Here is a 57,671-nt window from a genome sequence, read left to right as displayed (position 1 = left end):
CCACATCACTGCTCACACATCTACAATCACTGCACAACCTTATGAGCAGACAGCTTCTTGTCAATCACAGCGAACAGTTGCAAAATGATGCGGTAATTCGCGCCCAAGTCCCCTAGCGATCCGCGTGAAGCAGAATAAATATCCACCGCACTCCGAACTGGTGAGACAGACAATATGGAAACGGTAATGTCGACGGTTCTACCGAACGCCGTTCGCTTCTCTAACGTAATTTCACCTACGGATGCTACCTCATGAAGAACCTTGTAGCCAGGAATTTTTTTTAGAATAGATGATACTTCTTCCCAAGCCTTGTCTCTCGATAAGTTATAATAGCGTGTCTTCATTTGGGGGTCCTTGACCCGGTCGCTTGTACCTTCTTGGCTGCGCACAATCCCTACCAGAGTCCTCTTCAACGACAAGACATTTCCTCCTTCACGATAATCGTTGCCATAATGCAGCACATCGGTTTTTTTGCTGCAAGCGCTTTATAAAACGTTAAACAACAAAAAGTTAACCGACCATACCTGTGGTATGCGACCTTAGTACCTCATGTCTTAGTTTAACATTGTTGCATACAAAAAACACCCTGTTTCTGCAAGAAGCATGAACAGAGTGTATTCATTATCTTTGGAGTACCCGCCGATGCCGTCCGACCATAGCGTCTTCTGAACCTGCTTTAGCAGGTGGGTGACCGCAGAATAAACTTTTGAAGTCCCCTTGTCAGGAATTGACAGGGCTTTTCAGCTATTCATCCGTATAGATCTCCCTAGACATTGTCATTGGTTCAAAACAACAAATGACCGTAACGTGCATCGCAGGATGTGACCTTATTATAGCGCTTCTCACTCAGAAAGTAAATGCTAGGAGAAATATGTTTTATTTTTAGAGGTTATCACTTTTCTTGTCTTCAATGCTTGCCGTATCTTCATCTTTCTGCTTCATCTTTTCCATTTGATCCTGCATTTTAAGGAATGTTCCATAAAAATTAAAGAAAGCGAACCAGGCAACTACACTACCGATGAAGAATAAGAAAAGCACAGGATATTTGACTCCGATAAATATAACAACGGCGCTACCGAGCATGGTAGAAAATACACGGAATGGTCGAATCAGCGTCAGTAAAACCGCATTTTTGATAATTTGTCCGGTAGACATATGATAATGAGCCACCATCGAAAAGAAGTTAAACATAGACACAAGCAAAATAATGATAAGAATGAGCATAATTACGCCCACGATTTGCAAGTTGCTGAGTTGTGTCATATATACGGTATAATCCACATACATGATGACAAACAGTAACGTGTAAAAGATACCCCCGATCAGACTCTGCTTATAGTTCTCTTTGTACCCTTTAAAAAAGGTACGAAACACGCCTGTATCGGTATCCCCCATTACCCATTTGCGAACCACTGTGAACATAGCCGATGTGGCTGGAAATAAAGTAAGCGGTGCCAAAACAGCCATCGCCCAATTCATTTGTAAAGATTCATTAGCCAAATTCTGATTCATTACAAGTAATTTCAGTATGAGGCAGAACACAAAAGGCGACGAACATAACACCCATAACAAATTTGTAGCCGCCAATCGGGTAATCCACTCGGTCAGGCGGTAAATACCACCCATAGCTCCTTTAAACTCCAATGTCAGTCTCTCCCTCCGCAAGCCTTGGCAGTTCCAAGACTCATGTTGCTATGCCTATAAATTCTGACTCTTGGCTATATCATACCGTATTTCAGCCCTAATGCGCCAGTGAAATCAATAAGTGCCTCATTAAAGTAGATTGCTAACAGGTTCATACATACTGATTCAATCATAACAAAAAAGCCGAAGCTTCATCTGCTTCGACTTTTCATTATTTCATTTCTTATTCGGAAGAGGAATCTTCACGTCTTGCAGGACGACGAGTTTCTCCATTGCTGCTCGGGCGTGGTTTGCGATCTCCACTGTAGCGGCTTCCGGAATCACGGTTGTAGCCACCGCCTTCTTTGCCACGGTTGTAACCGCCATATCCACCTTTGCTGCCACTACCGCCGCTACCACCGGAACGGTTGGAATTGTAACCACCGTTGCTGCGACCGCTGTAGTTGGAAGGCTTGCGACCGCCAGAACGCACGTCTGGTTTACGACGTTTTGCACGGATCGGATCTTCTGGAGTCAGCTCAATCGATGCTTCTCTCTTCTCACCAGTCATCAGCTTCAGAGCTGCGGAGAGAAGTTGTACAGAATCATATTGCTCCAGCATTTGAATAGCCAAACCTTTGTACTCGTTCAGCTCACCGCTTTCTACAGCCTCTAGGAGACGTTCAGCAATGATACGTTGTTTGCCTTCCAAAGCTTCAGCCAACGTTGGAAGCGGCTTGCGTGGAATGCGGTGACGAGTTACACGTTCGATAAAGTGCAAATGGTCAATTTCACGAGGCGTTACGAAAGACCAAGCTTCCCCTTCTTTACCTGCACGTCCAGTACGTCCAATACGGTGAACATAGCTTTCTGGATCTTGCGGAAGGTCAAAGTTAACAACGTGAGTTACGCCGGAAACGTCCAAACCACGGGCAGCTACATCAGTCGCCACGAGCACATCGATGCTTCCGTCACGGAATTTACGCATTACAGCATCACGTTGGTTTTGAGACAAGTCACCATGCAAACCGTCTGCAGAATATCCGCGTTTTTGCAGAGCTTCAGCCAGCTCGTCTACCCGACGCTTGGTACGGCCAAATACGATAGCAAGTTCTGGGGATTCCATGTCGATCAAACGGCTCAATGCTTCGAATTTTTGACGCTCAGGAACTTCGATATAGGCCTGATCAATCAGTGGAGCACTAACTTGTTTAGGAATAACTGAAACATGCTCAGGATTTTTGAGGAATTGCTCAGCCAATCTTTTAATATTAGGAGGCATTGTAGCCGAGAAAAGCATCGTTTGACGCTCGTCTGGAACTTGCTTCAGAATGGATTGAATATCTTCCATAAAACCCATATCCAACATTTCATCTGCTTCATCCAAAACAACTGTGTTTACATCTTCCAGCTTGATGGTTTTGCGATTAATATGGTCAAGCAAGCGTCCTGGCGTGCCAATAATAATTTGAGGTTTCTTTTTCAAAGCGCGAATCTGGCGTACGATATCTTGTCCACCATAGATTGGCAAAGTACGAAGACCTTTGAAACGGGAGAGTTTTTCGATTTCTTCAGCTACCTGGATAGCAAGCTCACGTGTTGGTGCCATGATCAGAGCTCTGATTTTTTCGTCGCTTCTAGAAATTTTGTTGATCAGCGGAATACCAAACGCAGCAGTTTTACCAGTACCTGTTTGGGCTTGGCCAATCATGTCTCTGCCTTGTAGTGCAATCGGGATAGATTGCGATTGAATTGGTGTTGCTTCTTCAAAACCCAGTTCTGTAATCGCCTGAATTACTTTCGGTTCAAGATCAAATTCTGCAAATGTCGTCAAATTTATTCAAACTCCTTCTTAATGGTGGATGTGGTGGACAATCCACAATGTTGTCTGTATTCTTAAGTAGCGATATTATTGTATAAGTTTTCCCCAATACAGTGACAGTTTATTTAGACCTATAACTGCATCTTTCTGTAATGAATTTGGGGAACCTATCCGATACATCTTAAACGAATTTATCCTTTTTAAAACAGTTTAAATTTTAAGTGTTTCTCTGGACATAGGTCCCTACTCAAGAATATCCACATCGCATTATAGCACAGAACAATTCATGAATACCAGCAAGTTGCTTCCCGTATAATTTAAATGAGGTGAAAATAAGTTGTTAAAAATGGTGTTAAACTGCTTAACTGTCATTCTTGGAGCCGCTGCCATTGCATGCGGTTTTAATCTGTTTCTCGTGCCACACCACTTGCTGAGCGGAGGAGTAGCTGGGCTTTCCATGTTAATCGGCTACTTCACAAAATTTGATATCAGCGCGATGTATTTTATTATCAATATCCCGATGCTTATTACAGGCTGGTTTATTTTAGGCAAGCGTTTTATTAGCCTGAGCATTTTATCCGTTGTCGTTACAACATGGATTTTGGCCTTGGTGCCGGTGCGATCTGTCGTGTCGGACCCCCTGCTAGCCTCCGTTTTTGGAGGAGTGATGATCGGCGTTGGAGCAGGAATTTCCTTTCGGGTAGGGGGGTCTACGGGCGGTTTTGACATTATCGGTTCCATCATCACTCGTTATCGTGACTTCCCCGTAGGAACTGTACTTGTTGGCATGAATGGACTGGTCATTCTTGCAGCAGGATATTTGAACGATGATTGGAATATTGCACTTGCGTCGATGCTATCTATTTTTGTGACTGGCAAAGTGTTAGATCAAATCTATGTCAGTCACACGAAGATTACCGTCTACATTATTACAGAACACACCGACAAGCTACTGGAGCGGATGTTAACCACACCACGCGGTGTTAGCAAAATAAAAATTGAAGGCGCATTTTCACATACTGAAAAAGACATGCTGATGACTGTCACGACACGCTACGAGCTAGTTGAATTAAAACGGATCATTAAAGAAGTGGACCCTTCTGCTTTTGTCAATATTGTGGAAACGGTTGGGGTGATGGGTTCATTTCGCCGAAGATAAGCACAAACCCAAGTGTCAAAATACAGTTTCTGTGGTACACTATATGTGCGCTGTTCCCATAGTATATAAAGACCAGCTTTACCTGCTATTTCACAGGCACTTTGCTTTTCCGAATCGTATTGAATGATTCTTTTGGAATGATTCCGAGCAGGAAAGGGTGATTTTTGTGGAAATGGAAACGGTAAAACTGTCCGACATTGTCTTAAGATGGTATCCGGAAATGCTCCCTTCTCTCAAAAAGGATGAGCTGAACTCGATGATTGTGCTTCGGGACGGGATGTCCATACTCAAGCCAACGGATGCGCTAGAAATTATTCAGTACAGTATTTGCGAGCATCAAGACAATAATTATCTTCAATAAATTTCTTTACCAAGTGCCGCTTCTTCCGGTTGCATCTACAACTGCGAAGAGAGCGGCATTATTTATGCATTTTTATGGATTCAATAAACATAAGTTGGGTTAATCATGTAAGACTGTGCCTGATGATTCCAGTATTGGTTACAAGCGTGTTGTTTTTCGATACATAACTTTACGTATAATCAGGTAAGCGACATCCATAAGGGAGAGAGTTAGGAAATGAATATGATTTGGGCAATTATGCTATTGGCGATGGGGATAGGCGGAAACGGGGACCAGTCAGCCAACACTCCAAATGTAAAAGATACGGTGGCAACAACAATTAGCAGCGCCATGATTCAGGCTCAGCACAATAAGATGAAGGTGGATGCCTCCAATCCTCCGGTTAAAATTGACCCACAACCGACGACTCCTGCTATCAAGGGCATCTATGTCACAGCTTATAGCGCAGGCGGTTTGCGTATGACCCAGCTGCTTGAACTGCTTGATAAGACAGAGCTCAATTCCATGGTTATTGATATTAAAGACGATGCAGGTTATATCACTTATCCAACGTCCAATCCCGAGCTGCTCAAATTGGGCAAGCCACAAAAATTCATTCGGGATATTTCCGGTTTGATGGACCGATTGAAAAAGCATAATGTTTACCCGATTGCTCGTATTGTCGTATTTAAAGATACGGTACTGGCCAACAAAAATCCCGAGATGTCTTTCCGTAATCCTGACGGCTCTGTCTGGAAAAACGGCAAGGGAGACGGGTTCGTCAATCCCTATAATAAAGAAGTATGGGATTATAATATAGCCATCGCTAAGGAAACAGCCAAACTTGGTTTTAAGGAAATTCAATTTGACTATGTACGTTTCCCCGAAGGCTTTGAGAAAAGAGCAGACAAGCTGAAATATACCAAATCAGATCAATCCCGCTCGGATGCAGTCGCTGAATTCGTACAATATGCCCGCAGAGAGCTTGCTCCATTAGGTGTACGAGTATCCGTAGATATTTTCGGATATGCTGCATCTGTCCCTGCTGCGGAGGGAATCGGACAGGATTTCACTAAAATTTCCGAAAATGTGGATGTCATTTCACCCATGGTTTATCCAAGTCACTACACCACAGGCTGGTTCGGTGTAAAAGACCCTGATAAGAATCCCTACCAGACGATTAAAGGCTCCATGGCCGATACACACAAAAAGCTAAATCCGACGGGCAAGCTAAAGCCAATTATTCGCCCTTGGATCCAGGATTTTACTGCAAGTTGGTTAGGAAGCGGACATTATGCTAAGTATGGAAAAACTCAAGTAGAGGACCAAATTCGAGCGCTTAAGGATATGAAAGTGGATGAATATTTACTCTGGAATGCCACAAACCGCTATTCAAGCGGAGTAACTTACAAATAATTTACCCTCCGGACTTCTCGTTATCTAATACGAAATTTAGAAATTATATAATTTTTTTGAAGGCTGTCCCGTTGTTTGGCGAACGGGTGCAGTCTTTTTTATTACTGTTCAAATGTGGCGGTATCCCTTACAATAAATACTTACATGTTATGATACATACAGATATTCAATCCCTAGTAAATGAGGAAAACAAAAATGCAATTGACTTCAACAACGGGGCAGAAATGGAAGCAGCTTTTATACATTTTGCTCCCTATCCTGATTACCCAGCTTGCACTATCTGCCATGACTTTTTTCGATACGAATATGTCGGGACACTTTTCCCCTGCCGATCTGGCTGGAGTAGCCATTGGAGTAAGTCTGTGGATTCCTGTACAAACAGGCCTTAACGGAATACTTATGGCTATCACACCTATTGTATCTCAATTAGTGGGAGCACAGCGCAAAGATAAAGTCTCCTACTATGTCATTCAAGCACTTTGGCTCTCTCTTGCCCTATCCATGGTCGTTTTGATTGCTGGCATCATTTTGGTCAAGCCTATTCTAAATGGTATGAATCTGGAATTGAGAGTTCATAATGTAGCTCTGTACTACCTTTGTGCGATGGCCTTCGGTATTGTGCCTCTATTTGCCTACACGGTGCTCCGAAGCTTTATGGATGCATTGGGACAAACCCGCTTTACGATGTTAATCACGCTCATGTCGTTACCCATCAATGTATTGTTGAACTATCTACTTATTTATGGGAACTGGGGTTTTCCGCGTCTGGGGGGTGTAGGCTCCGGGGTGGCAACGGCAACCACCTACTGGATTATTATGCTGGTCGCTGGTATCACTGCGCATCGGGGAAAAATATTTGCCGAATACCGAATCTTCAGCAAAATATACGGGATTGCTGCTAGTGCTTTGAAAGAGCTCATCAAGATTGGAGTACCGATTGGATTTGCAATATTTTTTGAGACTGCCGTCTTTTCAGCCGTCACTCTCTTCATGAGTAGCTATAATACAGCTACCATAGCCGCACATCAGGCCGCGATGAACTTTGCATCTACGTTATATATGATTCCACTCAGCATTTGTATGGCACTTACGATTCTGGTTGGCTATGAAACAGGAGCTACTCGCCCGCGGGATGCCAAAGCTTATAGTGTAATGGGCATCAGCAGCGCAGTAGGTCTATCACTGATTACAGCTATTGTACTGCTTATCTGGAGTGAACAGGTCGCTCGACTTTACTCCACCGATCTGCAGGTCATTCAGTTGGCACAGCATTTTCTAATCTATGCGATTTTCTTTCAGATATCTGATGCTGTCGCTACACCTACACAAGGAGCGCTACGCGGGTATAAAGACGTCAATCCAGCCTTTTTGCTCACATTCCTCTCCTATTGGGTCATTGGTCTTCCTGTAGGATATATACTGGCACGCTGGACTTCATTGGGGCCCTACAGCTACTGGATCGGTTTGATTACAGGGTTGGCGGTAGGAGCTATTTTACTTCTCTGGCGTCTGGTGAAAGTACAACGTCGTTTCTCCGAAAAAAAACAACACGCAGAGGTTATTTAGCCTTTGCGTGTCTCGATTACATATGCTGCGCCTAAAGTTATTCGTTTTTTCTCCACAATAGCCACTTCGTTCAGCTTGGGAGGATATAGAAAGTGTCTCTCCACATGTTGTTCAATCTCTTCAAATGCCTGTTCTTCATTTTCAGCAGCGAGAATGACAATCAGCGCTCCTTCCGAACTATCCACTTCGATTTTGAATAGGTACATGTATGACTACCTCCTGATAGGACTCAAAGCTAAAAAATAGCGGATGACTCGGGTCATCCGCATAATTTTGATCTTTTCCAATACTAGAACCGATCTACTGTACGTAGAAGGTCTTATTATTGCGACAAACGCAAAGCAAGCTCATAAAGCTCCATGTTGAAATCTTTTTTAGTATTTACAACCTTGTCAATATCTGTGGCTACCAACTTACCGTCGATCGTTCCGCAAGCCTTATCAGATATGCCCTCGATCAATTGGCGAACAGCAAAGTCACCCAAACGGCTCGCCAGGTTGCGGTCAAACGCGGTTGGTGTGCCTCCACGTTGGATGTGTCCAAGCACTGTAACACGAGGCTCATAATCCGGACAGTTTTCTTGGATTACCTTTGCTACATTTTCGCCTTTGCCTACGCCTTCCGCAACGATAATAATACTGTGGCGCTTGCCATGCTTGAAATTTTGTTTCATACGATCAGATACTTCGTTCAGGTCAAATTCTACCTCAGGCACCAAAATTGTTTCTGCGCCAGAAGCCAGACCCGCATGCAGAGCAATATCACCACAATGACGTCCCATAACTTCCACAATGGAAGAACGTTCATGAGATGACATTGTATCCCGCAGCTTGTTGATTGCGTCCACTACGATACTAACCGCTGTATCAAAACCAATCGTGTAGTCCGTGAAGGAAATGTCATTGTCAATCGTACCCGGAAGACACATGGTTTTAATGCCTTGCTTGGTCAGTTTGTTAGCTCCTTGGTAGGAACCGTCGCCACCAATCACGACTACGCCGTCAATCCCACGATCACGCAAAATTTGCGCGCCTTTTTTCTGCCCTTCTTCAGTCGTAAATTCCAGGCATCTTGCAGATTGAAGTACAGTCCCCCCACGTTGGATAATATCTCCGACGCTTCTCAGATCCATTGGAAAAATATCGTCGTTCAAAAGGCCTTGATAACCACGTTGAATCCCGAATACTTCCAGTCCGAAATACAATCCGCTACGTACGACGGCGCGAACTGCCGCGTTCATCCCTTGTGAATCTCCACCACTTGTTAATACTGCAATTTTCTTAACTGCTGTCATGGTTTATGACCTCCTCAAAATAATCATATAAGCCTTCTTATCCATCGACTGTTTAATAAGAAAAACAAACGCATGAGCGGACTATTTTTCATTAAACGTCTCGAAACAGCGCGAACGTCTTGCTGCTCGCTAACTTTAGGGTCGGATAAATATAAAGCCAGCAATCCCTCGATAATCATCCGGTGAAAGGAGCTGGCAGGGACATCTGCAATATCAGCCCGCGCCCGATTCACAACGTAGGCGATCCGGTTTAGCATCATGTCGGTATCTTCATAATAATTGCAAAAGTTAAGATCTCCGCCCTTCCGGTCTTCGTCTTGATCGATTAGATAATCCAGCAAAATATGAAGACTGCACACATGTGGAAAATACGATGCATGTATTGAGGCAGCCCCCGCATCTGTCAGATGCTGGTCGCTGGCAGCAAGAAACAGCATAAAGACCCCCAGAGTTGAACCGGTAGCCGCAGCAAACTCATTCCAGCGCAACTCTGGTGTACGGTCTTTATGAAGCGACCACCAGTCCAAAAGCGCTTGTTCCCGCAGCTCGGGTTTAATATGCTTGTATACTTGCAAATCCGTGTATAATCGCGCCAAATCCTGAACGTAAGGCATTGCCGCCTCATAGCCCGGAAGCCTGCTTACACAAGACTGACAGGTTGTCACCAGCCCAGTCAAATAACCGCCATCCTCCTGCTCACGACGCAACTCATAATAATTCACTGGCCTAGCCGTCGGATTAATCGCATCCAGCATAGCCTGATGCAGCAGCCTAAAATCATCCGGGTCCATGGACGTACTGCGATCACACAGGTTGTCCAGATAATCACTAATGGTCTGATACGCTACGATCAGCGGAATTAACGTCTGCCGGGCAGACATATTAGCTGCGGCATAAACCGCTCCACCCACGCAGTGAAATGTCTTATCCGCTATGCTCGCAAGCGCCTGGCTTCGCAGTTCAGGGTCCGGAATTTGTTCGGCCTTGCTCTTCCAGTTACTCAATTCTTGTTTCGTTTCAGGGAGAATGTGCTTGTACATTCGGCTCATTAGACCTATGGGGCCTCTCGGTACTTGATAACGTCCTTGCTCAACATAACTCAAATGACGGTGCCTCCACATTGTTGTCTACGTAATTATACCTATCCAAACCATATCCATTATAATATGATCGTCCTTTTAGCACAAATGAACAACCTCACTTTTTTCTTTAAAATTCAAGAAAAATGAGCTGTTCTCATTAAAAGACTTTATACCTGTAATGTTTTATTAGCCGAAAATAGTATAAAGGGCCTACCTATCCTTGTCCTCTGCTGGCTTCACGCCTTGGATTCCCTCTCCCATACTTGCCTGCTTCCATTTCCCGAAAGCATAATAGAAAATGACTGCTACGGCAGAGATAGCAAAACCAACAGGAAAGCTCCACCATACAGCATCTAGACCATACTCATCAACAAATGCATAGGCCAAAGGTATACGAATGCCCCATAATGAAATAATGGTAATTAAAAGCGGTATCATTACGGAACCCGTTGATCGAACAACCCCTGTAATGACATTGGTAACACCGAATATAACAAAAGACCACAAGGTGATCATATTAATCTGCATTCCCAATTCCAATGCACCCCCTGTAGAAGGAAGAAACATGAGCAAGGCCTGACGGTTAAACACGTAAATTAATACCACAGCTCCACCAGTCAATACAAAATTATACACAATCCCAATCCAGGTTGTCGTGCGCACTCGATCCCAACGTCCAGCTCCGATATTTTGAGCGGCAAATGAAGATACAGCTGCACCTAACGCCATTGCCGGCATCTGTACATAGCTGGACAAATTATTAGCTGCTGTATAAGCTGCAGCTGCAACTGTCCCGTAGCCGTTAATCAGATTCATTAAAGCAATCGCGCTGGTAGAGACAGCAATCATTTGCAACCCCATCGGCACTCCCTTACGGACTAGGGTCCAAATAATCTTCCAATCAAATCTAAGTAAGTGAAGCTCTGAAGATGTAATGCGCAAAAAATATTTTACACGATATAGATAAATGAGAATCAACACAAAGCTGATCCCTTGAGCAATCAGGGTAGCAGTAGCGGAACCTCCAATGCCCATAGCAGGAATCGGTCCCCATCCGAATATGAACAGCGGGTTGAGTAGTACATCCAGTACGACGGAAACAATCAGAAAATAAAATGGTGTTTTGGAATCTCCAGCCCCTCTCATTACAGTCATGATGTAATTATAGCCGTACAAAAAGGGCATGCCTGCGAAAATAATACGCGTATACGTGATCGCCATATCTACCGATTCAGCAGGGGTATTGAGTACATGAAGTATCCAAGGCGCACTCAAAAATCCGATAATACCTATAGCAAAAGCGAGCACCAGAAAAAAGACTGCACTTGTACCTACTACACGCTTGGTTTCGGCTACGTCTCCTGCTCCGATATTTTGTCCAATCATAATAGTAGCAGCCATAGTGACACCAAAAATGGAACTGATAAGAAAATACATTATAATATTTCCGTTGGAAGCGGCAGTCAAGGAGGCCTCTCCCAGAAATTTCCCAACCCAGATCGAATTAATCGTTCCATTCAGGGATTGCAGAATGTTGCCGAACAGCATCGGCAAAGAGAACATAAACAGCGTTTTAGCAATAGGACCTTCAATCAAGGAAGGCTTACGACTAGCCTCTGCTGCACTCATTTTCTCAACTCCTTCAATCTATAATGTCTTCTGCCTAGTTTTATTACGTATAATACCCTATTCCTGCTCAATCTTCTCATATCATAAACGTATTTACGCAAAAAAGCGCAGTCCCTTAAAATAAAGGAACTGCGCTCTCAATTCATAGTTTAACCGTAATATATAAGACATCCGTAGAAACGGAACCATTCTTACAATTCAGTTACACTTACAGTTTGATTACGTTAGCTGCTTGGGGTCCACGGTTACCTTCAGTAATTTCGAATTCAACCGCTTGACCTTCTTCCAAAGTTTTAAAGCCGTCGCCTTGGATTGCGGAGAAATGTACGAATACGTCCTCGCCACCATCCATTTGAATGAAGCCATAACCTTTTTCTGCGTTAAACCATTTAACTGTACCTTTCAAGTGAACAACCTCCTAAAAATACCGCCATCTATGGCGAATATCCATATTATACTTCATGCTTTTTCACAATGCAATTGATGTTTTTCCGGGTTTTTTGGGCTGGAATGATTTGCTTTTGCGGCGGAAACTGCGGTATCATGAACCAAAACATCTATAAAATCGGAGACATGCATATGATGAAAAAACACGAAATATACAAAAAAGACAATTGGAACATGATGACTGTCGAGGTGCAGGGCCGTTACATCGTTCTACGGGAAATATCCGATGATTGGGGCGAGGAAGCCCACACGTTTTTAAGCCGCCCGGCGCTGATGCATTGGGCTCAAAATCGGTTTCCCAAGCAGTCCTTTCAAGATAATGAGGAAGAATGGCAGCGGATCATGAACGCTTTCAAACAGGTCTAGCCTATTCATGGTGTCCAACAGCTATCTCATCTTCATTATTCTGGCCTTCACGCTGGGCGGAGTGCTGATCATGAAGCGTGATACGATACCGACTCCTCTCAAAAAGTGGATGGCCCTCACTGCTGTAATCATGGTTTGCTTTGCCTTTTATCTCATTGTATACAGCTTATTAAATATAGGTTCCAACCCACAGTAAGGAAAATTATACTTTCGGGCGTAAGAGGTCATACTATGGCATAACAAGCCATGGTATAAGGAGGATCTGCCGTTACATGCATCCTGTAAAACCTCTTGCCCTGCTGCTTACGGTAAGTGTGGCGGTTTCTTCGTTTTGGCATCCGTCTCTTACTGCCGCAGCCCTACCCCACATTACGTTCGATCAGAGGAGGCTCTCCATGAGTGAAATTGTAAAACGCGCTGATGCGCCAGTGGAAAATACATGGAAATTGGAAGATCTGTTTCCCAACCGCAAAGCATGGGATCAAGAATACGAAGAAGTCAAACAACTAGCCAAAAAGGCTGAACAATTCCAAGGCAAGCTCAATTCAGCAGAATCGATTGGCAACTGCTTTAAATTGGAAGATGAATTGTCGCTCAAAACCGAGCGTGTATATGTGTACGCACATCTGCATCATGATGAGGATACAGCTGAACCTACATACCAGGGTCTTTCGCAAAAAGCCAAAAAATTAGGCGTTGAGGTTAGCGAGTCTCTTTCTTTTGTGACACCTGAAATTTTGGCACTGCCGGATCATCAGCTCGATGCCTTCATTGAAGATCCGAAGCTTGCAGATTATCGGTTTACCCTTCAAGAAATGAAGCGGGAAAAAGCACATATTTTGGGCAAAACAGAAGAAGCGCTGCTCGCTCAGGTTGGCAATCTGGCTCAAGCCCCGCAAACGATTTTCGGCATGCTCAACAATGCTGATCTGAAGTTTCCAAAAATTAAAGATGAGAACGGCAAAGAGGTTGAGCTGACTCATGGCAGCTACATTCAATTTCTCGAAAGTCCGCACCGCGAAGTACGCGAACGTGCTTTTAAAGCGGTGTATGACACGTATGCCAAAAATAAAAATACAATTGCTTCTACACTAAGTGCCAATGTGAACAAAAATATTTTTTATTCTCGTGTTCGCAAATACCCTTCTGTACTGGAAATGTCACTATACGGTGACAATATTCCGAAGGAAGTGTATACCAATCTCATTGACACCATTCATGAAAGCTTGCCCCTGCTCCATCGTTACATGAAGTTGCGTAAGAAGTTGTTAGGTGTGGATGAGCTCCATATGTATGATTTGTTCGCTCCGCTTGTGGACGAATACAAGATGGACATTACGTATGAAGACGCCAAAAAGCAAACAAAGGAAGGCCTTAAGCCACTGGGCGCGGACTATCTGGCTTCGTTGCAAAAAGGCTATGATGAGCGCTGGATCGACGTATACGAGAATGAAAACAAACGTACGGGTGCATACAGTTGGGGAGCTTATGGTACCCACCCCTATGTGCTGCTGAACCATAAAAATAACCTGAACAGCATGTTCACGCTTGCTCATGAAATGGGGCATGCGTTGCATTCGTACTATTCAGACAACGCATTAAAGTATAGAGATGCACAGTACACCATTTTCCTGGCTGAAGTGGCATCCACAACCAATGAAGCGTTGCTAATGGACTACCTGCTGAACAAATCAACCGATCCAAAAGAGAAAATGTACCTTCTCACCTACTATGCAGATCAATTCCGCACAACGGTATTCCGTCAAACCATGTTTGCGGAATTTGAGAAAATTGTACATGAACGCGCTGAACAGGGGGAATCCCTCACACCGCAGCTTTTATCAGAGATTTACTATGATCTGAATGTGAAATACCACGGACCAGGCATGAAGGTAGATAAAGACATTGAAATGGAATGGGCACGAATCCCCCATTTTTATAACAGTTTTTATGTCTACAAATATGCTACTGGCTTCTCGGCAGCAACCAGTTTCTCGAAACAGATTCTGGAAGAAGGCCAGCCAGCCGTTGACCGTTACTTGGGCTTCTTGAAGAGTGGTGGCAGTGATTATTCAATCAATATTTTGAAAAAAGCTGGCGTTGACATGTCCTCTCCGCAGCCGATTCGCGAAGCGATGAGCGTATTCGAAGAAGTCATTACAGAAATGGAAAAGCTAACTGAAGGAAAGTAAAACCGTGCGCACTTAAAATCCAGCATTGAAATGATGCACGGATAAATCCCTTGTCCATGGCGGGCAAGGGATTTTATAATGTAACGGGAGGAGGTGGCATTTTGAAAACACAATGGTCTTTGATCGCAGCTCTTGTTATTGCTTTGTTAACAGCTGTATTTGCTGTTATTAATGTGAATTCGGTTCAAGTGAACCTTCTATTCAGTATGGTCAGCATTCCTTTGATTCTGCTTATTCTCGGTTGCACTCTTCTAGGTGGACTTATTGTCGGTTCTTTCGGTATTTTCCGCCAATATAGGCTTCAGAGGGAGATTAAACGTCTGACTACTCAGCTTCATACACTACAAGAAGAGCACACATCCACGGTAGAAGCAAACGCGGATGTGGCCTATGACACGACTGGTTCTTCCAGCACAGGGTCTACATCCGACCAAGATATAGAGCAACCGTCCTCTAACTCTGATCGGTTGTCCAAATGAGGAGGAGCAACAAATGACGATTCAATTAAATGAGAATTATATGATGAACTTTTTAAATCAGCTACTGAACACACCCAGTCCCAGTGGATATACACACCATGTGATGGAGCTGATTCGTCAAGAAGCGGAAAGCCTCGGGGTACAAATCGAATGGAATGCAAAAGGCGGTGCCATCTTGACTCTGGAAGGTCAGGAAACGGACCGTACGGTGGCGCTGAGCGCACATGTGGATACATTGGGCACAATGGTGCGTTCCATTACAGCACAAGGCACCCTGCGTCTGACATCCGTCGGCGGCTTCATGATGAACAGTATTGAGAATGAATACTGCCTTATTCATACCAGAAGCGGACAAACGTATACAGGCACTATTCTGTCCAGCCATCCATCTGTGCACGTCTATGATGATGCACGGAGCTTTGAGCGCAAGGAGAGCCATATGGAGGTACGGATTGACGAGCTTGTCGAGTCAAAAGAAGACGTGCTTCAGCTCGGTATTGCAGTGGGCGATTTTATTTCGTTCGATGCGCGTCCAGTCGTAACACCCAGTGGATTTATCAAGTCACGCCATCTGGATGATAAAGCTAGTGTAGCTGCACTGTTTGGTTTACTGGAATCTGCTGTACATGGAAACTGGAAGCCTCGACATACCGTTAAATTGCTCATTTCTAACTACGAGGAAGTGGGGCACGGAGCGGCTTACATACCTGAAGGAATCAGTGAGATGATAGCTGTCGATATGGGCTGTATGGGTGAAGATCTGAGCTGCAAGGAAACGGATGTTTCTATCTGTGCCAAAGATTCCTCCGGGCCTTACGACTATACTATGACAACCCGTCTAATTGAGCTGGCCAAAGAGCTGAATATTCCGTATGCGGTAGATATTTATCCACACTACGGTTCGGACGCTTCGGCTGCACTAAGAGCAGGTAACAACATCCGTGCTGCGTTGATCGGCCCTGGTGTACACGCCTCCCATGCAATGGAGCGCACGCACAAGCAGGCCGTGGTGAACACTGCCCATCTGCTTGCAGCTTATGTGACAGTTTAATTCGAATAACGACAATCAGCCTGTTACATCGTCGAATAGATCAGTAAATAAAAAAGCAAGTCTTCCGGTTTTTCGGATACTTGCTTTTTTAGTCTGAGCAACATGAAGAAATAGCTCTGGCAGAATGCTATTAATGTGGCTTTATCATTGCTTAAGATTTACTTTGTTCAATCTGCTCGGCCAGCTCATTCAGGTAGGTCCAGCGTTCCATTTGGTGCTCCAAATGCTGTTCTGCCTTCGCTTGCTCAGCCATGAGCTCCTGTAGTCGTGCTGAATCACTAAAAGACTCTTCCATCTGCCGCTGAATGTCGGCCAACTTCTGTTCGGCTTGTTCAATCAGCTCATCAATTTGCTCATATTCCCGCTGTTCCTTAAAGGTGAATTTAAGCTTGGTTTTACTTGTCTCCTTGACTGACTCGGAAGGACCCGCAGACTTAGGCGTGGAAGAGCGATTCGAGGAATCCGTACTCGTCGAGACAGACGTATTCACAGAAGATTGAGCATTTTTACTAATCCATTCTGCATACTCGCTATAGTCGCCTACATGTACACGTACCTGTCCATTCCCTTCAAACGCCAGTATTTTGTCCACTGTTCGATCCAGGAAATAGCGATCATGAGAAACAATAAACACCACACCCGGGAATTCATCCAGATAGTCTTCCAAAACGGAAAGGGTTTGAATATCCAGATCATTTGTTGGTTCATCCAGCAATAGCACATTCGGTGCCGACATCAGAACACGAAGCAGATACAAGCGCCGTTTTTCACCCCCGGACAGCCTGGAAATAACCGTCCATTGCGCGCTTGGTGCGAACAGGAAACGCTCCAGCATTTGTGCAGCTGTAATCGTCGAACCGTCTGCTGTACGAATCACTTCGGCTTCTTCCTTAATATATTCAATAACACGTAAAGACTCGTTCATTTCCTGATGTTCCTGAGTAAAATAGCCAAGCTTCACCGTCGGTCCCAGCACAACGTTGCCGGAATCCGGTTCTATATGCTGGGCAATTATTTGGAGCAAAGTGGATTTCCCACTACCGTTAGGACCTAGGATACCAACACGATCACCAGGAACCGCAATGTAGCTCAAATCCTGTATCAGCTTACGAGAATCTACCGATTTGGACAGATGCTCGATCTCCAATATTTTTTTACCCAGACGTGTGGAGGCGACGGACATATCTACAGATCCAGAACGAGATTCCGGTTGCTGGTCCCTAAGCTGCTCATATCGGTCAATACGCGCTTTCTGCTTGGTGGAACGAGCCTTTGCTCCACGGCGAATCCAAGCCAGCTCATTACGCAGCAGGTTCTTCCTTTTTTGTTCCGTAGACGCTTCCCGCTCCTCGCGTTCTGCCTTCAGCTCCAGAAAACGGGTATAGTTAGCCTCATAACGGAAAAGGCGACCATGATCCAGCTCCAGCATGACATTTGCAACTCTATCCAGAAAATAGCGATCATGCGTGATCATTAACAACGCACCACGTCTTTTTTGCAAATACTGCTCCAACCATTCAACGGACTCATTATCAATATGGTTTGTGGGCTCGTCCAGAATGAGCAGCTCGCAGGGTTGGATCAAAGCCGCCGCCAAAGCCACCCGCTTACGTTGCCCACCGGATAGAACGCCCATACGAGACTCAAACTGGGTGATCCCCAGTCGGGTAAGTATATTTTTGGCCTCACTCTCCAGCTGCCATGCCTGGAACGTATCCATTTGCTGACTTGCTCGCAATAGACGTTTTTGAAGCTCCTCGCTACCCGGATTTAATTCCAACAACTCCATGGTTTCTGTGTATTCACGGACCGCTTTCATCTCAGGCTGACTGCCATGAAAAATATGCTGGAGTACCTTCATTTCAGGATCAAACTCCGGATTTTGTGCTAGATACTGAATTCGCACATCGTTGTTCACTGCAATATTGCCATCATCCGGCGGCTCTAAGCCGGAAATCACGCGTAAAAATGTTGATTTACCGGTGCCATTTACACCAACGACTCCTATTTTGTCACGTTCATCCATACCAAAGGAAGCATCCTCAAACAACATTTTCTCGCCATAGCTTTTCGTTATATGTTCAACGGTCATAATATTCATACGGATTCCCTACTCTTCCCCAATTTTGTGATGCATCCTGTTTATTTTAACACAGACACAGCCAATGATTAAAAAAACCGTTATCTGAATGAATTCAGTACGGTTTCTTAGCAATAAGATGTCAGGATTTTTGTATTCCGGCTTTACAGCCATGCATAAATAAGTTCGCTGCTAGTTCAGCCGTCTGATCCACGTCACATTCTCGGAAATCTTTATTTAATAAAATATCCATTTTTAGGCGCTCCAACATCCCAATGAATGCCTTCGCATGAAACTCGGACTGCTGTACACCCTCTGACGCCAGTTTATTTTTGACCAAATCAGTATAGTCCTGAATAAATCCCCGCATAAACTCCATTAGATCGGGGTCACTGTTGGGGGTCATAAAAAATAATTTCGTATGCTGCTTGCGCTTGAAATAGTAGTGCAGATGCAAATTTGCCATCCGCAGCAGACCTTCTCCCAAAGTACGATTGATTAATGCGCCTTGCATTTCGGCTAGGTATTGCTCGCAATCTCTACGTGTGACTGCTGTAAATAGCTGCTCTTTGCTTTTAAAGTACAAGTATACTGTGCCTTTGGCAACTCCCGCTTGTTCTGCAATCTCGGAAATTTTGCTTTCATAAAAGCCTTTGGTGCCAAAGACGGTGTAAGCGGCGTCCAAAATGGCTTCATATTTATCTCCGTGTATATCGCCCATCTTAGCACCTCCTTATACAAGGATCGAAACACCGTCAATTCTTATAATAATTATTCCCTTGTAACGATCCCCAGCTCCGTGTTCAGAGTATAAGAAAAATACCTGCAAGAGCGACCAATCCTCCGAAAATAGAACTAATGCTATTCACCCGATCATTACTCATCCAACGCCAGCCTCGTACATAGACCGTCGTTTGTCCACAATGTGAGTCTACTTCTACTTCCCGTCCACAAACCGTGCAGGAACGCATCATTTGCACCGTAGCACCAAGATAGGAATCAGCAAAGGCTCCGGCACTACCGGATATACCTCCAACCAGTGCCCACAGCCATAACGGCAAACTCTGCGTTCCTATGGCGTGTCCAAAGCCCCATGCACCTATGCCAATCAGTAGACCCCCAGCCAAGGCCGCAGCCGTTCCCAATACAGATACTCCTCCTGAGGTTCCAGGTGCCAGCACCTTCCCGTTAAGCACTGAACGGGGTGGCTTACGACTCAGACTGCCAAATTCCGTTGCCCACGTATCGGAAGTGACCGTAGCCATGACACCGACAAAAGCCAGCTGCCACGTAACATGAGGCCATATCGCATAACCCAGGCATAACAGCATACCTAATCCCCCATTAGCCCATACTTGGCCTGCATCCCGGTTGCCGGTTTTGGCATACGATTTTTCCAGCTCAGCCTTGCGCTCCTTTTTGAACCTCGACAGGAGGGTTGACGTGATAAAGAACAAGAGCAATGTGCCGAACCAGAACAGGTTACCCGCCCCATAATATACGGTTCCCATCAGTACAGCCGCAGCAAAGCCAGATAAGGTTAAGGATTTTTTATAAAATGCAGCTCCCGCCACCACAGCAGCACAAAGCAATCCGATGATCCAGTCCATGATATACCCCCGCTTTTGAAATGAATCTCCGTTTTTCTTTTTTCGTTCTGTATATTATTGTACAACGCTCCACGCTTATATAAAAGCCGTGTCCCATGCTTTGGCACAGGACACGGCCTTCAAAACATTCCCTTTTTTAATCCTCTTCTGTGGATTTCGTTCACAAATTTATGCGATGGTGAAGCTTCCCTGACGCTCACTCCCCCAGAAAAGCTCAAAGCGATCCCCACTTGCTGTAGGCCCTACTCCTGCTGGAGTACCTGTAAAAATAATATCTCCCTCGCCCAGTCCATAATGAGTCGCTATATATTCAACGATGTGCTGGATAGAAAAAATCATATTTTTGACATGTCCACGCTGCACTTCCTGTCCATTTTTGAGCAAGGAAAAATCCTGCAGCTCCAGCATGTCCAATTGTTCTAAAGGCAGGAATGGTGTCACGGGAGCAGACGATTTAAAGCCTTTGGCGGCGGTCCATGGATGGCCTTTTTTCTTGAGAGCACTTTGTACATCACGCAGGGTAAAATCGATGCCGAATGCAAATGCGTTCAGACACGTATCTGCGGACATGCCCGGTTCGTATTTACGTCCTACAGCTACAACCAGCTCAGTCTCAAAATGAATATCTCCCTGCCCCTGCGGAAGCTCCAGCGTGGCGCCATCCAGCGGCACAACCGCATGAGACGGCTTCAAAAAAATCATTGGTTCTGCGGGAACCTCATTACCCAGCTCCTCCGCATGCAGTTTATAATTGCGCCCAACACAGTAAACATTACGAATTTCCACGTTCATTACGACCCTTCACCCTTCCCGCGTATGTAGTCCAATTATTAACGTATAAGTTTACGTATATAGTGCCACATCCGATGCTTGGAAAGCAAAAAAACCCGTTCCCAGCGATCCGGCCAATTGGTGCAAATCATCAATTCAGGATGCAATGAGGCCAATTTCCGCATTATACGGCGGTCATCCACCGTCCACGCCATGACAGTAATACCGCGTCCAGTGAGATCTTTCATCAAGTTTCGATCCAAACGCGGATAGCCTATAGATAAAAAAGTGCATTGTAGCTGTTCCAGTTGCTTTGCCAAGTCATCTGGACGCGCATCAATAATCAATCCGGTACGGATCTCAGGACACAGCTCCTTAGCCCGGCGTAATGCAGCACGCTCAAAAGAGGTTAATACCACCTCTCCCTCCATCCCTCTCATCGCAATTTCACGGAGTACGACTTTCTCCAGTCCTGGATACATATCTCCCGCTGTTTTAAGCTCAATATTGAGCGATACGCGGCCACGACATAAATCCAGCACCTGTGCGAGGGAGGGGATTATTTCTCCACGGTATTCTGCACTTTTCCAGCTACCAGCATCAAGTTGTTGCAATGCTTTCCAGTCCGAATCCTTTACTCTCCCTGTACCATTCGTCGTTCGCTCCAGTGTAAAATCATGAATTACCACCGGAACACCGTCCTTTGACAGCTGTACATCCAGCTCAATCCAGTGCACAAATGGTTGCTCCAACGCAAGCTGAAAGGCTGCCATCGTGTTCTCAGGAGCAATCCCCGAAAAACCGCGGTGAGCCACACACAAATTATTCATCTTGTTATGACCTCCATCCACAAAGGAGTCCCTCATACGCTCATTCCGTCAATTCCTATATTAACAATTTCTTTCGAAATTCTATTGAGCACTTACTGTACCATCCGTCCCAATCGAGACATTTCCCGGTGACAGTGCCGCCACTCTCTGCAAAATTTTGCTGGCCTCCGTATCCTTCAATGGGATCGGCTGACCCAGCTCCGCCCGATAAGGAGTCAGCTTCATCTCGCAAGCCCCTTTACGGGTACAGGTTGCCTGAAATATCGCTGTATCCCAAGTGGCTGGCACCGTTGATTTAGAAAAAATAAAATTGCCTGTGCTGTATGCAATCCATTTACCTTTATATTGCTCCATCCCTTGAAGCACATGTGGATGACCGCCAATGACAAGATCAGCTCCAGCATCAATAAAAGCGTGCGATAACTCGGTTTGATGGGGCTCAAGTGCAGTTGCGCGCTCCTTCCCCCAATGGGTAATGACAATCACCAGATCGGCCTGCATTCGTGCCTCACGGATAGACTTTACGATAGCGGTCGAATCATAGGCTCCTGCTACACCGGGCTGTTTGGCGCCCGCATTCCAGTTGGCTTCAGGCATAACACGTGTAGTCCCCAACAAGGCAACTTTGATCCCTTTACGTTCAAAATAATGCGGTGCATATGCTTCTTTTGCATTACGTCCGGCTCCAGCATGGGCTATACCCTTTTCATCCAGATATTTCAGTGTATCCAGTAATCCGCCTGTGCCCTGATCCAAAATGTGATTGTTGGCCAAATTGACAGCGTCTATCCCTGCCGCAGCCAACGCAGTTAACGCTTTGGGCGAAGATTTATACACATACGTTTTATTTAACGCACCCACACCATTCGTTGTCACGGGCGTTTCCAGATTGGCAATCGTCAGATCGTCTTTATGAAACAAGTTTCCGAGATATTGATACGGAAAATCAAACCCATTCTGCTCCAAACGCTGCTCAACTTTACCGGAAAACTGCACATCCCCTACAAAGTGAAGCGTGACTGTCGGAGAGTCTGCACCGTCTGTTTTGGATTTCTTTATATCCTCCGTTCCTCCCTTATCGGTGGATGGATTATCGTCGTATATATCCTTATTGGACGTATCGTTCTGTGCTTGCCCGTCTTTCCCCGAGGACAATTTTGCTCCTGTGGAACTGCCTTCGGGAGCATTTGTGTCAGACGTTGTCGCGGGACGATTGCTTGTGTCTGAAGCAGTAGATTGCTTTGTTTCATCGTCGGCAAATTTATTTTCTGCATGGGGGCCTTCATCCAGCTGTTTATTTGACAAGGGTGTAACATTTTCACTGACCGAGGGAGTAGACCGATCTGCACTAGCAGATCCTGTTTGGATTTTCTTCTCCGTTTGCGAATACCCGGCATTTTCCGCAAGAGAGCCACTGTTGTCGTGTTCAAATATGTAATAATAACCGAAAAGACCTACAATCATAAGCAGTAGGACCAGATTTGTAATGATCCAAGCCTTGCCTATTTTTGGTTTTCTTGCTTTTTTGCGACCTTCATTTCGCTGTGATCTGGGAGGGTACATTCTTCACTCCTTCTATGCTATTGCATTTGCATAACTTCTTTATTAGCTGGCGAACTTTACACCTTCTCCATTATATATCAAATTTCAATATAAATAGAACCCCTCGCCTGGATCGCGAAGGGTTCATTATCGAACATTTACACCTGTACCTTGACTGCTTCCTGTTGTGTCGTTTGGACGGCATTGGAGGCCCATTCCTTAGCCTGACGGATGCAATCCGGTAAGCCAATTGCATCATAGCCAGCGCCCAACACATACACTCCCGGCATCTCAGTGCGTAACTCTTCACGCAAATCAGCTATAGCCTGCGGGTGCCCTACCGGATATTGCGGCATGGAATTGCGAAGACGTGTAATTTCCGTGAACAACGGAGTCGCTGTAACTCCCATCATCTCTTTCAGATCCTTACGTACCAGTCCAATCAACTCATCATCCGGTAACTCTACAGTGTCTTCAGCTCCTGCTCGCCCTACATAACAGCGCAACAGCACCTTATCATCTGGGCTGGTATGAAGCCACTTGGCAGACGTCCATGTACAAGCGGTCACGCTGCGTCCTTCTTTACGAGGAACCAGAAAACCAGAACCGTCAAAGACGTTCTCAATATCTGTTTTATCGAAGGCTAGGACCACGTTTGCTACGGAGACGTAATTAACAGCTTCCAGTGCAGCCACATTGACATGATCTCGCAATAGCGGCGCAGCAGCAAAGTTGGGAGTCGTTACAAAAATATCATCCGCCTCCAGCATCTCTCCATTGTCCAGCATAACGCGATATGGGCTGCCTTCACTTTGCGGTGTCTTTGTGAATTCTGTAACAGCAATACCGGTGCGTAAATCACAGTCATACAAATCATTCAGTAACGCATGCACCAAACTTTGCAAGCCTTGACGGAAGGTCAAAAAGGCGCTTTTTTTCGTACCCGTATGTGTTTCAGCTGGTTTTCGACCTGTCATCATTCCGTGAATGAGACTTCCGTATTGCTTCTCTACCTCAGCAAATTGTGGGAAGGTCGCTTGCAAACTTAGTGTCTTCATGTTGGCAGCATAAATCCCTGCCAGTAGTGGTTCGGTTACATTTTCTAGCACTTCTTTGCCAAGTCGGCGTTCAATAAAATCACCCAACGCCTCATCTCCCGGTACACGGCGAGGCGGAATGACAAAATCCATCATAGCCCGCATTTTCCCGCCTAAAGAGATCAAGCCGCTGCGCAAAAAGGGTTTCAGCTCCGTTGGAATCCCCAGCACCAGTCCAGGGGGCATCGGATGAAGCTGTCCTTCATGCAAAATGTATGTCTTTTTAGCCTCAGGATTCGTGCTCACCAGTTCATGATCCAACTCCAGCTCTTTTGCCAGGTCTATCATGGCCGTTTTACGGGCCAGAAAGGAATCTGGCCCCTTTTCAATCACAAAACCATCTTTATGCAGTGTTTCAATTTTTCCGCCCAGCACGGATGCTTTCTCCACCAGCGTAATTCGAGGTGTGTAGCCAGCTTCTTTGTACATTTTTCGTGTATAAAAAGCAGTGCTAAGCCCGGTCAAGCCTCCGCCTACAATTACAATATTACGTAACCTTTGCTCCATTATGTCCTCATCCCTTTTTCCATTGGTCTATGATGACATCACTAAGCGTCTCCATATACAGTGGATCACTGTTGAGTGAATCAATACGCTGAAAACGCATATCCAATTCCTTCGCCAAAGCCTGTGCTTCAATATCCAGATCGTATAACACCTCTAAGTGATCAGAAACAAAGCCAACTGGTGCAGCCAGCACATACTCCACTTGCTCCTCTTTAAGACTGTGCATGGTATCCAAAATGTCTGGCCCCAGCCATGGTTCTGCTGTACGACCAGCGCTTTGCCACGTAAACTGCCAGTTGGTAATCCCCACCTTATCCGCAACAGCCTGCGAAGTAGCCATTAATTGCTCTACATAAGGATCACCCATAGCCAAAATCCGCTCAGGCAAGCTGTGCGCACTAAATAGAACACGAACCTCATCCCGCTTGGCTCCAGCTTCTTCAAAAAGCGCCAGCTTGGCGTTCACACGCTCAGTTAGCGTCTTAATCAACTTTGGATGAAGATAATAGCTCTCCACAAATGATATGGCCAGATCCAGTTCCTGTGCCTTAGCCTGTGCGCGCTTAATATAAGTGCCTACACTCATAACGGAATAATGCGGAGCCAGCACGACACCCACCGCAGCACGAATGCCATCTTGCACCATGGCTTCCACACCGTCCTCAATAAACGGTTTCGCATGTTTGAGTCCCTGATAACAGGCAAATTCAATGTCCGGGTTGCGATTTTCCCGATTTAGGGTTTCCTGCAGGTTTTGAACCTGCCGATCCGTATTCTGACGCAGCGGAAACACACCGCCCACAATAGCTTCATAACGATCCTTTAATTCCTTTAGCTGCTCCGGCGAGGGAGCATTACCGCGACGGATATGTGTATAGTAGGCTTTCACCTGATCCAGACTTTCTGGCGTCCCGTAGGACATAACCAGCACACCCACTTTGGTTTTCATTAGCAGATCACCTCTTAACATTTCTAATGGTTTAATTCTTTGACAAAATCGAGTGGGAATACTCATGTACATAATCAGTAAGCTCTCTTAGCTTATCTAGCGAGGCTTCAGGAAATAAACCGTGACCGAGATTGAAAATGTAACCCGGCTCCAAGATACCTTCATCTACAATGGTTTTCGCATACTGCTTGATAACATCTATTGGCGCAGTAAGCACATAAGGATCCAGATTTCCCTGTACACCAAAACCGTTGCCCAAGCGACGACGTCCTTCAGGTATACTTACCCGCCAGTCCAGTCCAATCACATCGGCTTTTAACCCATTCAAGTGTGGGAGCAATTCACCAGAGCTTACGCCCGGAAAATAAATTTTAGGTACATCCAGATCAGATAATTCATGAAAAATACGTGTGATAGTCGGCAGCACAAAAGTTTGAAAATCATAGGGCGAGAGCGCACCTACCCAACTATCAAACAATTGAAAAGCCTTACCGCCATTAGCGATATGAGCTCGCACGTATGTAATAACCATGTCCCCTAGCTTATCCATCAGGCGATGCCACAACTCAGGCTCTCCATACATCATCGCTTTGGTGCGAATATATCCTTTGGAGGGTCTTCCTTCTATTAAATAGCTTGCAATGGTAAAAGGCGCTCCAGCGAACGTAATCAATGGCACTTTCAGTTCACGGTCCAAAATGCGGATCGTTTCCAAAATATGACCCAAATCGCGTTCCACATCAATTGGACGCAACTTGTCTACGTCTGCAGCTGACCGGATCGGATTATCAATAACCGGTCCAATATTTTTGACAATATCAAAATCAACCCCTAGCGAGGCCACCGGATTCATAATATCAGAATATAAAATTGCAGCGTCCACCCCGAGCTTGCGCACGGGCATCAAAGTCACTTCTGCGGCCAACTCGGGCTGGCGGCATATCTCAAGCAACGTGTATTTTTCTTTAATTTTGCGATACTCAGGGTCATACCTTCCGGCCTGCCGCATGTACCATACGGGAATATGATCCACAGCTTGCTTGCGGCAAGCGCGGATAAAAGTATCATTGTAGGTCATGACTTCAGCCTCCAGTTCGAATCATAAATACTATATTTTAATTATGCCCTTTTTCAAGAGTCGTAACAACCGTAGCTCTCGAACAAACCATGACAAACCCATGACATTTGGATAAAGTTTCAATGAAGTGTGCTATACTAGAGAAATGGCTTTTTTTAAAGCTCCGGAGAAGTTATGCGTTGATACGTAGGATTTACAACAGGATGAGAATGGGCAGAAAGGAAGTGAAAGCACATTGAAAACGTGGGAGACGTGGAAAATCAATCTCATTGTGCTTTGGTTCGGTCAGTTTCTGGTCAATGCGGGTATTACGATGATTACTCCGTTCCTCGCTCTGTATCTGGCTCAGGACCTTCATGTGAAGGGAGAGCACGATATTGGTCTATGGGCTGGAGTTATTTTTGCCGCTAACTTTTTGACCTCATTTATGTTCCAGCCTTTGTGGGGCAAGCTGGCTGACCGATATGGACGTAAAGTCATGCTGCTTCGCTCAGGCTTTGGTATGGCTTTGGTCATCGGATGTATGGGTTTGGTCACCCATCCGTGGCAACTGCTGGCGCTTCGCCTGCTGAACGGTACGATTTCGGGTTTCAATCCGGCATCGATTTCCCTAGTATCGGGCACCACTCCCAAAGAGCGAACCGGATTCGCTATGGGGATTATGCAATCCGGTCAGATGGCCGGCACGATTCTCGGTCCTCTGCTAGGCGGATTTTTGGCTGATTGGGTCGGATTCAGACCGATCTTTTATATTACAGGCGCTCTGATTTTTATAGCCTCGCTCATTGCAATGTTTCTGGTTAAAGAAAATTTCAGTAAAGCGGAAGCCGCACGCACACCGCAAATTTCGGTTCTTGCCGGATTAAAGGAGCTAAGCCATACGCCCCAGCTTCCGGCTTTGTTCACCGTAACGTTTCTGCTCCAATTTGCCATGATCAGTACGGTATCTCTGCTGCCGTTATATGTGCAAAAACTATATGGGTCGGCAGAAGGAATTGCACTGATTGCCGGGTTCGTTACAGCTATAACAGGCGTATCCAATATGATTGCTGCACCACTCCTTGGAAGATTGAGTGACAAGATAGGAGCGCACAAGATCTTGACCATTGCACTGCTCGGAACGGCGGTTATGCTCATTCCGCAGGCTTTTGTCAATGAAGTGTGGCAACTTGTCATTATCCGTTTTTTCATGGGTGTATTTATGGGCGGTCTGCTACCAAGCGTAAATGCGCTGATTCGCACGTATACACCGGAAGGAATGGAAAGTCGTTCTTTCGGCTTCAATACCAGCTCGCTCGCGCTTGGGAATATGCTGGGTGCTGTCATTGGCGGGGTGCTATCCGGGTTTATCGGCATCGAAGGACTGTTTATCATGTCAGGTGTCCTGTTAATCGTCAACATATTCTGGGTACGCATGAAGCTTTTTGATCGTAAGGCTACGCCTGATTTCAGGTAAGAAACCTTCAGGTAAGACAAGCCCGCCTTAACAGACAAGAACCTCCTTGTCCACGCTACATTGGACAGGGAGGTTCTTTTTTTATAGCTATACATAGGGAAGAATGAACGCTATTTAACTCGAGCTAGCGCCAATCCATCGTAAGCTGGCAAAAGCGTGCTGACCAGCCGCGGATCTGTTGCTATCGTTTCGTTAAAACGTCTCACGGCCTGAACGGCAGGGCCGTTCTTATCCGTATTCAGCGTCCGTCCGCGAAGGAAACAGTTGTCTCCCGCAATAATGGCACCTGGATTCGCCAGAGCAATCGCATATTCCAGATATACTGGGTAATTTTCCTTATCTGCATCAATGAAGAAAAAATCGAAAGTTCTTCCCTCTTCCTGAAGTTCTTTCAAGCTGTCCGCTGCGGGTCCAATACGATATTCGACACGGTCACCGTAGCCATTGTTTTCCATATGTCGATGTGCCAGCGCTGCGTACGCTTCTTTCAGCTCCAGTGACACAATACGGCCCTTTTCTCCCAGCCCACGGGCCAGACATAATCCACTGTAGCCGCCTAATGCGCCGATTTCCAGTACATGCTGTGCGCCAGATACTTCAATTAGAAAGGTCAACAGTTTTCCATAAGGATGGGTAACGGATACTTCCGGCATACCTTCTTTAACGATAGCCTCCCTAATACTGCGAAGTGCTTCATCCTCTTGTACCAGCTGGTCTACATATTGTTCAGGCGTCATATTGGGTGTAATTTCCACGGTTCATCTCTCCTTATTGCTTAATCATAACGCAGGTAGGACGTGGTGTCCTTCGTAAATTTTTTACCTTAATGATTTGTCTCTTCGAGTACAATGACCTATACTATAGGGATTGAACCAAGCTTACATGATTATGGGGACGGAGTGAATACGTTTAATGACTCAACTGCAACTAATTGCGACTGCGCCAATGGGACTTGAAGCCGTCGTGGCCCGAGAACTCAGAGAACTCGGGTACGAAGATCTAACCGTCGAAAACGGCCGCGTCGTTTTTACCGGAGATTATATGGATATATGCCGGTGTAACCTGTGGCTTCGCACATCAGACCGCGTACTTATTAAAATGGGTGAATTTGCTGCAACAACCTTCGATGAGCTGTTCGAGGGTACCAAAGCATTACCCTGGCAGGATTGGATTCCTGTAGATGGTGAATTCCCCGTAGAGGGACGTTCGCACAAATCACAGCTTAGTAGCGTACCAGCCAGTCAAGGAATCGTCAAGAAGGCGATTGTAGAGAAGCTCAAGGAAACCTACCACACAGATTGGTTTGCTGAAGATGGCCCTCGTTACGTCATTGAGGTCATTCTATTGAATGATCGTGCGTTGCTGACGCTTGATACAACCGGTCCAGGACTGCACAAACGCGGCTACCGTAAGCTCGTTACAGAGGCGCCCCTCAAAGAAACGATGGCTTCTGCTCTTATTCAGCTTAGTCGCTGGAGCCCGGACCGCCCCTTCTATGACCCATGCTGCGGTTCCGGTACTTTATTGGTCGAAGCTGCCATGCAAGCCTGGAATATTGCGCCAGGACTGAGACGTACCTTTAACTCGGAAGACTGGCCTGTCATTGGCAGAGAATTATGGGATCAGGCTCGCGACGAGGCGATGGATTTGACCCGCGATGACATTCCTTTTGAAATTGCAGGTAGCGATATCGATCCAAATGCCATACAAGTTGCTGAGGCAGCTGTAAAAGCAGCAGGCTTTGCTAAAGACATCCCTCTTAAGGTGATGCCTGTAACTAAAGTCAGACTCGAAGGACAATATGGTGTGATGATTACAAACCCACCTTATGGCGAGAGACTGAGCGAACAATCCGAGGTGGAAAAGCTGATCCGTTCACTCGCACGCACGGCAGCCGAAATGAAGACCTGGTCCTTCTTTGCCATCAGCTCCACCAAGCAATTTGAGCATTATTGGGGCCGTAAAGCAGACAAGCGCCGGAAGTTGTTTAACGGCCGGATCGAATGCCAATACTATCAGTATCTAGGCCCTCTGCCTCCGCGCCGCAAAGATACTTCGCCGTTGCAGCCTTAAATAAGATGAAGCCTAGGCCAGGAAACGAACTCTCCGTTCGTTGTTCTGGCCTGATTTGTGCTGTATTTTCTTTACTTAATCATTGAAATGCGCGAGATGAGCGCTATAATAATTAAAGGCATTTCGGTTTTAACATTACGTTAATATGTAATTTATACTAGCCGAACATTTCTGCCAGAGGGGGTAAAGTGTTGGTTATTCGCACGTCCAGTGCAAGTCGCACTGGTAACACGTTCAGCAGAATGCTGCTGTCTCGATATTTTGGACTAGGTCTGTTTTTTGTGCTTATGATCGGCAAGCTCGTACTGATTCACTATAACTTGCATGCCCAAAATATTGACATGAATCCGCTGGATTATGTCATCGCTATTGGTTCGCTTTTACTTGTGAGCTTCTGGACCTTATGGCTGCCACGTCGCGGACGTTTGATTGCTCTTGTGGTGCTCGATATGTTGCTCACCGCGCTCATTTATTCCGACATGGTTTATTATCGGTATTTCCAGGATTTCATTACGATTCCCGTCTTACTTCAAGCTGGACAAGTTGATTCTCTGGGCGGAAGTATCGCATCCCTTATGTACTGGGGGGACATTCTCTTTTTTGCAGACTGGATTCTATTCATTCCGTATGTCATATTTGTGGCTTCCTTACGACGTCGATTTACCACGAATGATACTTATTTAAAAGCATCCCGAAGCTCCTACACAAAGAGGTTCCTGCTTCGCTTCTCTAAAGGAGCATTGGCCTTCCTGATTGGCTATGTATTAACATTTGGGCCGATCAAATATTATACCTCCACGTGGGCAACTGGCATATTTGTCGGCAACTGGTGGTCGATGGCCTTGTACAATGTAACAGGGTTGATCGGATTTCATGGATATGACATCTACCGCTATGGTCAGGATCACCTTGGTCCTCAGCCTACATTGGCTCAAGCGGAATCCGATAAGGATAAGGAATGGTTTAATCAGCACCAAAAGTTGCTTCAGGTAAAAAATGATCTATCTGGCAAGTATAAGGGCAAAAACGTGATGGTCATTCAAGCTGAAGCGTTCATGAACTTTTTTATCGGCAAACAGATCAACGGTGCAGCGATTACGCCTAACTTTGACAAACTGACGAAGGAAAGCATGTATTTCAACAATTATTTTCACCAGACTGCGCAGGGCCGTACTTCGGACGCGGACTTCTCTACACATGCTTCGCTGCATCCGCTCCCTACAGGCTCTGTATTTATCCGTTATGCGGACCATAAATTCGATACGCTACCTTCCATTTTGAAGGATACTGGATATAGTCCCAATGCGTTTCACGTGTATGACAGCAGCTTCTGGAACCGCTACACTATGTATAAGGCAATGAACTATGACAAGTTCTACAGTAAAAAAGATTTTAAAATTGATGAGCCATTGGGCTGGTCCCTGGGAGACAAATCCTTTTTCCGTCAAACGCTCAATGATCTCACTACCGAAGTTAAGCAGCCGTTCTATGCCTATATGGTCGGTATCTCGAGCCATCATCCGTACAACCTGTCACCTGACGCGGTAGATTTAGACGTTGGCGAGTTTGAAGGTACCATGTTCGGAGACTATCTAAAATCTGTCCATTATGTAGATGAAGCACTAGGCGAATTGGTAGATCAGATGAAGAAAGACGGACTGTGGGATGATACGATCCTGATGTTTTATGGGGATCATGATAATTCTATTAAAGACAAAGCACTGTATGAGAAATTTTTAGGCAAGCCACTTACGGATCTGGACATGCAGAAAATCATGAATCAGGTGCCATTGCTTGTGCATCTTCCTGACGGAAGTCAGGCGGGCACGTATACAGAACCGGCAGGTCAGTTGGATCTGACTCCTTCCGTAATGCACCTACTTGGGATTTCTACAAAACCATATCATTTTATGGGAAACGATCTGTTTAGCGGGAAGCCTCGTATGGTTGTGCTACGTACTGGTGCTTTCACGGATGGACGAGTGTACTACATTCCATCTGAGGACGGTACATTCTCCAAAGGGACCTGTTACAACCTGAGTACAGGCCAGCCTACAGACGTAAACGCCTGCGGACCGGGATATACCGAAGCTCTCAATCGGTTGAACATATCCGATCAGGTTATCACATACGATCTTATTCGCGAATGGGAACCACAAACAAAGAAGTAACTCCTTCTGTATCTGTATCTAATAGACTTTATGTGGGAGGTTGCTGATATAGCATCTTCCCAAACCCCTTTAACGATGTCGCCGCATAACTACTCTGTATATAACAAAAAAGCACGATCCATCGGCTTGTAAGTGCTGTGGATCGTGCTTTTTTATGGATTGTCACTCGACTGCGCTCGTTGTTACCAGTCACAAATGCTTAGGAACGCAACGTTTTTTTGGCCTGTTCAAGCCGTTGTACCTCTTCACCAAGCATATCCTCCGCAACTTCTACTGAGTCGTCACCAAGGCTATCCTTCGCCTGCTGTATGGCATGTTCAGCATGAGTGCGAGACTGCTCCGCCTGTTCAATCAGTTGCTCAGCTGGATGTGACAATGCCTGAGAGACGGCATTGTGGAGCCTGTCCACCGAGTTTTGTGTTTGAGCCTCAACACTGTGATTGTCGAGATTGGAATCATATTGGGCCATGAGTCACTCCTCCTTCTGGGCAGTGGTCTACATCCATTAGCATGGATCAGAAGAAGGGGAACTATTCAAAAATTGCGAATGCTGCGTACTGGAACTATTTGATAAAGCGCGCAGCCTTCTCCAATACTTCATCCTCCGTAGCCGCACTCACATAACGTCCGTTCACATACACAAACGCCCGTTTCCCACAAGGACCGCAATACGATTTGCAGCCGATTTTGATCTCGGCATCTGGTGCCATCTTTTGCAACTTGGGCAAGATTGTTTTCAAGCGAATATGATTGCATTCATCACATACGCGAATATCGTTGGCCATCTGTCATCCCTCCGAGCTCCGGCTTAGTGGTCGCCGTGATTACCTTGGGAAGGGTTAGTAATGACAAATCCTTCTTCGGGGAAGTACAAGTAATCAATTTTCACACCATCCAGCAGCGGCTGGCCGCTTTCCAAAATTACGTCAATGCCTTTATCTGTAGATACGACAGTATCTGTTTCTTTAGGCGTGTCCAAATCCAGCCCGTAATGAGCATGATCTCCATGAGCATGAGTAATAACAACGCGCAGGCTCTTCCCTTGGTTCTCTTCCTTATCCAGTTCAAGTTTCAATACTTTAGCTGCGTTACGAGTAATTTTGCAGTTCATCAAACTTCATCTCCTTCATATTCATTAAATGAAATGTGGTTTATTGGATAAATCACAATTATGTTTAGCATAGCAAAAGGCAATATTCCTATTGTAAAGAAAATCGCGAAAAATCGCAATCACGAAATTCATAAGCTTATCTACCGAACACGTACATGTTGCTTTTCAAGCACATCTGGATATTTTCGTTCGGCACGGGTGACAAACCAATTCATAAGCAATAGCGTAACACCAATATCGTCGATGGGCATAAATGGCATGACATCAGGTAATACCCAATAGAGCAACACAGGCACCGCAAAGAGTAATTTTTCTCCCAGCGGAATCCTTGATGAAGTAATCAGTCGGGGCATACGACGAAATACATGTGACCATTGACGGAGAGATAGTAATCTTTTCCACTTCATAGGTTGTTCACTCCATTTCCAATGCTCCTAAGTATATATACCCCATTGAAGGGACATGTAAAGAGGAACACTTATAAAAAACGTGTTCCTCCTAATACGTGCAAGTGATTCGATACGTTTCAGTAGGCCGAATTTTTTACCATGACAGCACTGTTGCCATTAACATGCCCACTTCTGCTGCAATATCATCGTAATCACGCATGGGCAGCGGATTTACGCCTAGACCGACTTCAACGGTAAACCCCGGTTTACCAAATCGCTGTATAAACCAATCCTTGTACCCTGCATCGCTCCCACCCAGCTTTACCGCCCGGTAACCTGTTGCGGCAGCTAGCCGTAAGGCCCAATCTCGGCTCTCCTTAGGCTCTAGATCCCGATAATTCCAATAGATCTCCTGTCCCTGACTGTGTATGGATAACACCATGTCGAACTGTTCGCGCTCCGTTAGATCGGCAAGCGCCTTAGACTCCGGTTCAGACAAAGGTGCAGGCCCTGCATAGTCTCGTCGAGACGGACCTGTTTTACCGCGTCTGCGCACCTCTTCTTCCCAATATGCCGGAAATTGATCGTTGAGGTCGACACCACGAATATTGGCCTTCCAACCGCGATAATCAGCACGTCCTTCATTCCACTTTTTGAGGTCATGATACAACGGATGAGTTGGGAGTATACCTTGTTGCACCAGCTCTACCCCATCCGGGTTGACCATCGGAACCACCCATAAGGATGTATGCTCCAGCAAATCCCGCGGAGAACCTCCATACACCCATTGAGTGGCCCCTACATGTTCTTCAGTCCCACCGATCCCTTGTGCATATTGCTCTATAAAACGCAGCAAACAAGGCGTCGTCAGCCATTCATTAGCATGAACTGAAGCATTGGCGTGAATTTTACGCGTTCCTTGCCCAATACGTACATAAGGAATATCCTTCCCCATGACACTGGTTCCAATGCTACCAACTTCAATAAACGGATATCTGCGGGCCAAGGCCGCTAGGTCTTCCTTTAAATCTTCGTATCCATATTCTCCACGTAATCGTACAATCTGATCCTGATGGTCCTCAGGAATAACAATAGTTTTTCCTTCCATAAAATCATGCTCCGCAAGTCCGGGGTTGGCTAGCCGTAACTCATCAAGCTCCACACCAAACTGCTTGGCAATCTGTCTTGCATACTCACCAGGCTGAATAACGTATTTACGATCCGTAGACGGACGAATATATAACACTTGACCACTAATCAGATAGGGTTGTGTGGCGGCCCACGGATTATCCACGATCAAAGTATCCGCCGATAGTTTAAAAGCCGAGGCGACCCGGTGCAATGTATCTCCTTTTTGAACGATATATTCCCTCATCTTCTACGCCCCTTCCATCTGCCTTACTGCATGTTATGCAAACGCGGCGTGTCTTGATGTAGCGAAAAGCAAAACAGCCGACTTCTTTTGTCCAATGACAAAAAGTCGGCTGTCTCGTTAATCCAAATTGGTGACTTGCCAGACGACAGGCGTTTGGCGAATTTGCTCCCCGAGCCACTGTGCGGCAATGCGCTGGAACAATTCAGGATCGCCGGAACAAAAAAGCTGATGTACCGGCGTTTCGTCCCCAGCTTCCAACTTGTCTTTGTTATACAAAATGGTACTCGTCTCACGCGCCGTTTCATCTGCCGAGCTAATGAGCTTAACTGCAGGCCCCATGACTTCTTGAATCGTTTCCTTCAAAAAAGGATAATGCGTACAACCAAGAATCAAACAATCAATCGGATACGTTTGAATAGGCCTCAATGTCTCCTCCACAACCTGCGATGTCGTCTTGGAGCGGAATAATCCTTGTTCCACCAATGGAACAAGCGCAGGACAAGCATGGCTCACCACGTCTACATAAGGAGACAATTGCTTGAGCGCAGCTGTATACGCTCCGCTTCGAATCGTACCGACAGTCCCAATCACCCCGACATGCCCGGTAGCAGTCGCGCTAATCGCAGCACGAGCCCCGGGGTGAATGACTCCGATCACCGGAATGGATACCTTTTGGCTTATATAGTCCAATGCCGCGGCAGTAGCCGTATTACAAGCAATAATAATGACTTTCGGATCAAATTGAATCAGAAAATCAACCATTTGCTCTGTAAATTTTTTAACCTCTTCCGATGGTCGGGGGCCATACGGAGTGCGCGCAGTGTCTCCAAAATAAATGATTTTTTCCCGTGGAAGCTGACGCATGACTTCTTTTACAACCGTCAAACCTCCTACACCGGAATCCAATATTGCAATCGCTTGCTGCACGTACACACCGCTTCCTTTTTTGTTCAAATATGAGTTGTTTCATCTCGGAAAGCTATCCGTTGCTACATACCTTATGTCGTATTCGTGTAAAAGGTACCCCAAAAGATTACCCTAAAACGAGGAAGTGATCAATAAAAAGGCTCCATCCCAACGGGAGAAGCCACGAATTCAAACTGTATTCAGTGTTTCACCTACGTTTTTACAGACCGTTACAGCGCATCTTTTTCCGTATCTTCTTGAACAGTCGCTGATGAAATACTAACCTCAGGAATAATTTCACCTTTTTTACGCCATTGCCCAATTTCATGAATGACGGCTGAGGCTGTCTCCTTAATTTTGTCAGTATACTCAATTGAGGTGTCTGAAATTTTCCCCGCTAGCTCCTGTCCCTTATCACTTACGTTGCGCGCCTGATCTGTAATATTCTGACGCAGCTCACGACCTGACTTAGGGGCAAATAATAAAGCAGCAACCGAACCAACAATGCTGCCTGCCAACGCGCCTCGGATAAAACTTTTGCAGTTCTCCTTCATCATCATCTCTCCCTTGTGCCCGGGCGAATGCCCATCTGTTAGTGCATTATAAGCATGGGGAGCTTGTCATGATACAGAAAACAAGCCTGAAAAGTTTTACTTTTTTTTAGAGCGGATACGATACAGGCAGCAACGGCCCCCATCTGCCAAACAATCCTCACGAACAACTTCGGCATCAAGTAGCTCCTCAAACATTTGCTGCTCGCATTCACAAGCCTTGCGGTAACGGCCTGCAATTTGAGAGATAGGACAATTGTATTCCACAATAGAGTAGCTACCATCCTCTTCCTCGCGCCACTCTGCCATATATCCGGAAGCATTCTGGATGCCCGAAAGCTTTTCCACACGTGAAGCCAGTGTAGTCTCCCCCTCTATATGAGGGGCGTAACGCTTCATCATTTTACGTTTTCTACCATCAAACAGCGAGTAAACAGCTTCCATTCCCTGTTCTTCATCGAGTTCCTCTAACAGTTCCAGTAACAAATGATCATAATTACGTGGAAACTGCTCGCTTCCCTGCTCGCTCAGGCTGTACAAAAACGTCGGGCGTCCCATCGCCTGTCTCACGATTGTAGCCACGATCAGGCCATCCTGCTCCATCAATTTGAGATGCCTACGCACTCCCATTTCGGTAATGCCTAATTGAGCTGCCAAGCTTCCGACGCCCACAGGTCCCTGGGTTTTCAATAGTGTCATGATCATGCGCCTAGTGGGCATTTCGGGTACGATATACTTATCCGTCACTTTTGCCTTTACACTCCCTCGGGCTGGTGACCCAATTCCTTATTTAAATAATCATGCACGTTAGATGCAAAAAGCTCCAGCAACCCAGGCAGCTTTGTTGTAAGCGGGTGAAGGCTTGTCCGGTCCCAATGGAAATACTCCTGCACTAAGGGTTTACGTAAGCCTACCAGCTCTACTAGCGAATGAAATACGGTATCATCCAGTACACCTTCCTCATGAATGATACCGATAATATCCTCATAGCTACTGGCGTCACGCATAATAAATCCGTCGATGATATAGCTTCCTACGTCCGTTACCGTCTCAATGGCCAGATGAAGACAGCGCTCCTGCACTAGCCCCTGCAACAGATCGCCGTTCCAGGAAGCAGAAGTCTGGCGAAGTCCGGCGACAATGTCGGGAACAGCCCCTAGTCGAAGCTCAATTTGTTCCCGGTTGACATAATACAAGGTCCTGCACCTCCAGTACCGCTTTAGATTTCATAATCAACTGCGATAGATACATCCTTCACTTCATTCATGTGTACAATAATTTCCTGGTGCACAGGGTGTACCTGATACGTTTGCAAATCCTCCAGTGTTTCGACAACAGCGGTAAGGGAAATATCATAAGAACGTTCCGAACGAATCACATCCGTACCTACTTCGAGTGACAGCAGCTCTTTGATTTTGCCGTTCATGCTGCGCAAAATGGATGCTGTGTGCTCAATGCTTTCGGGGGAGCGGTCTTTCAATTTGAACAAAACAATATGTTTAATCATACGTATAGGCTCCTTATCTTAAAATGTTCTCTTGAAAATTTTATCATAACGCCCCACATACGGAAAGAAACTTTGCAATTCTAGCGATCTTTTCCACCATTTTTTCCATCAGACTCCTTGTCCTTTAATAGGGCAAAAAAATTCTTGAGCTTCGGTGGGAGCGGTAAACCCATTCGTGAACAGTTTTCCGTAATAGAGATCAATTCATTGGATAAATAAAAGTACGTTGCCGCCCCTTTCATGATTTCGGTACCCATCAGGAGGTCCACATGATGCGCCAAAGAAATTACCATTAGCATTAAAGCCTTTCTCGCCAACCCCCAAAAGCCGGCTTTACTGCTTAAACCTTGCCCAGTCTTAATTGCTGCGGCGACTCCAGTCACATAATCGACAGCCATTGCAACCGTGAATAGCACCATTAGCTGATTCCAGCCGCCAAAGGCAAACGTAATAAAGGCTCCTGCGGTAGCACAAATCATACTAAACATACTCGGATTAATATTCATACCTTCCTCCTCTCGGGGCGGTTACTGTAATATATGCAGCGACGTGATAACCCGTAAAGTCATATGACCTGTGCATAGACATGAATTCATAGATTCATATAAACCATGCTGCAAACTTCACATTTTCGAGCAAATACAACAAAAAGACACCTTCCAAACCACTATACAAATGGTTGAAAAGGTGCCTTTTCTTTCATGCTATTCAATTAACGATGATCATTCCAAAAATTAAGCGGAGTCAGGTTATCATTCAACGGCTCGAACGAATATCCTTCTTTCTGCAAGGCCGCCATGATTTGTGGAAGCACCTTGATCGTAGATGGCTTATCATGCATAAGAACGACTGGTGTTCTGCCTTGCTTTTTCAGTCTCTTAATATCACTGAGGACTGTCTGTACAAAATGCTGCGGATTTTTAGTATAACGCCAATCATTCGAATCGATGTTCCAGTCCCAAATATGATAGCCTGCACCCGTCAATTGATCACGGTATGCTTTCTTCAAATATGGTTTGCTGCCATAAGGTGTACGAATCAAAGAAGTGCGTTTCCCTGTGGCCTTAAATAAAATGTCGTTATCCTGATTCATCTCTGCCAATGCTGCTGCCGGGGATGCATAGATCTTTTTCACCTGGTGTGTCATCCCATGGAGGCCCAAACCATGCCCTGCGTCTACCATTCTCTTCATCACTGCGCTATGTTGGCGAATTTCAGGTCCCAGCATGAAGAACGTAGCTTTGGCATTATATTTGTCCAAAATATCCAGCAGCTGCGACGTATGCGCTGTAGGACCATCATCGAAGCTCAAATAAATCGTACGGCTGGATGATGAGGCAGTTCCCTTGTTGCCTGTATTGCTGGCTTTGCCCGGTTCGACAGCTGCATACTGTTTAATTTCTGCCGCGAATGTATTCAAAAACTGAGCATCAGACAAACTAGCGTTTGCATTCTGAATTCGATACAGATTACTTGTAGGAACCGTAATAGTGAAGCCGAATGCATCGGTCAAAGTGCGAATTGGCACCATCGTGCGTCCTCCACGCTCGAACACATCCCCCTTGTTCAAATCCAGCGTAAAGCTGCGATTATGTCCAGTCAGCACCAATGTATTTCCATTGGCAGAAGTAGAAATACCCATCTTTTGCCCTAATGTAACGATGGGTACATACAACTTATCATTTTCCATTACGGGCTTAACCGTATTCGAATCTAGCAACACATCATTGACTCCCAGCAAAGGCGCCTTCGCTTGTGCACTCGCTGTATTCGTATGTATACCCAGCAAACCCAAACAACAGATTGCCATCAAGCATACAGCCATCCATTTTACTTTTAAAAGCTTCATTCATTACACCATCCTGTGCTGTATTTTATAATGTGCGGGAGCTATCTCTAGCTTGTCTATGAAGTTATACAGACATGACGATATAGACATGGCAATATAGACATTCACTCAACATAAAGAACATAAACGCATCTCAACCGACTGAACCGGACGTCTTTTGGCCCCCTATATATATTAATAGATTACCAGACTATAGTAGGTAAATATAGTAAAACAATTTGAAAACAATCTCGCAACCCCCCTGCCAGAGAAGGTTACAAAGTTGTGAATAAATCAATTGAGTTAGAGGATGGAAACAATTAATAAATTGCTTTATTGGAACTAGAACCTATGAAACAAGTCTTTCATGTATTTTGTACACAGTATTAATGGCTAGAACAGATCACTTGCCCTTTACCCGTTAGGAAATTGTCTGTGTTATCATTATAATATTTCTCAAACCTGCTCGTGTTTTTTTAAATGAGAGAGAATTCCTAATTGAAAATAATGTGAATCACAAAAAAAACCCCAAGAAGATTTCCCCTTGAGGTCAACAATATTAAAAATCATCGGGATGAGACCAATCAAAATCATCTTCGGAAAGATTATCTCTTGCGTTAAGCATACCCATAAAATATTTAACTGTATCCTCTAATGTTTCTGAGATTGTCTTACCAAACCCAACTCCACTCTCAGCAGAATCATCCTCAAGACTTTTAAGTTGGATATTCGTGAAACCTGCGAAAGTACCATTCGGTCGCTCGTAGACTTTTACCTTAAATTTTCCAAATGGGATCTTATTCAACTCCCAAACTTGAAATTCCGCAACGCATTTCTCAATTCTGGAAATACCTGTAATATTCATAGTTTTCCAATGTTCCAAAATACCACCCACCGTTTTATTGTTTTCCAAACGAAATAATTGTACCATCCGGGGCTAAATCAATATACTTTCCATTCTTCTTGTATCTAATTACTCCCTGTACTTTTCCATCCACAGGTTTTTTTGTAGCACCACGCAGATTTTGAGCAAACCCTTCAGCTTTTCTTATATATTGGGCTACATCTTCGGCCCCTACCTCTGTCCCATGCTTCTTAAAGTGAGAGATTGCCGAATCCCCTACTGAATCGAAACTTCCTTTATTCCATTTTGACAAGTTAGAATTTGTTAGATCAAAAGGATTACAGTTGATATTATGAACCCAAATCCCCAAATCACTAACAAAGTAGGTGTGGAAGTCATCGACTGTAAAATTGTACACCTTAACCTTCTCATCATGCCTTACAATATTGATTTTATCCACCGTCAAGGTATTTCCGTTGCTTTGCTGTAGCTTATTCCCTACCTGTAAGTCAGCTGCTAAGACCCAACCTTTACCTTCAACCCAAAACGGATGATTGTCCGTTGTCTCAATGACTTCGTCACCTACAGTCAGTTTGTAGATGAATTCCTTGTTATTTCGATATAGATGAGTGACTTCCTTGTAGTCTATCTCGCCCGTATCTTCATCCTTGGAAAGAACCATATCTCCGACTTCAATGTCTTCGATATTCTTCTCCCCTTCGTCTGTTTGAACCTTAGTCCCCGCCGTAAAGCAATTACAAGGGAGTGCCTTGGCTGATTTCAGATTTTTTTCAGTCAATTCAACAGAACGTTCAACATATCTTCCCTCCTTACTCGTCAGCTGTATGATCAATTTTCCACCTTTAACAAACTTACCAACAGGTATAAATCCTGCCAGAGCAAGTGTTTTGTCATATGCGGACGATTTGGGATCAAGTATCGTGTTTATATCATCTACAATCAAGAAATTGGCTACAGCCGTGGATGCCTGAATAGTTCCTGCTTTAAACTCATTCCAGCATGTCCCCATGCCCACTCTTTGACAATGAATAACCGTCTTCTGGTTGGTATAAAATATTCCGCCTTTAGTCGTAGGCATAAGTTCATGTCCACTAGGGTCTACATATCCAAGCGGATTATTGGCTACATACGCATACCAGTTCAAGCTCTGCGGATCGCTAATCTCGCCCTGATACGTATCCTCACCCATAAAACGTGCTGTGCCGGGATCGTACCAGCGAGCCCGTAGGTACTGTAGCCCAGTCGTGTCATCCCAATACTCGCCAGCATAACGCAGCACGTTCGGAACGGTCTCTTTGACCTTCTCCGGGCCACCCCAGATATCGTAGCTGTAGCTATTTAGTTCCTTGCCCGAACTATCACTTAGTCCTACCACATCACCGTGGCCATTCAACTGATAGTATTGCAGTTGTCCACTTGCTTTGTCTTGTCTGGCCCACAGTTGACCGGACAAGTCATACACATAAGCGTAGATGATTTTCGCTGTTCCACCTTGGACCTCGGCTTCCGCAATTAGCTTCGCTTCTCCGTCATAGTAATACCGAGTCGTTTCTCCGCCCTCTGTACGCTCGTACAGTAGACCGTCTCCGTTATAGCTGTACCCGACCTCTTTGCCTTCACCGCTCACCTTTGTCAGACGGCTGACAGAATCATACATATATTCAGCGTTTTTCATACCGAACACTTTGCCACTGCCTTCGGCGCTTCGGTTCCCGTTTGAATCGTAGCCATAGGTCTTGTTCTTCTCACCTGCGGCTTCGCTGGCAATACGGTTTGACGGGTCATACCCAAATTGGTCCGTTGTTCCGTTTTGTGTACGTCCGATGATGTTTTTATTCCCATCCCGTTCATAACCAAATTGGTGTAGCGGTGTACCGCCTTGCTCCACCGTAACCCCGGACAAATCCAGTCCGTTATAGCTGAATCGCGTACTCAGCCCTCTGCTCGAAGCCTGACCTTTCAGCAAACCATTCGGTGCATAATCAAACGTCATGCTATCCAGGGATCCACCCGCAGCAGCCGTCGCTCCTGCAAGGCTCTGCGCGTTTGCCGCACCGGCCCCAGCGCTAATGTCCATTTGGGTAACTCGGCCCACACTATCCAGCTTGGATTGAACGTGCATAGACGTGCCAGCAGCATCTGTTAGCACATAGCCTGTACGAGACTGCTTGTTGTATTCATAGCTGATGTGCGTTCCATCAGGGTACTTCAGCCCAGTCAACGCTCCATCTGATAAATCATAGGCATAGGTGGTGGTTCCCTGACCATCAGTCATGCTGGTTCTTCGTCCTGCGCTGTCATAGGTGTAATTGGTTTTAAAATCGGGACCCGCCGCTTCGGTAACTAATCCGTCAGCGTTATATTGAAAGGTAATGGCCTCCGATTTTCCTGTCAACATACGGGTGATGTTACCATCCGTATCGTAAATATTTAACGTAGTTCCCCCACTTGATTTCTCAAGTAACGTACGTCTGCCCAGTTCGTCATACGAATACACATTCTTTTGCCCATCAGAATACTGAACAGTCTTCAAATTTCCGGCCAGATCATACATATAGCTAACCTGCTGCCCGGATGGATCTGTGACCGAAGTCATTTGTCCCAGAGCATCGTAATCATAAATCATACGTTGACCGTTACCATCCGTCCGGCTAGTGACCATACCCGCATTATTGTAAGCTAAAGACTCCAGCGGCTGAAATGATCCATTCTTAGCCTCTTGTGTGGAGGTCACACGACCTAAAGCATCCGATACTTCACGCACACGATAACCGGACGCATCCGTCTGAGTGACAGTACGATCCACTGCATTATACGCCATGGTATCTGTTGTTCCATCCGCATAGGTCGTCTTTACAGGTCGTCCAAAAGCATCATAGGCATAGCGAGTGGTTGCTTGTTCGGCATCCGTGCTTTCTACCATATCTCCATGATCATCATAACCATATCCATAGATTGCATCATCCACCTGCTGCTGGAGCATCTGCCCGAACGGATTGTACAATCTTTCAACGCTTACACCATCGGGTCCGGTAACAGTGACATCATTCTTATCATCCTTGTACACCACGACAGTTTGAGTGCCGTCCGGATAAGTAACCTTGGTTACACGCCCCATTGCGTCATACACATAAGACTCCGTTTTGCGTTTGGCATCTGTTTGGGACTTGATTTCTCCGGTCGGATAGTAATCATACGTATACTCAACACCTTTAGGCAAAAGCTGCCTTGTTGGGAGGTGAGAACCATAAGGAGAATCATAATCAATAGACACATTAGCATCGCTTCTGTCGTCAATTTGAGTTTTCTGGCTGCTTACATTCCCTTTTGTATTGTAAAAAGTAGAGCTGTGCGATAATAGCTTTCCTTGCTCTGTGCCTTCATAGTTTTTTAGCTCATACAAATTGCCCTCTGACTTGTAGGTGCGAACCGTCGTCAACGTTTTTCCTTCACTTATTTTGTTGACCGTCTGAGCGGGTTGAACCCAGAAAAAAGGCTCATTAGAGGTTTTATACGTATGAACAGTCTCCGATCCCGTACTTTGGGATATTTTCAAAGGAAGACCATATTCATTGTAGTCATAGGAGGTCGTTACAGGTTCTGATGAAGAACCTCCCTCCGTATAGGACTCTCGCATTTGCACAGGCAAATTCCAGTCCATGGCATCATTATATGTGTAATCTATATGATAGCCGGTAGAATCTCCCTCTTGATCATAGCTGTTTAGAACAAACTTGTCCGGTGCGTTATCTCCTCTAAACACTTTACCGAAATGGAAGGTTTCCGCTGTACGTGACCCTTTGGCAACCACCGTCCATTCAGCGTTTTTCCCATAGTTGGCTAGATCTTCTCCGGAATAGGTGAAATCAATTTTATTTAAAAAACGATTGCCTGCGGTTGTACTGTACATATCAGCGCGTGAAACCACCTTGAACACGCCTTGTGTACCGTACACGCCTATCTGCTTGTGAAATGCTTCATAACGGATGTCTGTGATCGATGAAGTAGGTCGTATAATTCGTGTAAGCAACGCCGATGCATTTTGCTGTAGGGCTCCAGTCTTTCCTTCACCATCTACGACCACATTATAAGGAGCGTCCATGAATGTATACGCATAGCTTGTGCTTCTGGAAAGAGAATCCAACACTTCTGACAGCACCTTGCTGCTTCCCTCGCCACTTTGACGATAGGTGTACTGATGGTCTGTGCCCTGTTCTTTAACAACAAGCTGTCCAGCATTGTAAGTGAAGTCAAGCTCTTTGCCATCATTATTTCGAATCGAACGAATGAGCTTTGCTCCACCAGAACTTGTATAATCAAACTCCACCCGATTCTTATACGCATCCTGGATTAAAATCAAATAACCGTCCTGATCGAGATAATAGTCATTTCCATTCAGCACTGCTATTTTGTATGCACTGCTTACTCCCTGCACACTTGCGCTTTGATCTGTACTGATCTTCAGATCTTTGTATGCATATCCTTCTAGCTGCAAATCATCTCTCAGTTCATAGGAGCCTGTTCCCGGAATATACAAATACCATTTACCATCCTGTTTCTGCATATGAGGAAGATCCCATTTCCAGCCTCTCCCCAGACCAGAAGCTGCTTCTTCCTCGCGGATCGCACTTGTGTTTGTATACAACCCTTCATTTTGCTGCACACCAAGCTGGTTACTTGCCAATGAACTGTTATACACACGAGTCAGTGCAAAGGGCAATGACCCCGGCAGTACCAAATCCGTATTTTGAACAACGAGCTGTCCTGAAGCGGTGGACACACTGTTGTCACCATAATCCATTCCATAACGCGACGTATCATCACTCAACCTGCTTTGTGCAATCGCCGCCTGATCAAAAGGAGCATAGACATCTGTTGTAGCAGATACCTGCAATAAACTTTGTTTAAGTAAATCCTGCCCGATCAGTCCATTTTCTCCTAGAGTCGGAGCATATACGGAATCATTTACTCGGGGTATAGATGGGATATCCATCTCAGTCGTGTTTGGAGCCGGCTCTTTACCCTCTTCCTTATCTAGTGGATGTTGAGTTGCCTTTTCATCCTGGGTAGCCTGAGCGGGCTTTTCACCCTCCTTCAGCGCAGCCGACTCATCGGAAGGCTCCACCTTTGCATTTATGCCCAATGTCAGTTCATTCTGCTGTACCCACAAGCTTGGACTTTGTTCTGGTAATGAATTTTCTCCACCATCTTTTTGCCATGCTTTATAAATATCATATAAGGTATAGCCTTTGGATAACTGTGCATTGACCCAAGCCTGATCCTTACCTGTTTGCTGTGCAAGCCATGCTCTGGTAATAATCTGCGGAGTAGAAGACGAAGAAGATTGAGAAGCTGCTGCCTCTCCGTGTCCTTCTTCTCCATATGCCCATGTGCTCCATGGACCCAGCAACATCAGCACACATAGTAGACTACAAATATAACGTTTAAACACTCGCTCACCCCTATTAATAATGCCTATACATCTAATGATCTGTTATATTTTTTCGAAGCCAAGACATCCTTTTAATCTGTAAAAGGAAATACCTTTTTTGTCCGTTTAATGACGTTTCCGTTTAAATCATAATCCAATTGAATTTGATCACCGGTGAATAAAATAACTTTATTCAGTCGGTTTCCTTTGCCGTATTCGTATGAAGTATCTTTGCCAAGCGCCATATGGCCTGCCTTAATTACAGTTTGTAATGCACCGCTATTAATTTCTGACAGCTTCACATAAACCGTTTGACCTGCCTTCATCTCATACTCTAAGACCGTGTAATCCCAACCATATATTTGTGCTTGCTCAGTTGAGGAGACAAGCTGACTTCTAAAATCAGGGTCCGTAAACAAGGCTAGAATTGGCTGCTGCGCAGCAAAGTTGGATTTCTCCTTCACCGCAAAACGGTAAATCCCGTCTTCTTTGGGTGTAAACCGATATTTCCCTTGTTGGCCTACCGTAAAGTCAGCTTCCTTATCTATAAGCTCAATTAGCTCGTCCAGCTTGCTGTCATCGTTATTTTTTACAGCAAACACACGATAAGGCGCTCCAAAGTTAACAGCAGGAGTAGTTGCAGCTACGGAAAGATGAATATTTGCGTTAGCTGGCACTTGCTGTTGAGTATCTGTCGCCTCTTTATGTTCTCTAATCACTTTTCCAGCACGATCTGCAACAGTGAACTGATATGTTCCACCCGTTGCTTTCGCATTCGTCAAAACAGGTGCTTCCTGGCTCCCGCGATTGATCCATACTTCCTGCTTGCCGCCAGACAAAGACGTTTTTAATAATGCTGGTTCTGTGCTTGGATCTGCTTTAATGTCATTGTTGAAATGAATGGTTACAGCTTGCGGCGAAGTGACGGTTACAACAAGCGTACCTCCTGCTCCAAGTGAGATTTCAGGTAGAGAAGCATCCATACCTGCCCTATCCACCTTGGAATTCACACCGCTACCTTCTCCATACATGGCATAGTCATAGAGACGGCTTTCGTTTGAAGCATCTGTGGTTAATGAGGAAGCCTGTGAGCCAACATTATGGAATACATAGCTTTCTCCCTGCTTGATGGTAACCTGATTGCCTGTCGGCACCTGAGCATCCTCAACGTCGAATATTCCTAACACAGCTCCATAAGTCACGGGTACATCCGAGACCGTCGTTACAATGGCATAACCTCCAGCCTGTACCAACGGCAATTGAGTCGTATCACTGGCCTGACTGTATACCGTCCCGTCTGCCTTGTAATTCATGTAATTCCACTTCATACCGCTGACTGAAATGACGTCTAGGGCCTTGTCCAAAGTGCTTACATTTATAAATTTCCGGCTTTCACCGCGTTTTAGTGTAATTCGATGGAAGGCAGCCTGCCCGCTAAGCAAAGCCTCCACCTTATTGCTATAGGTAAAGGTAATTGGCCGATCGGATACATTGGTGACAATGGCTTTACCGCCAGCGACAATCTCTGGGTCCACTGTATTGTTGAAATGATCTGATGTCAGTAATCGAAGTACTTTATAACTTGCCGAATCAAAGCGTGCACTTCCACTACTTTTGTCATGCCGCAATGAATTCGATTGACTATCATGATTACGAAACTCATACGAATCTCCCGGCTCCAGCGTCGTTTGCCCAATACCATTATCATCTTCGCTGGCCTTAAAGCTCCGATAGATACCCCCAAACGTGATTGGCGTGTCACTGGTTACCGTCACACTGGCCTTTTTACCTGCGCCAACCAAAAAGGTTGAGTTCCCGGTATTGCGCCTGGATTGCTCTGTATCATCTGCTTTATACAGGACCACATCAAATTTTCCTTTAACAGTTTTGGCTGTGCTGTGCAGATTCCTCAAATGATCACTAATATTGGTAAAAGCATAACTTTCACCTTTCGAAAGTGTTACCCGCAAGAAAGCAGGATGGCTACTCGTTTCCCAGGAAAAATCATCTGTATAATCAAAGATAATAGGATTCGGACCGATCACAGTCACAATGGCATATCCCGAAGGCGGGATCATGGGACCAGACTGGCTGTTAAAACCAGAGGAATTTACCGTTCCATCCGGCTTGTAAATAGCATAGTCGAACAAGCTTCCTACCTTTTTGGAGTTATTGTAGATCGGATTCATCAGCGTACCATTGTTGTGGAAAATGTAGCTCTTGCCTACCTCAAGCTCCACACGGCTAATTGCATCTCCACCCACTGGACGGGCAATAAAATTGCGATACGGAGCCCCGTATGTCACCGGGTTTGCAGTGACCTGGGTAATTACCGCGTATCTGTCCACAGCAATCTGCGGCTTCGCCGTAGTACTACTGCCGCGTGAAGCCTCTGTTCCGTTTGCCAGATAAACAACATAGTCAAGTTTATCTTTAGATGTACCGTCACTTTCCACCGTATCCAATCGGGTTCCCACATTGATAAATTGGTAGCTTTCCCCCTGATTTAGGGTAACCCGCGCATAAGCCGGCTCTCCGGTACTCTCTATACTGTATTTTCCGTATGGAAACCCTAAAGTCACCGCATTTGAAGTTGCGCCTGTAATAATCAGTTCCTCGCCATCACCCAAAGAGGGATGAGCAATGCTATTAAGATCAGATGCGGATAAAGTTCCGTCTGCCTTGTATTTTGCGTAATCAAAACGGCGATTGTCTGCATTTGAACCATCATGCTGAATCGAACGTGCAGTCCATCCTTCATTCACAATCCGATAGCTTTCATTTTTAGAGAGCGTAACTCGCTCTAGTGCCGGGTCCTCCGATGTACTGTAGGTGAAGACGTCCGTTACTTTTACGGTTAATGCTGCTGTTCCTGTATTCGTAATAAACGCTGTGCCTCCCCCAGGAACACCAATGGGGCTTATGCCATAGTCCATATGGACAGTGCTGATGTCTCCGTCCTCTTTGTAACTTACACTATCGTACAAAATGCCTTTTGATTGAGAAGCGTTACTGTATATAGATTTGCTAACTGTATCTGTATTCTGAAATTCATAACTTTCCCCAGGATCAATAATGATCGACGTATACTCCACTACTGCCAAACTCATCATAAGTGCGTCATAAACACTGTTTGTCGCAGAAGTGGGCGGTTTGAAAGAAACTGTTCCATCAGAAAGCTCCTGTTCCTCCTGTACCAAACCTGCATGATCTTGTTGTATTCCGCCCGTTGCCTCTTGTTTTTCTGCTCCTGCTACAACAGGCAAACACAGCAAGGCGTTAATCGCTAAAATCGCCGTCAGAAACCATACCATTACCTTTTTACAAATCATCTAGCTGTATAACCTCCCTTTTGTCGTCAAAGAAATGCATATAGTGCTGCAAAGACCCACTTTTCTCTCTGTACATCCTTACAATTGTAAGAGAAGAACATGTTACCTCCATTTCCATTAAAAATGTCACATTTTAATATATCGACACCTTAAACTTCCATTTTTATAGGCCAAATGGACCTTATTTTCCATAAACCGGTTAAGCCCATGGGATTAAAAGAAAATCAGGAGAGGAGCCACTTGCAAACCCCCCTTCGGGTATAGTAGTATGTGTTTAAAAAAATCGGAGGGTATATGCCTAAACAACAAGATAAACATTCCATTCAGGCGTGGTCTCTGATCAATCGCAAATATTTGGGAAAAGGCGTGCGTGTCAAACGTTTTCGTAAACCAACACGCTGTCAGGTGCGCAATCGCGTTTTGCTTGCCGTTTTGATGGCTAATGACATTAAACTGTCCCAACTTGCCGAGGAGCTTTCTATTTCCTCCCGTAGTGTCAGTGCGTGGGTATATGAAGGTCGCATTCCCGGCAACACTAATCTGGAAAAGACGTGTAATACACTTGGTTATCCGCACCATATTCTATTTAATGAAGAGGTTGTCCGGCGTTCACCACTCATCTGTCAACCAGCGCCGTCCCGTTTTATGAAACGGACTGTGACTCGTTCTCCGGTTAAAAATCGGATTTTGGCGGGTCTATGCATGGTACATGATATTTCGGTGACCGATGTGAGTCATTGGATTGGAGTTCACCCCGGTACATTTCGGAAATGGTTGCATCAGGGTACCGTTCCTTCGCAAACCTTCCAGGATCAGGCGGAACAGTTTTTCCGTATTCCAAAATCCATTTTGTTTGCTGATGCCATGCTGAAAAAGTAAAAATGTCCGTAAAAGAGAAATGATTGTAATTTTCATGAAAGTCTTTGAAAGGAACGCATTACCATCTTTCATTCGCTGAGACTTTCACATCATGTAATTTCACAGAATATAAAATGCAAAAAGCACAGTCTACCGATTCCTCGGTGTACTGTGCTTTTTAGATAACAGAGCATTTAAATATTTCTTGCTTATATTTTATCAGTATCTTAAGAATGAATGCTTACCGCTTCAGTTGAACGTCCGGCTTCTTCCTTAATGGACTTTAGCTTTTTCATCACCGGGTTGCCTCCACGTCCAAAGTAGTCGTGAAGACGGCAGTATTCCTCGTACAGCTTATCATACACGGCCGCGTTCTCAGGGATCGGTTTGAAGTTCTCGTCCCGTACACGGCCATATGACGCGCTGCTTCGACGATATCATTGTACCCTCCAGTTTAAGCTCCCGCAGCCACTGCTGCGAACATGGCCGCACCCAGCGCAGGAGTTTGGGTGGAAGCTGCAACCTTAAATAAATTCCCGTCCGGTTACGTCAGCAACGTATACCCGACAATAAGCCCTGTCAGGTTAGTGTCGACCAACAGAGAACGGTTACAAACCGATTGCATTGACCCTTTATTCTTGGTTCTGCTTTCATTATATAGTTGTACGTACAACTTAGCTAACCTTTTTATGTTTTTTCGATAGATTTATGTACTTATTTTCAGAAAAGATATAACAATAACAGTCTATTTCTGCAATCCAGAAAACAGACTGTTCGGTATGGCGAGAACCATGCCCATCAAATATGAAGCGTTACAGCTGTATACTTACTAACCTGTCCTTACATGTTAAGTAATAAAAGTGACTGATCTCCCAGCCTAGTGTTCTCCAGGCATGACCTGGACAGGCCCTGTAGATTCACGAACGATGAGCTCAGGCGGTAGAATTAACTGACGATCTTCTTCATGGTACCCCTTCTCTTCAATCATCGACAGCATGGTATCGGCAGCACGTAACCCCAATTCTTCCTTTGGATGCCGAATTGTCGTTAGCTTGATTTCTGTTGCTGTCGCCAAAAACGAATCATCAAACCCAACCAGCGATAGATCATTGGGTATATTCAGACCCGCCGAACGTACAATATCCAGGAGTCTAACAGCCAACTCATCATTATAGGTCACCCATCCAGTAGGACGCTCTCCCGCCTCCATCGCCAGCAGCCTCGACGCACGTTGTAGCGGAATCTCATTTTTTTCTTCTGTCCGGTAAGTCGTTACTGCGTTCGGGTGTAATGTCACTCCGTATTTGCGGTGAGCGGCCACAAATCCCTTCATACGAAGAATCCCCTGCATATCATCGGTTTTGAAAAATCCAGCCAAGCGTCGGTGTCCCAGCTTAATCAGATGCTCGGCCGCCAAAAAACCACCCTTTTCATCATCTACTCGCAGACATGGCGCATCCATTTCCTCATAACGCGCATTGATCATCAAATAAGGGATTTGGCGATTTTCCACGGTTAAATAATAGTTCAGATTGGGGTTACGCTCTCCACTTTTAGTCGGTTCAATAATAATTCCGCTCAGCGGTTGACTTAACAGCATTTCCAGGCACTGACTTTCTTGCTCAGGGTCATTACCTGTACTTGACAGCAGCATCTTGTAGCCCTGGCGACTCAATTTGGATTCAATTCCCTGTACAATGGATGGGAAAATATAATCCGAAATATAGGTTGTAATGACTCCAATAATCTTTGGATCTTCGGGCTGTTTACTGTCACGTGTCGCAACAAAGGTTCCTTTGCCCTGCATCCGAAACAGCCAGCCTTCCTGCACCAGCTCACCCAGCGCCTGACGCACCGTTTGCCGACTAACGGCAAAACGTTCAGACATTTCATGCTCAGATGGAAGCTGACTTTGCGGCTCAAGTCTGGATGAATGAATCCAGGACAAAATTTCCTGTTTAACTTGTATATATTTGGGCGCCATAATTTCCTCCGTACTCGCAATATCGTGTACCTGTTTATATTCCACGATTATAGCATACCGTTCATTTGTACATACAAATGTCACAGGAGCAGGATATCCTCGTATTGCTGCCGGAGGTGTAAACCCATTCGCTTATCCCTTCCTTACCACACAAGATTGGCTGAATATCTAAAGACAATTTGCGTAGATGTTACACATTACGAACGAAGCAATTGATGTTCGTTCATATACTTGAGTCCAGTATAGCGATCACGCAAGGTATGAGCCGTGCGCAATGCACGAGCGAGCTGTTCCTCCGTAACTCCCAGCTCGGCAATGGTAGATGGGCCTCCGACCTGAGCCAGCCATGCACGCATCTGCTCCGACGTAGGCAAAGCCTGATACACCTTAAAAGCCTCTACATCCTGACTGGCTGCTAAATCCCTGTACAGGTCAGACAGCAATGCGGATGCTACGCCTACTTTGGCACCATGCAAAACTTGCTTGCGTCCCTCTGCAATAAAATCCATCTCAATTCGATGGGAAATATGATGCTCTCCCCCTGACGCTGGACGGGAATGATCTATCATCAGCATCGAAATACCGGATGCAATCAGCGCATTCATCAATACCTCGACACCAGCCTTGCTGCCTGCCGCAATCTCATCGACATGCTCTACACAGGCACGCAAAGCCTCCTCGGTAATGCGATTAGCCACAGGCGAATACGGCTCGTTTCCCAAATCTCTGGAAACATTCCAGTCCGCTAGTGAGGTGAACTTACCAAGCATATCGCCAAAACCTGCGGCAGTCATCGTCTGTGGCGCATTTGCCAGCACGGACAAATCAGCAAAGATCGCCTCTGGCGGAACTGCTTGGAATGTCTGCTTGCTGCCGTCCACAATCAGTGGTGCGCCTGCGGAGGTAAAACCATCCACCGAAGCAGCCGTCGGTACTGACAAGAAGGGACGATTCATTTTATAACATACGAAGCGAACCAGATCATGAATCGTGCCAGAACCTACAGCAAGTACAGCCTGACTCTTATCCGCCACACCCAGCAGCACCTTCATAATGTAGGTTTCATCAGCAATGACATCCCCTACAGCATTCGGAGGTAAGCGAACTACATCAACTGTCAAACCTGCCTCCCGGATCAGCTCAGCCACTCTTTTTCCTGCTGCCACTGAAGTATGCTCATCTTCTACCAGAGTTACATGACGATAATCCTGTTGGTTCAAATAAGGAACAACAGACTCCAGTGCTCCATCTCGTACCTCGATAAACAATTCAACCTTTCGGTGAGGATGATTAGCATTACTAGCCTGCGCCTCTTCATTCCACAGCTTGATCTGTTCATTCATATTCATTTCATCTGCCTCCTAAAAAAGGAATAATTTGCACAAGAATGATCCATAATGATTAATAGATTCTGTTTGAAAACGATTACTATTTAATTGTACGCACAAGTATGTGCCCAAGTCCAGAAAAAAAGTACAAGTTGTTTTTTAATTTATACATTCGAAAGGAACATGTTTATGAAATTTGGAACAGATATTGCCTGTTCACTTGGGTTACTGGCAGGTACAACGTTTGGCAGTGGTGTTGCTTTTTTGTTCGGTTGGCAAGCTTACCGGGCCCTGACTTCTGTTGCAATCTTTGGCATTGCGGGGATTATCATTACCATTGCCGTTTTTCGCTTGCTGCACCGTAAGTCGCTTTCCACGTCTAATTCTCGATAAATGCTGTTAGTGAAACGAGTGCAACTTGTATTTTGCTAGAATACATAAAAAACGGGTCTCTTAAGCCAATTGCATCGCTTGAGAGTACCCGTTTTTATTTTACACATATTTACTTATGAAGTCGTGTCTACATCTGGGTTAACATCTAATTCATAATCAATTTCATCAAACCCGAATCCAAATAATTGGAGGAAATCCAGACGGTATTGTTCGAGATCGCCTAATTCAGATACATTTTCTGTAGTGATTTCAGACCAAGCTGCTTTGACAGCCTGCTGCACATCGTCTCTCATTTCCCAGTTATCCAGACGGATGCGTCCTTCTTCATCCGTTTCCACCGTGGACCCACTGTATAGCGTCTCGAACAGACGTTGTGCCTGCTCAATACATCCCTCGTGCAGTCCCTTTTCCTTCATGACCTTAAACAGCAAAGAAATATACAATGGTACGACTGGAATAGCCGAACTGGATTGTGTAACCAAAGCTTTATTCACAGAAACGTAGGCTTTTCCATGATAACGTTCCAGTTGCTTTGTTAGAGTATGTGCTGTAGCTTCCAAATCATTTTTAGCTTGGCCAATGGTTCCTTTACGATAGATAGCCTCCGTAATTTCGGGACCAATATACGAGTAAGCCAGTGTGGTTACCCCTTCAGCCAGCAGATCAGCTTCTTCCAACGCTTTTAGCCACAAGGACCAATCTTCGCCACCCATTACCGTGATGGTGTTCTCAATTTCCTCCTGCGTAGCCGGTTCCAGCGTAATTTCTGATACGACACCTGTATTCGTATTCACTGTTTTATTAGAAAAAGACTGTCCGATAGGCTTGAGAACGGAATTAAAGGTTTCACCCGTATCGGGATGTGTCCGTCGCGGTGAAGCGACACTATACACAATCAGGTCTACCTTGCCCAGCTTTTCCTTTACCAGCTTCAATGTCTCCTGCTTAATTTCATGAGAAAAAGCATCTCCATTAATGCTTTCTGCTATGAAGCCAGCTGCTCTGGCCGCTCTTTCAAAGGCTACTGTATTATACCAGCCTGCTGAAGCCGTGCGCCCCTCTGATGCGGGACGTTCATAGGATACCCCTACGGTATCCGCTCCCAGCCCAAAGCTCGCAGCAATACGAGAAGCCAGCCCATATCCAGTAGATGCTCCGATCACAAGTACCTTTTTAGCTCCTTGTATTGATGTACTGTCTTTGATGTAGTTGATCTGACGATTAACATGAGCCGCACAGCCTGCAGGATGTGCAGTCGTACATATGAAACCACGGATTTTCGGTTTAATAATCATTGCAAGGGTCCCCCTACTTTGGCATTCATTTAATATGGATGGAATGGTTGTCCAGTCATTACTATATAGCAAATCAGCTTGTGGCTCAACATATAACATAGTCTTGAAGGGAACCGTTCATATACTACGACAACAGACATCCCCGAACTACCGACTCTATGAAAAAAAAGAAAATCGCCGTAAACATCATAGTCTACAGCGCTCTTTCACTCCACTATTCATTTTGGCTCACTTTCTAGCAACATTACATCTTCTCCTTGCTGTTGTCTTTTTTTGATATTCGCTCTTCCCCAGGTACACATTAAATCAATTATTTCATTTGCTGTTATACCATATTCCGTTATATAATACTCCACTTTTGGAGGCATCTGATTATACACATGTCTGCCAATGATGCCATCCTTTTCAAGTTCACGGAGCTGCTGTATAAGAACCTTTTGAGAAACGCCTGGAATACTGCGCTGTAATTCACTTGTCCTCTTTCTACCAGACATTAATAAACATATGATTAATGATTTCCATTTACCTCCGATGATCTCAAGTGTTGCTTCTATGCCTAAATTATATTGTTTCATAGTACCACCTTTTCAACGCTAAAAATAACAAAGTTTATCTAATCTATAATTGCATATCATCACTCTAAGTCCAATGCACACTTTCAAGTAACTATCTTACTTTATTGTGTGTATTTACTTTTTTTATAGCGTACAGAATAATAAGACGTACCAACAAAAAACAAATGATGCTATGTAAGAAAGGTGATTTATGATGAAAACTCTCGTGATTTTAGCACATCCGAATATTGAAGATTCCAGAGTAAATCAAAGATGGAAACAAGAATTACTTCAGTATACCAATGAAATTACAATTCATGAGATTTATAAAGAGTATCCAAACTGGAGCATTGATGTTTTGAGAGAGCAAAAGTTACTTGAAACACATAGTAATATCATATTTCAATTCCCTTTATATTGGTATAGTTACCCACCTTTATTAAAAAAGTGGTTTGATGATGTTTTTACTCACGGATGGGCTTATGGTTCACAAGGTGATAAGTTAAAAGGAAAGAAGCTAGGGATAGCCATGTCCATTGGCGATAAAAAAGAAAATTACATACCTACTGGTTCCGTTTCTTTCACTGTTGATGAAGTTATAGCACCTTTTAAAGCAAGCGCAGTACATGTTGGCGCCATAACATTACCCTATTTCGCTGTCTTTGGAGCCTCGTTTCAAGCAAGTGACGAAGACATTAATCAGAGTGCAAAGGATTATATCAAATATATATTTCAGTATAAATAAAATAGTTATAATAGTACACGCATCTTACCCATATAAAAACAGGCTCTTGGTGGCATCCAGCCAATCCAAGAACCTGTAAATGTTAGGCATGATGCGGTCGAGAGGACTCGAACCTCCACGGGGGGTTAGCCCACACGGACCTGAACCGTGCGCGTCTGCCAATTCCGCCACGACCGCATATTATGTATTCACACCGATGTTTTTCAATCACGGTAATTTAGATTATATCTTCCATAGAACATAAAATCAAGCTATTTTTATCTTATATTTTCTATGAATCATTCCCGTAAATATAAGAAAATCACTGGATATCACAAACCAGATATGGTAAAATGGGTTCATCAGGAAAGGAGGTGCGTCAACATCAATAATCACATGTTGAACGTATCCCTTACCCGGTCCGTTATTCTCTAATTTACAGAGTTAACGGAGGCGCGGGATACGGATCAAAGCTTTAATTAAGCGCCACGGGTAAAAAGACCGTCCTCGGACGGTCAGATTGTCGAGAAACCCCGTCATTTTGAGACGTGGGTTTCTTTTTTACATCATAATGCTCTGGTCTCTGGAGAAGCAGGGGGGTTACCCCTGT

At 45.1% G+C, this 57,671-nt stretch carries 52 protein-coding genes, 1 tRNA gene, 1 other RNA gene and 1 pseudogene; 15 read left to right on the top strand and 40 right to left on the bottom strand.

Translation table 11 applies throughout. The features are described from left to right. Positions 1–26: 26 nt before the first annotated feature. The 4 genes from JOD82_RS05915 to cshA all read right to left on the bottom strand — a co-directional run bounded on the left by JOD82_RS05915 (position 27) and on the right by cshA (position 3,457). Positions 27–419: a DUF1499 domain-containing protein gene (locus JOD82_RS05915; RefSeq protein ID WP_013309718.1), complete on the bottom strand. Its 393-nt coding sequence runs from the start codon at positions 417–419 to the stop codon at positions 27–29. A gap of 210 nt (positions 420–629) precedes the next feature. Beyond that, positions 630–824, bottom strand: a non-coding RNA gene (gene ssrS / locus JOD82_RS05910) — 6S RNA. A gap of 58 nt (positions 825–882) precedes the next feature. Further along, positions 883–1,644, bottom strand: coding sequence for a YesL family protein (locus JOD82_RS05905; RefSeq protein ID WP_029516710.1), 762 nt, complete (start codon positions 1,642–1,644; stop codon positions 883–885). Between the two features lie 223 nt (positions 1,645–1,867). After that, positions 1,868–3,457 (bottom strand): degradosome RNA helicase CshA, encoded by a 1,590-nt coding sequence (cshA, locus tag JOD82_RS05900; RefSeq protein WP_029516709.1) that lies wholly within the window; start codon positions 3,455–3,457, stop codon positions 1,868–1,870. 325 nt (positions 3,458–3,782) lie between these two features. On the opposite strand from cshA, the gene JOD82_RS05895 reads away from it, so the two are divergent. The 4 genes from JOD82_RS05895 (at position 3,783) to JOD82_RS05880 (ending at position 7,926) form a co-directional block, all read left to right on the top strand. After that, positions 3,783–4,604 carry a YitT family protein gene (locus JOD82_RS05895; RefSeq protein WP_209947953.1) on the top strand — a complete coding sequence of 274 codons (822 nt, stop codon included), beginning with the start codon at positions 3,783–3,785 and terminating at the stop codon, positions 4,602–4,604. Positions 4,605–4,776: 172 nt separating this feature from the next. Then, a complete protein-coding gene (locus JOD82_RS05890; protein ID WP_080658605.1) occupies positions 4,777–4,965 on the top strand; it encodes a hypothetical protein in 189 nt (62 codons plus the stop codon). Between the two features lie 216 nt (positions 4,966–5,181). Then, positions 5,182–6,360: a putative glycoside hydrolase gene (locus JOD82_RS05885; RefSeq protein WP_209947951.1), complete on the top strand. Its 1,179-nt coding sequence runs from the start codon at positions 5,182–5,184 to the stop codon at positions 6,358–6,360. A gap of 195 nt (positions 6,361–6,555) precedes the next feature. Continuing rightward, positions 6,556–7,926 (top strand): MATE family efflux transporter, encoded by a 1,371-nt coding sequence (locus JOD82_RS05880; protein WP_209947949.1) that lies wholly within the window; start codon positions 6,556–6,558, stop codon positions 7,924–7,926. Here JOD82_RS05880 and JOD82_RS05875 read toward each other — a convergent pair. The 5 genes from JOD82_RS05875 to JOD82_RS05855 all read right to left on the bottom strand — a co-directional run bounded on the left by JOD82_RS05875 (position 7,923) and on the right by JOD82_RS05855 (position 12,337). Continuing rightward, a complete protein-coding gene (locus JOD82_RS05875) occupies positions 7,923–8,132 on the bottom strand; it encodes a DUF3906 family protein (protein WP_209947947.1) in 210 nt (69 codons plus the stop codon). The two genes, JOD82_RS05880 and JOD82_RS05875, sit on opposite strands and share 4 nt — an antisense overlap. Before the next feature lie 116 nt (positions 8,133–8,248). Then, positions 8,249–9,220 (bottom strand): 6-phosphofructokinase, encoded by a 972-nt coding sequence (gene pfkA / locus JOD82_RS05870; protein ID WP_029516704.1) that lies wholly within the window; start codon positions 9,218–9,220, stop codon positions 8,249–8,251. Between the two features lie 23 nt (positions 9,221–9,243). Further along, positions 9,244–10,323: a tetraprenyl-beta-curcumene synthase family protein gene (locus JOD82_RS05865; RefSeq protein WP_039269998.1), complete on the bottom strand. Its 1,080-nt coding sequence runs from the start codon at positions 10,321–10,323 to the stop codon at positions 9,244–9,246. Positions 10,324–10,512: 189 nt separating this feature from the next. Beyond that, positions 10,513–11,931 carry an MATE family efflux transporter gene (locus JOD82_RS05860; RefSeq protein ID WP_209947945.1) on the bottom strand — a complete coding sequence of 473 codons (1,419 nt, stop codon included), beginning with the start codon at positions 11,929–11,931 and terminating at the stop codon, positions 10,513–10,515. Positions 11,932–12,139: 208 nt separating this feature from the next. Beyond that, a complete protein-coding gene (locus JOD82_RS05855; protein ID WP_013309706.1) occupies positions 12,140–12,337 on the bottom strand; it encodes a cold shock domain-containing protein in 198 nt (65 codons plus the stop codon). Positions 12,338–12,510: 173 nt separating this feature from the next. On the opposite strand from JOD82_RS05855, the gene JOD82_RS05850 reads away from it, so the two are divergent. From JOD82_RS05850 to JOD82_RS05830, 5 genes are all read left to right on the top strand, one after another. Next, on the top strand, positions 12,511–12,744 hold the full coding sequence (locus JOD82_RS05850) for a hypothetical protein (RefSeq protein WP_013309704.1): 234 nt from the start codon (positions 12,511–12,513) through the stop codon (positions 12,742–12,744). A gap of 7 nt (positions 12,745–12,751) precedes the next feature. Beyond that, the gene (locus JOD82_RS05845) at positions 12,752–12,940 is read left to right on the top strand and encodes a hypothetical protein (RefSeq protein ID WP_029516701.1); all 189 of its coding nucleotides are present in this window, start codon (positions 12,752–12,754) and stop codon (positions 12,938–12,940) included. Between the two features lie 199 nt (positions 12,941–13,139). Beyond that, complete coding sequence (gene pepF, locus JOD82_RS05840) at positions 13,140–14,936, top strand: oligoendopeptidase F (protein WP_029516700.1); 1,797 nt, start codon at positions 13,140–13,142, stop codon at positions 14,934–14,936. 56 nt (positions 14,937–14,992) lie between these two features. Further along, a complete protein-coding gene (locus JOD82_RS05835) occupies positions 14,993–15,415 on the top strand; it encodes a LapA family protein (protein ID WP_069011079.1) in 423 nt (140 codons plus the stop codon). Positions 15,416–15,428: 13 nt separating this feature from the next. After that, entirely contained in the window at positions 15,429–16,466 is a 1,038-nt protein-coding gene (locus tag JOD82_RS05830) for a M42 family metallopeptidase (RefSeq protein WP_069011078.1), read from the top strand. A gap of 151 nt (positions 16,467–16,617) precedes the next feature. On the opposite strand, the gene JOD82_RS05825 is transcribed toward JOD82_RS05830, so the two are convergent. The 9 genes from JOD82_RS05825 to hemE all read right to left on the bottom strand — a co-directional run bounded on the left by JOD82_RS05825 (position 16,618) and on the right by hemE (position 26,930). Further along, complete coding sequence (locus tag JOD82_RS05825) at positions 16,618–18,567, bottom strand: ABC-F family ATP-binding cassette domain-containing protein (protein WP_069011077.1); 1,950 nt, start codon at positions 18,565–18,567, stop codon at positions 16,618–16,620. A gap of 121 nt (positions 18,568–18,688) precedes the next feature. Continuing rightward, the gene (locus JOD82_RS05820) at positions 18,689–19,267 is read right to left on the bottom strand and encodes a TetR/AcrR family transcriptional regulator (RefSeq protein ID WP_029516696.1); all 579 of its coding nucleotides are present in this window, start codon (positions 19,265–19,267) and stop codon (positions 18,689–18,691) included. Between the two features lie 82 nt (positions 19,268–19,349). Further along, entirely contained in the window at positions 19,350–20,156 is an 807-nt protein-coding gene (locus tag JOD82_RS05815) for a DUF92 domain-containing protein (RefSeq protein ID WP_069011076.1), read from the bottom strand. A gap of 168 nt (positions 20,157–20,324) precedes the next feature. Continuing rightward, positions 20,325–20,948 (bottom strand): fumarylacetoacetate hydrolase family protein, encoded by a 624-nt coding sequence (locus tag JOD82_RS05810; protein ID WP_069011075.1) that lies wholly within the window; start codon positions 20,946–20,948, stop codon positions 20,325–20,327. A gap of 38 nt (positions 20,949–20,986) precedes the next feature. Continuing rightward, positions 20,987–21,757: a glycerophosphodiester phosphodiesterase gene (locus tag JOD82_RS05805; RefSeq protein ID WP_069011074.1), complete on the bottom strand. Its 771-nt coding sequence runs from the start codon at positions 21,755–21,757 to the stop codon at positions 20,987–20,989. A gap of 81 nt (positions 21,758–21,838) precedes the next feature. Continuing rightward, a complete protein-coding gene (locus JOD82_RS05800; RefSeq protein WP_069011073.1) occupies positions 21,839–23,320 on the bottom strand; it encodes a CapA family protein in 1,482 nt (493 codons plus the stop codon). A gap of 137 nt (positions 23,321–23,457) precedes the next feature. Further along, the gene (gene hemG / locus JOD82_RS05795) at positions 23,458–24,903 is read right to left on the bottom strand and encodes a protoporphyrinogen oxidase (RefSeq protein WP_069011072.1); all 1,446 of its coding nucleotides are present in this window, start codon (positions 24,901–24,903) and stop codon (positions 23,458–23,460) included. A 7-nt stretch (positions 24,904–24,910) separates the two neighbouring features. Continuing rightward, entirely contained in the window at positions 24,911–25,852 is a 942-nt protein-coding gene (gene hemH / locus JOD82_RS05790) for a ferrochelatase (RefSeq protein ID WP_069011071.1), read from the bottom strand. A gap of 31 nt (positions 25,853–25,883) precedes the next feature. Further along, entirely contained in the window at positions 25,884–26,930 is a 1,047-nt protein-coding gene (gene hemE / locus JOD82_RS05785; RefSeq protein ID WP_039269982.1) for a uroporphyrinogen decarboxylase, read from the bottom strand. Between the two features lie 235 nt (positions 26,931–27,165). On the opposite strand from hemE, the gene JOD82_RS05780 reads away from it, so the two are divergent. Beyond that, the gene (locus tag JOD82_RS05780) at positions 27,166–28,386 is read left to right on the top strand and encodes an MFS transporter (RefSeq protein ID WP_029516688.1); all 1,221 of its coding nucleotides are present in this window, start codon (positions 27,166–27,168) and stop codon (positions 28,384–28,386) included. A 110-nt stretch (positions 28,387–28,496) separates the two neighbouring features. Here JOD82_RS05780 and JOD82_RS05775 read toward each other — a convergent pair whose 3' ends face one another. After that, positions 28,497–29,141, bottom strand: a complete 645-nt coding sequence (locus JOD82_RS05775) for an O-methyltransferase (RefSeq protein WP_081317557.1) — start codon at positions 29,139–29,141, stop codon at positions 28,497–28,499. 157 nt (positions 29,142–29,298) lie between these two features. Between JOD82_RS05775 and JOD82_RS05770 the strand changes: the two genes are divergently transcribed. Continuing rightward, the gene (locus JOD82_RS05770) at positions 29,299–30,459 is read left to right on the top strand and encodes a THUMP domain-containing class I SAM-dependent RNA methyltransferase (RefSeq protein ID WP_023987994.1); all 1,161 of its coding nucleotides are present in this window, start codon (positions 29,299–29,301) and stop codon (positions 30,457–30,459) included. 188 nt (positions 30,460–30,647) lie between these two features. Further along, positions 30,648–32,630, top strand: coding sequence for an LTA synthase family protein (locus tag JOD82_RS05765; protein WP_069011070.1), 1,983 nt, complete (start codon positions 30,648–30,650; stop codon positions 32,628–32,630). A 199-nt stretch (positions 32,631–32,829) separates the two neighbouring features. Here the strand turns inward: JOD82_RS05765 and JOD82_RS05760 are convergent, their stop codons facing one another. From JOD82_RS05760 to JOD82_RS05690, 15 genes are all read right to left on the bottom strand, one after another. Further along, the gene (locus tag JOD82_RS05760; RefSeq protein WP_023987992.1) at positions 32,830–33,099 is read right to left on the bottom strand and encodes a hypothetical protein; all 270 of its coding nucleotides are present in this window, start codon (positions 33,097–33,099) and stop codon (positions 32,830–32,832) included. Positions 33,100–33,193: 94 nt separating this feature from the next. Then, entirely contained in the window at positions 33,194–33,415 is a 222-nt protein-coding gene (locus tag JOD82_RS05755) for a YuzB family protein (RefSeq protein WP_007429791.1), read from the bottom strand. A 23-nt stretch (positions 33,416–33,438) separates the two neighbouring features. Continuing rightward, positions 33,439–33,741, bottom strand: a complete 303-nt coding sequence (locus tag JOD82_RS05750; RefSeq protein ID WP_013370462.1) for an iron-sulfur cluster assembly accessory protein — start codon at positions 33,739–33,741, stop codon at positions 33,439–33,441. A gap of 140 nt (positions 33,742–33,881) precedes the next feature. Further along, entirely contained in the window at positions 33,882–34,148 is a 267-nt protein-coding gene (locus JOD82_RS05745) for a hypothetical protein (protein WP_029516685.1), read from the bottom strand. Positions 34,149–34,284: 136 nt separating this feature from the next. After that, entirely contained in the window at positions 34,285–35,505 is a 1,221-nt protein-coding gene (locus JOD82_RS05740) for a M14 family metallopeptidase (protein ID WP_209947943.1), read from the bottom strand. A 117-nt stretch (positions 35,506–35,622) separates the two neighbouring features. After that, complete coding sequence (gene racE / locus JOD82_RS05735; RefSeq protein ID WP_069011068.1) at positions 35,623–36,432, bottom strand: glutamate racemase; 810 nt, start codon at positions 36,430–36,432, stop codon at positions 35,623–35,625. 209 nt (positions 36,433–36,641) lie between these two features. Then, a complete protein-coding gene (locus JOD82_RS05730) occupies positions 36,642–36,965 on the bottom strand; it encodes a YtxH domain-containing protein (RefSeq protein ID WP_023987988.1) in 324 nt (107 codons plus the stop codon). 96 nt (positions 36,966–37,061) lie between these two features. Then, positions 37,062–37,709, bottom strand: a complete 648-nt coding sequence (locus JOD82_RS05725) for a helix-turn-helix transcriptional regulator (RefSeq protein ID WP_029516682.1) — start codon at positions 37,707–37,709, stop codon at positions 37,062–37,064. Between the two features lie 8 nt (positions 37,710–37,717). After that, on the bottom strand, positions 37,718–38,158 hold the full coding sequence (locus JOD82_RS05720; protein ID WP_029516681.1) for a DUF86 domain-containing protein: 441 nt from the start codon (positions 38,156–38,158) through the stop codon (positions 37,718–37,720). A 23-nt stretch (positions 38,159–38,181) separates the two neighbouring features. After that, positions 38,182–38,469, bottom strand: coding sequence for a Dabb family protein (locus JOD82_RS05715; protein ID WP_013309679.1), 288 nt, complete (start codon positions 38,467–38,469; stop codon positions 38,182–38,184). Positions 38,470–38,549: 80 nt separating this feature from the next. Then, on the bottom strand, positions 38,550–38,975 hold the full coding sequence (locus JOD82_RS05710; RefSeq protein WP_029516680.1) for a phage holin family protein: 426 nt from the start codon (positions 38,973–38,975) through the stop codon (positions 38,550–38,552). A 206-nt stretch (positions 38,976–39,181) separates the two neighbouring features. Next, a complete protein-coding gene (locus JOD82_RS05705; protein WP_209947941.1) occupies positions 39,182–40,318 on the bottom strand; it encodes a polysaccharide deacetylase family protein in 1,137 nt (378 codons plus the stop codon). Positions 40,319–40,856: 538 nt separating this feature from the next. Next, complete coding sequence (locus tag JOD82_RS05700; RefSeq protein ID WP_069292099.1) at positions 40,857–41,180, bottom strand: hypothetical protein; 324 nt, start codon at positions 41,178–41,180, stop codon at positions 40,857–40,859. Positions 41,181–41,196: 16 nt separating this feature from the next. Then, positions 41,197–46,614, bottom strand: coding sequence for a polymorphic toxin-type HINT domain-containing protein (locus JOD82_RS05695; RefSeq protein ID WP_312887663.1), 5,418 nt, complete (start codon positions 46,612–46,614; stop codon positions 41,197–41,199). Positions 46,615–46,685: 71 nt separating this feature from the next. Continuing rightward, positions 46,686–49,925 carry a hypothetical protein gene (locus JOD82_RS05690; protein WP_209947939.1) on the bottom strand — a complete coding sequence of 1,080 codons (3,240 nt, stop codon included), beginning with the start codon at positions 49,923–49,925 and terminating at the stop codon, positions 46,686–46,688. 294 nt (positions 49,926–50,219) lie between these two features. Between JOD82_RS05690 and JOD82_RS05685 the strand changes: the two genes are divergently transcribed. After that, a complete protein-coding gene (locus tag JOD82_RS05685; protein WP_007429779.1) occupies positions 50,220–50,804 on the top strand; it encodes a helix-turn-helix domain-containing protein in 585 nt (194 codons plus the stop codon). A 206-nt stretch (positions 50,805–51,010) separates the two neighbouring features. On the opposite strand, the pseudogene JOD82_RS05680 reads toward JOD82_RS05685, so the two are convergent. The 3 genes and pseudogenes from JOD82_RS05680 to JOD82_RS05670 all read right to left on the bottom strand — a co-directional run. Next, positions 51,011–51,393, bottom strand: a pseudogene (locus JOD82_RS05680) (ribulokinase); the annotation flags it as partial. A gap of 267 nt (positions 51,394–51,660) precedes the next feature. Continuing rightward, positions 51,661–52,767, bottom strand: coding sequence for a GntR family transcriptional regulator (locus JOD82_RS05675; protein ID WP_029516675.1), 1,107 nt, complete (start codon positions 52,765–52,767; stop codon positions 51,661–51,663). Positions 52,768–52,964: 197 nt separating this feature from the next. Continuing rightward, the gene (locus tag JOD82_RS05670) at positions 52,965–54,116 is read right to left on the bottom strand and encodes a sn-glycerol-1-phosphate dehydrogenase (protein ID WP_209947937.1); all 1,152 of its coding nucleotides are present in this window, start codon (positions 54,114–54,116) and stop codon (positions 52,965–52,967) included. A gap of 168 nt (positions 54,117–54,284) precedes the next feature. Here JOD82_RS05670 and JOD82_RS05665 point away from each other — a divergent pair, with 168 nt between their 5' ends. Beyond that, a complete protein-coding gene (locus tag JOD82_RS05665) occupies positions 54,285–54,488 on the top strand; it encodes a hypothetical protein (RefSeq protein ID WP_209947935.1) in 204 nt (67 codons plus the stop codon). A gap of 113 nt (positions 54,489–54,601) precedes the next feature. Here JOD82_RS05665 and fabV read toward each other — a convergent pair whose 3' ends face one another. Next, positions 54,602–55,783, bottom strand: a complete 1,182-nt coding sequence (gene fabV / locus JOD82_RS05660) for an enoyl-ACP reductase FabV (protein ID WP_209947933.1) — start codon at positions 55,781–55,783, stop codon at positions 54,602–54,604. 218 nt (positions 55,784–56,001) lie between these two features. Continuing rightward, the gene (locus JOD82_RS05655; RefSeq protein ID WP_209947932.1) at positions 56,002–56,358 is read right to left on the bottom strand and encodes a winged helix-turn-helix transcriptional regulator; all 357 of its coding nucleotides are present in this window, start codon (positions 56,356–56,358) and stop codon (positions 56,002–56,004) included. A gap of 193 nt (positions 56,359–56,551) precedes the next feature. On the opposite strand from JOD82_RS05655, the gene JOD82_RS05650 reads away from it, so the two are divergent. Continuing rightward, complete coding sequence (locus JOD82_RS05650) at positions 56,552–57,082, top strand: NAD(P)H-dependent oxidoreductase (RefSeq protein WP_209947930.1); 531 nt, start codon at positions 56,552–56,554, stop codon at positions 57,080–57,082. A gap of 92 nt (positions 57,083–57,174) precedes the next feature. On the opposite strand, the gene JOD82_RS05645 is transcribed toward JOD82_RS05650, so the two are convergent. Next, positions 57,175–57,259, bottom strand: a tRNA-Leu gene (locus JOD82_RS05645). Positions 57,260–57,671 lie beyond the last annotated feature (412 nt).

The sequence above is a fragment of the Paenibacillus sp. 1182 genome (genome assembly GCF_017833915.1).
In the GTDB taxonomy this organism is placed as follows: Bacteria; Bacillota; Bacilli; order Paenibacillales; family Paenibacillaceae; genus Paenibacillus; species Paenibacillus polymyxa_D.
The sequence above is the reverse complement of the archived record's forward strand: the minus strand, read 5'-3'. Positions and strand labels throughout refer to the sequence as shown.

Excerpts from the sequence above, each read along its gene's own strand:
- JOD82_RS05860 (WP_209947945.1), bottom strand. The coding sequence starts at position 11,931 with ATGAGTGCAGCAGAGGCTAGTCGTAAGCCTTCCTTGATTGAAGGTCCT.
- JOD82_RS05665 (WP_209947935.1), top strand. The coding sequence starts at position 54,285 with ATGAAATTTGGAACAGATATTGCCTGTTCACTTGGGTTACTGGCAGGT.
- JOD82_RS05710 (WP_029516680.1), bottom strand. The coding sequence starts at position 38,975 with ATGAATATTAATCCGAGTATGTTTAGTATGATTTGTGCTACCGCAGGA.
- pfkA (WP_029516704.1), bottom strand. The coding sequence starts at position 9,220 with ATGACAGCAGTTAAGAAAATTGCAGTATTAACAAGTGGTGGAGATTCA.
- JOD82_RS05705 (WP_209947941.1), bottom strand. The coding sequence starts at position 40,318 with ATGAAGCTTTTAAAAGTAAAATGGATGGCTGTATGCTTGATGGCAATC.
- JOD82_RS05690 (WP_209947939.1), bottom strand. The coding sequence starts at position 49,925 with ATGATTTGTAAAAAGGTAATGGTATGGTTTCTGACGGCGATTTTAGCG.
- JOD82_RS05760 (WP_023987992.1), bottom strand. The coding sequence starts at position 33,099 with ATGGCCCAATATGATTCCAATCTCGACAATCACAGTGTTGAGGCTCAA.
- hemE (WP_039269982.1), bottom strand. The coding sequence starts at position 26,930 with ATGACCTACAATGATACTTTTATCCGCGCTTGCCGCAAGCAAGCTGTG.
- JOD82_RS05770 (WP_023987994.1), top strand. The coding sequence starts at position 29,299 with ATGACTCAACTGCAACTAATTGCGACTGCGCCAATGGGACTTGAAGCC.
- JOD82_RS05715 (WP_013309679.1), bottom strand. The coding sequence starts at position 38,469 with ATGATTAAACATATTGTTTTGTTCAAATTGAAAGACCGCTCCCCCGAA.
- JOD82_RS05740 (WP_209947943.1), bottom strand. The coding sequence starts at position 35,505 with ATGAGGGAATATATCGTTCAAAAAGGAGATACATTGCACCGGGTCGCC.
- JOD82_RS05675 (WP_029516675.1), bottom strand. The coding sequence starts at position 52,767 with ATGGCGCCCAAATATATACAAGTTAAACAGGAAATTTTGTCCTGGATT.
- JOD82_RS05830 (WP_069011078.1), top strand. The coding sequence starts at position 15,429 with ATGACGATTCAATTAAATGAGAATTATATGATGAACTTTTTAAATCAG.
- JOD82_RS05880 (WP_209947949.1), top strand. The coding sequence starts at position 6,556 with ATGCAATTGACTTCAACAACGGGGCAGAAATGGAAGCAGCTTTTATAC.
- pepF (WP_029516700.1), top strand. The coding sequence starts at position 13,140 with ATGAGTGAAATTGTAAAACGCGCTGATGCGCCAGTGGAAAATACATGG.
- JOD82_RS05800 (WP_069011073.1), bottom strand. The coding sequence starts at position 23,320 with ATGTACCCTCCCAGATCACAGCGAAATGAAGGTCGCAAAAAAGCAAGA.
- JOD82_RS05670 (WP_209947937.1), bottom strand. The coding sequence starts at position 54,116 with ATGAATATGAATGAACAGATCAAGCTGTGGAATGAAGAGGCGCAGGCT.
- JOD82_RS05750 (WP_013370462.1), bottom strand. The coding sequence starts at position 33,741 with ATGAACTGCAAAATTACTCGTAACGCAGCTAAAGTATTGAAACTTGAA.
- JOD82_RS05745 (WP_029516685.1), bottom strand. The coding sequence starts at position 34,148 with ATGAAGTGGAAAAGATTACTATCTCTCCGTCAATGGTCACATGTATTT.
- hemG (WP_069011072.1), bottom strand. The coding sequence starts at position 24,903 with ATGGAGCAAAGGTTACGTAATATTGTAATTGTAGGCGGAGGCTTGACC.
- hemH (WP_069011071.1), bottom strand. The coding sequence starts at position 25,852 with ATGAAAACCAAAGTGGGTGTGCTGGTTATGTCCTACGGGACGCCAGAA.
- JOD82_RS05810 (WP_069011075.1), bottom strand. The coding sequence starts at position 20,948 with ATGAACGTGGAAATTCGTAATGTTTACTGTGTTGGGCGCAATTATAAA.
- JOD82_RS05650 (WP_209947930.1), top strand. The coding sequence starts at position 56,552 with ATGAAAACTCTCGTGATTTTAGCACATCCGAATATTGAAGATTCCAGA.
- JOD82_RS05815 (WP_069011076.1), bottom strand. The coding sequence starts at position 20,156 with ATGGACTGGATCATCGGATTGCTTTGTGCTGCTGTGGTGGCGGGAGCT.
- JOD82_RS05820 (WP_029516696.1), bottom strand. The coding sequence starts at position 19,267 with ATGGGCGATATACACGGAGATAAATATGAAGCCATTTTGGACGCCGCT.
- JOD82_RS05850 (WP_013309704.1), top strand. The coding sequence starts at position 12,511 with ATGATGAAAAAACACGAAATATACAAAAAAGACAATTGGAACATGATG.
- fabV (WP_209947933.1), bottom strand. The coding sequence starts at position 55,783 with ATGATTATTAAACCGAAAATCCGTGGTTTCATATGTACGACTGCACAT.
- JOD82_RS05875 (WP_209947947.1), bottom strand. The coding sequence starts at position 8,132 with ATGTACCTATTCAAAATCGAAGTGGATAGTTCGGAAGGAGCGCTGATT.
- JOD82_RS05730 (WP_023987988.1), bottom strand. The coding sequence starts at position 36,965 with ATGAAGGAGAACTGCAAAAGTTTTATCCGAGGCGCGTTGGCAGGCAGC.
- JOD82_RS05835 (WP_069011079.1), top strand. The coding sequence starts at position 14,993 with ATGGCGGGCAAGGGATTTTATAATGTAACGGGAGGAGGTGGCATTTTG.
- JOD82_RS05890 (WP_080658605.1), top strand. The coding sequence starts at position 4,777 with ATGGAAACGGTAAAACTGTCCGACATTGTCTTAAGATGGTATCCGGAA.
- JOD82_RS05805 (WP_069011074.1), bottom strand. The coding sequence starts at position 21,757 with ATGAATAATTTGTGTGTGGCTCACCGCGGTTTTTCGGGGATTGCTCCT.
- JOD82_RS05755 (WP_007429791.1), bottom strand. The coding sequence starts at position 33,415 with ATGGCCAACGATATTCGCGTATGTGATGAATGCAATCATATTCGCTTG.
- JOD82_RS05655 (WP_209947932.1), bottom strand. The coding sequence starts at position 56,358 with ATGAAACAATATAATTTAGGCATAGAAGCAACACTTGAGATCATCGGA.
- JOD82_RS05885 (WP_209947951.1), top strand. The coding sequence starts at position 5,182 with ATGAATATGATTTGGGCAATTATGCTATTGGCGATGGGGATAGGCGGA.
- JOD82_RS05845 (WP_029516701.1), top strand. The coding sequence starts at position 12,752 with ATGGTGTCCAACAGCTATCTCATCTTCATTATTCTGGCCTTCACGCTG.
- JOD82_RS05825 (WP_069011077.1), bottom strand. The coding sequence starts at position 18,567 with ATGAATATTATGACCGTTGAACATATAACGAAAAGCTATGGCGAGAAA.
- JOD82_RS05685 (WP_007429779.1), top strand. The coding sequence starts at position 50,220 with ATGCCTAAACAACAAGATAAACATTCCATTCAGGCGTGGTCTCTGATC.